We start from the raw sequence: 57,514 nt of genomic DNA on the forward strand, positions 1-57,514 counted from the left end.
GCCCATGGCCTACGGGCCGCCGCCCCCGCCCCCGCCGCAGGTCGGTTATGGTGGCTATGGCGGGGGATATTACGGGCCGCCGCCCTACTGAACCTGCATGGGGCGGGTGCGGCCCGGCCGTCCTCAGCCCCCGGCGTGCAGGGCGTTGACGGCCTTCATCACGGCGGCGACATGGCCCGTCACCTTGACCTTGCGCCATGCCTGCACCAGGCGGCCCTGCGCATCGACGAGGAAGGTGGCGCGCTCGATCCCCATATAGGTCCGGCCGTACATGGATTTTTCCACCCACACGCCATAGGCCTGCGTGACTTCGCCCGTCGCGTCGGAGGCCAGCGGGAAGGACAGGCCCTGCGCATCCGCGAATTTCTCGATTGCGGGCATGTCGTCGCGTGACACGCCGATCACGGTGACGCCTTCCTTGCCCAGCGCGTCAAGCGCCTCCTGAAAGCCGCATGCTTCCTTGGTACAGCCCGAGGTATTCGCCTTGGGATAGAAATACAGGACGAACGGCTTTCCACGCAGCGCCGACAGGCTGACGCGGCGGCCACGGCTTGCGGCCATGTCGAAATCGGGTACCGGCGCGCCGGGTTCGGGAAAGACAGGGGGTGAAGTCTCATTCATCACGAAATGCCTTTGAAATTCATCCTGGGGAAAATCATCGTGGGGCGGATGGGCGGGACCCACCCGTCATGCCACCGTGTTTGTGTGGGGCTTTGCGCCGTTGCGCAACGGTTTCCTTCATGCCTCGCCCCGCGTGTCGCCAATGGCGGGCAGGGGGGCGATCAGGCGGCAGAAGGCGTCGCGCACATGGCGCGCCATGTCGTCCATGCGCGCAAGCATGTCCGCCCCGTCACGGGCGTCGAGTTCGCGCATCATGATCTCCTGCGCCGCAGGGGGCAGGTGGTCGGGGATTTCCGTGCCCATCAGGATGCGCAGCATGCCCTGCGCCGAACGCCAGAACAGGTCCGCGCGCCGCAGCATCCGCGCGTCCGCGGCCGACAGCATCCCCGCGCGCGCCAGTCGCGTGAAGGCCACCCGCGTGCAGGGCGAGCGCGCGGCGGGACGGGCGGCAAGCAGTTGCAGTCCCTGCGCGATGAATTCCACCTCCATCAGGCCCCCGGCCCGGCGCTTGATGTCCCATGGCCCCTGTGGCGGCAGGTCGCGCATCAGGCGCGCGCGCATCGCCCGGACATCCTCGCGCAGTGCCTCTGGCGTCATGGCGCGTCCGGTGCCGGGTTCCCCGTCAAGCGCCGCGTCGATCGCCGCGCGCAGGCGGCGGGCCAGTTCGGGCGGCCCCGCGACGATGCGCGCGCGCGTCAGGGCCATGCGCTCCCACGTCCAGGCGGATTCCGCGTGATACCGCCGGAAGGAGGACAGCGAGACCGCGACCGGTCCCTTCGATCCCGACGGGCGCAGGCGCATGTCGGCCTCATACAGCGGGCCTTCGGCCCCCGGCGCGGTCAGGGTGGCGATGAAGGCATGCGCCAGCCGCACGAAATAGGTGCCCGCCCCCAGCGGGCGCGCAGCAGGCATTCCCGCGCGGCGTGTATGTGGCACCACGCTTTCCACGACATCGTCGGGGTGGTCGAATACCAGCATGAGGTCAAGGTCGGAGCCGGGCATCATCTCCCGCGATCCGGCCTTGCCCATCGCCACCACCGCCATCGCCCCGCCCGGCACATGGCCGTGGCGCGCGCGGTGTTCCGTCGTGACGGTGCGCAGAAGCCCGCGCATGACCGCATCGGCCATCGCGGTGCGCACGCGCGCGGTCCGGTCCTCGGTCATGCGATGTTCGAGCCGCGCGACGGAGAGGCGGAATTCCTCCCCGCAGACAAGGCCGCGCAACACCGGCAGCAGGCGTTCCGGCCCCGCCGCCTGGGCCACGGCCTGCGCCACGTGCTGGCGCACCAGCGCCACGGCGGCGCGGGCCGTGTCATCCGTGCTCTCGATCATGCTGGCGTCGAGCAGGCCGTCAAGCGCGGAGGGCGCCTGCGCCAGATGGTTGGCCAGGAACGCAGAACCGTCGAGCACGGTCATGATCCGGTGCACCAGCGCGGGATTGCGTTCCAGCAGCGACAGGAACTGCACCCCCGCCCATTGCCGTTCCAGCAGCGAGTCAAAGCGGCGCAGCACCGTCAGCGGATCGCGCCGCGCCCCGATTTCGCGCAATATCCCCGGCAGCAGGCGGCGCAGCAGCATCCGCGCGCGGTCCGAACGCAGCGCGCGCAGGCGGTTGGTGTCCCAGCGTTGCAGGATGGCGCGCGCATCATCGAGCGTCGCGGCCGCGAACCCCGCCTGTTCCAGCCGCTCGCCAAGCTCCGCGTCCTCTGGCGCGATGGTCTCGTCCGGGCGGCCGGGTTCGGAGAACTGCTGTTCGAAGATGCGGCGCGACTCCTGCATGGTGGGCAGCATGGCGCGGGCAAGGGCGGGGCCGTCCGCCTCGTTCATGAAAATGGCGAACTGTGCGAATCTGTCGGCGGTCTCGGGCAGTTTGTGCGTCTGGTGGTCGGCGCGCATCTGCAGGCGGTGTTCGACCTGTCGCATCATGTGGTAGTTGCGAGACAGGATTGTGTATTGCGCATGTGTGATCAGGTCCGCCTGCGTCAGGCGCCGCAGCGCGCCCAGCGTCGTGGGGTCGCGCAGGTCCGGCCTGCGCCCGCCCCAGACCAGTTGCAGCGCCTGCGCCACGAACTCCACCTCCCGGATGCCGCCCTGTCCCAGCTTCACGTCATGGCCCAGCAGCCAGTCGCGCATGGCCAGGGCGCAGGCGGGTGTGCCGCCCGCCACGTCAGGCAGTCCGCCACGCCCGGCATTCCGGTGCCTGTCGATGCGTGCTTTCATGTCGTGGATGTCGTCAATCACCGCGAAATCAAGATGACGCCGCCAGACAAAGGGGTGGATTGCGGCAAGGAAACGCTGCCCCGCGGCGATGTCGCCCGCGACGGGGCGCGCCTTGATCATGGCGGCGCGTTCCCATGTGCGGCCCATGCTTTCATAATAGGTGATGGCCGTGGGAAACGAGACGGCCAGCGGCGTGGCCGACGGGTCGGGGCGCAGGCGCAGGTCAGTACGGAAAACGTAACCATCTGCATCGCGCGCTTCCATCAGGCCGACAAGGTCGCTAGTCATGCGGACGAAGATACGCCGCAGGTCCTCGTGTTCGGGGTGGCAGGCCGGGTCGTAAAGGACGATCAGGTCGATATCGGAGGAGTAGTTCAGTTCCCGCGCGCCCAATTTCCCCATGGCCAGGACAACGAAGCCACTGCCGCGCGCAGGCTCGTCCGGGTCAGGCAGAACCAGACGGCCCGCATCATGGGCCGTGCGCAGCAGATGTCTGACCGCGACCTGCAGGGTCGTTTCGGCCAGGTGGCTGAGCGCATGCGTCACCTGCTGCAGCGACCATGCCCCCCCGATATCCGCAAGTGCGATCGTCAGGGCGGCATGGCGCTTGGCCGTGCGCAGGGCATGGGCAATCGCGTGGCGGGACTGTCGTGGCGATTCGGCGCGCACATCGGACAGGGTGGCGCGCATGACGCTGTCCGGCCCCTCGCGCAGCAGGCGTGCGAAGAGGTCGGTATCGCGGCGCGCAAGGTCCGACAGGTAGGGACTGTTGCCCCCCATCGCGGCCACCATCGCGGCGACGGGCGGCATGGCCAGCCACGCCGCATCCAGCCCGTGTTCACCAAACGCGCGCTCCATGTCCTCGTGCAGCAGCGCCGCGCCGCGTGCATCGGCCGGCGCGGGCCATGTACAGGCGCGCCATCCGCGATGGAGGTCGGGGGCAGCAGGGGGGTGGGACATCCGGGACAACCTGGGCAGCAATGGCGATGTGATGGCGCACGATCGCGCCGGGGCGCAGCGTGGACGCCATGAAGCACGACGGTCAAGACACCCCCCCGCTGTCGGCCACGCCCCCCGATGGGCCGGACGGGGCGGCGGATGATGCGCCGGGTGGTCGGCTGCGGCTGATCGGGCTGCGTGTGCTGCGCGTGCTGGTCTGGACGATGCTTGCGTGCATCGTGGTGCCTGCGGTGCTGCTGCTGGTGCTGACGCTGCGCCTGTCGGCAGGGCCGATCGACGTGACGCCGGTGGTGCGGATGATGACGCCGCTGTCGGTCCTGCATGGGCCGGGGACGGACCGGCGGCAGGGACGCCTGACGGTGCAGCATGTGCGCATCGGCTGGAACGCGCTGCATGCGGGCATACGCACCCCGCTGGATGTCTGGGCGGATGACGTGGCGATCATGAGCGCCAATGGCACCATCGCCAACAGCATCCATCACGGGCATGTCGTGCTTGACACGCCTGCGCTGGTGCATGGGGACGTGGTGCTGGAACGGCTGTCGGTCAGTGACGTCCATCTGGCGCTGGCGCGCAACAGGTCGGGGGATATCGGGCTTGACCTTGGCCCCGGCACGCCGGAGGACAGCACCCATTCCCATGGCGGTTCGGTGAACCTGTCGCTGCTGCGGCGGATCATCGTTTCCGACGCGCAGGTGAAATTCAGCGACCAGATATCAGGGCGCACATGGCAGACACGCGATGCCTCCGCCAACCTGCATGTCCTGTCCTATCAAGGCCAGATCGGGGCCAGCGGGTCGGTCGGCTTCATGCTGGAGGGCAATGGCAAGCACCTTGTCCTGCGCGGCGAAGGACAGGAAGCAGCGCCGGGAAACATTAGCTGGACCGTGAAACTCGATCCCGTCAGTCCCTCCGCCTTCGCCCCGGGACAGAAGGAGGTCGCGCCGCTCGACCTGCCGGTGGGCGGGACGCTGCAGGTGTCGCTTGCGGCCGGGGGGGGCGGGCAGTTCATGGCCCCGCGTACGCTGGGGGCCTATCTGAAGGTCGGCAACGGCACGGTGGTCACGCGCCGCAACGGCACGCTGCTGGTCGGTGACGGGCAGGCCCACCTTGTCGCCTCCTTCGACCCCGGCCCGGCCGATGCGCCGTTCGATGGCCCCATCCACGCAACGCTGGAGAAGATGGTCGTGCACCTGCGTGCGCCGGGCCATCCGGCGGATGACGGCAGCGGGCCGACGCTGACGGCCACCGGCAGCCTGCATGCGTCCTCCGTGCTGCATCCGCGTGATATCGGCATCGGCGTCTCGGCCGAGGCGCTGGCCCTTGATTTCGCGACACTGGGCGATTTCTGGCCGCCCGGCGCGATGAAGGGCGCGCGGCGCTGGGTGACGACGAACATCACCAAGGGCCATGTCAGCGAACTGCAGGCGCGTATCGGGATGGTCAGCCATGATGGCTGGAACGGGCTGGACCTGACATCGCTTGCCGGTGACATCCGTGCGGAGGGGATGGAGCTTTACTGGCTGCGCCCGATCCCGCCCCTGCATGACATGGACGCCCACCTGACGTTCGAGGGACCGGACGAGATCGCGATCAGCTTCGGCCATGCCTACCAACTGGTGGACCGCACCGACCGCCACGTCAACGCGACCGGCATAGGCCGGATCGAGGTCGGGCCGGGCTCCATGCTGATCACCGGCCTGATGAAGAAGATCCAGATGGGGGACATCAACACCACCCTGCAGGGCAATGCGCGCGATATCCTTGCCCTGCTGGCGGAGCCACGGCTGAACGTGCTGTCGCGCCACCCGATGAGCTTCACGTCCCCGTCGGGCAAGGCCAACGTGTCGCTGCATATCGCGCTGCCGCTCGATGCGCATGTCAAGCTGGCGCAGATCGACCTGCGCACCCATACCGACCTTGCGCAGGTGCATCTTGGCAATGTGGTGATGGGCCGTCCGCTTGATGGCGGGCGCTTCGGGATCGACGCCTCCATCGACGGGCTGATGCTCAAGGGGACGGGGAACCTGTCGGGCATCCCTTCCTCCATCCTCTATACGATGGATTTCCGTTCCGTCCCGTCGGACCGCGCGGTCGAAAGTGCGAGCGTGCAGGGATACCTGACGCCGTCCGGCCTGCGCCGCGCGGGACTGGACATGGGGGATCATTTCGGCGGCAGCGCGGCGCTGGATGTGGATTATGACCGCTATCCCGGGGGCAAGGCGCAGGTGGACATCGACCTCGACCTCAAGCGTTCGGCCCTGACCATCCCGATCTGGAGCAAGCAGGTGGGCGAGGACGCCAATGCCTCCGTCGTCATCAACCTCGACCACGGGCATGTCGCCTCCATCGAGGACATCCGCGCGGCGGGGCCGGAACTGCTGATCGACGGGCATGCCGAAACGGCGGAGGGGATGGGCAGGCGCCTGATCCTGCACGGGTTCCGCGTGGGGCGGTCGAACGGCAACGCCATCATCACCATCCCGGCGGGGGAGAAGGAACCGTATGGCGTGTCGGTCGCGGCGCGCGTGCTCGACCTGTCGCCGCTGCTGACCTACCAGCGCCAGAACGAGAAGGCGGCCGATGGTGCCGCCGCCGCAGCGCAGGCCAAGGGATATCACATGCCCGAGGCCGCCACCGGCCGGGTGAAGAGCGCACCGGGGCATAGCTGGAACATCAATGTCGATGCGCGCACCGTTTTCTATACCAAGATGCAGTCGATCCAGGGCGTGCGCAGCCATCTGGAGGATGACGGCGTGCGCCTGACGCGCGGTTCGTTCTCCATGACCGGGCCGACCTCCGCCTCCGCCACGCTGACGCCGCGCGGGCAGAGCAGGGTGCTGTCGATGCATATCGCGGACCTTGGCGCGCTGCTCAAGGACATGAAGCTTGGGGACCGTATGGAGGGGGGACAGGTCGATCTGGAAGGGTCGTTCGATGACCAGGACGCCAGCGCGCCCTTTTCCGGCGAACTCACCACCGGGCCGTTTGTCCTGCGGCAGGTGCCCGCCGTGGTGCGGATGGTCAACAATGCCTCCATCTATGGCTGGCTGAAGGCCCCGCATGCGCCTGAATTCGAGGTCGAGCATGTCACGATGCCCCTGACGTTCCGCGACGGGGTGGTCAACATCACCGATGGCCTGGTCAGCAATGCCTCGCTCGGGGCGACGGTGGCGGGGCGCATCAACCTCGACAAGGCGACGCTGGACCTTGACGGGACGATCATCCCGGCCTTTGCCGTCAATGCTGCCCCCGGCCATCTGCCCGGCGTGCTGGGATGGCTGTTCAGCCCGGAAAAGAACGGCGGCGTGGTGTCGGCGACGTACCAGATCAACGGGTCGTTCGATAACCCGAGCGTGCACGTCAATCCGTATGCCCTGCTGCTGCCCGGTTTCCTGCGTGACCTGACCCACATGCACTGATCCCCGCGGGCAGCGGGGAACGGGCATGGGGAAATCATGCAGAAGTTTCTGGTGAAGCTTTTTTCAGAAAGCTTCAAATAACGTCGCCTTTTTGAAAAAAAGCGGCATGCGGAAACTTTTATTTTTTTATCAAAATGGTATTTCAGGAACAGTCTTTAAAACCTTGATCCACCGGTTTTATCGATCGGCCAGGTCCGTTCTGGCGGGTCATGTTTTCATATTGCCTGAAAGAAGTGTTCCCTTTCATGACGCGTCTTTTTCATCGTCGAAAAGCCCTGATGACCGCGGCCTCGCTGGCGGGACTGTCCGCCCTGCCGGGATGCGCGGGTGCGCGTTCGCGCCGCCATGACCTTGATGCCGATGTGCGCCACATCCCGGTCATCCGGGCGCGCAACGACCGGATCGACCGCATCACGGTCTGCCTGCGTCCCTTCCGCGCGGCGGGACCGCGACTGGAGGTCGAGCAGGTCGGGCGCAAGTCGGTCGTCCATAATTACGGCCACGGGGGCAGTGGCTGGTCGCTGTCGTGGGGGACGGCGAAACTGGCGGTGGAGCGTGCCGCCATCTCCTCCGGGCAGAAGGTCGGCGTGATCGGCTGCGGGGCGATCGGCCTGACAACGGCCATCGTCGCACAGCAGGCGGGCGCGCAGGTCACGATCTATGCGCAGCAGACGCCGCCCTTCGTGCGTTCGGCCCGTGCCTCGGGAAGCTGGACGCCGTCCTCGCGCATTGTGAAGACCAGCGAGCTGACACCCGAATTCGCCGCGCGGTGGGAACAGATGGCCCGCTATTCCTTCTCCTGCTACCAGAACCTGCAGGGCCTGCCGGGCAATCCGATCGAATGGGACACGTTCTATGGCCTGAAGTCGCGTGACGCCCAGCCGACGCCGCCCGATCCCATCGGCTTTGCCGAACTGGGCGATCGTCTCCGCGACATCGAACTGCAGGGCAACCGGGTTCCCGTCCATGACAGCCGCCTGCCCTATTGCGAGGTGCTCAAGCAGCCGAACCTGATCTTCAACGTCACCACCTATGCCGACTACCTCATGCGGCAGTTTTTCGAGCGTGGCGGCAAAATCCGGACCATGACGCTGCATCACCCGTCGGAACTGACGGCCCTGCCGGATCCCGTCTTCATCAACTGCACCGGCTATGGCGCGCGGGCGTTGTGGAATGACGAGAGCATCATTCCGGTCCGCGGGCAGATCGCATGGCTGATCCCGCAGCCAGAGGCGCTGTTCAGCATGGAATATGAAAATGTCTATGTCGTCTCCCGCCGTGACGGCATCGTGGTGCAGTGGCAGGGCGAGGACATGGGGCATGGATATAATCGGACCGATGAAACGCCCAATGTGGATGAGGCGCGCAGGGGCGTTTCCATCATCAACGGTCTGTACAAAAGCATGGGCTATAACGTCTGAATCCGGACCCATCCGGTTTTGACAGGATAAAGTAATAAAAGTTTTTGGGTGCCGCCTTTTTTCAAAAAGGCGGCGTTCTTTCGAAGCTTTTTGGAAAAAGCTTCACCAAAAACTTTTACTCATGCCTCCGGCGTGATGCGGTCGCGTGATGGCAGCAGGAATAGCACCGTCAGCAGCGAACAGGCGATGCAGCCCGTGACATACCAGTAGAACCAGTCCTCGTGCCCGGCCTGCTTGAACCACAGGGCCACATATTCCGCCGTGCCGCCAAAGATTGACACCGTCAGCGCATAGGGCAGCGCCACGCCCAGCGCACGGATGCGCGCGGGGAACAGTTCCGCCTTCACCACCGCATTGATCGAGGTATAGCCCGAAATGCACAGCAGCGCCGTCACCAGCAGCCCCAGCGCCACGGCCGGGGAGGACGCATGCGCCATCGCATGCATCAGCGGGACGGTGACGATGCAGCCGATGATCCCGAACGACAGCAGCAGCGGCCGACGCCCGACCCGGTCCGACAGCGCGCCAAAGATCGGCTGCGCCAGCGCGAAGACCGCAAGGGCGGTGGTGGAGATGACGGTCGAGGCTTCCTTGCTCAGTCCCGTCGTGTTGACGAGGTATTTCTGCATGTAGATGGTGAAGGTATAGAACGCGACCGTCCCGCCAAGCGTCAGGCCACAGACCGCCATGACCTCCCGCGGGTGATGAAGCAGCACGCGCAGGCCCCCCTTGGCCGCCGGGTCGCGGGTTGCGTGGCTGAACTGTTCGCTCTCGACCATGCTGCGCCGGAACCACAGCACCGACAGCGCCAGCAGCGCGCCGATGCCGAACGGGATGCGCCATCCCCATGCCCCGATCTGCTGCGGGGTCAGGACCGCGAACTGCAGCACCAGAAGCACGACGAGGGCCAGCAACTGCCCCGCCACCAGCGTGACATACTGGAAACTGGCGTAAAACCCGCGCTGCGCAGGAGGGGCGATTTCCGAAAGGTACGTGGCGCTGGCCCCGTATTCCCCGCCAAGGCTCAGCCCCTGTACCAGCCGTGCGAACAGCAGGATGGCAGGGGCGCATACGCCGATGCTGTCATAACCGGGGCACAGCGCGATCGTCAGCGACCCGACGCACATCGCCAGCACCGAAAGGCTGAGCGCGAAGCGGCGCCCGTGGCGGTCGGCCACCAGCCCCATGATCCATCCCCCGATCGGGCGCATCAGGAACCCGATGGCAAAGATCGCCGCACTGCGCAGCAGTTCCGCCGTCTGGTTGCCGTGGGGAAAGAACGCATGGGCGAAATACAGCGAAAACGCCGCATAGACGTACCAGTCGTAATATTCGATCAGGTTGCCCGAGGAGCCGGCGATGATGCTGTGTATCCGCTGGCGGGTGGTCAGCGGGACATGGGGCAGGGGGGTGATTTCCATGTAGGTCCGAACTGCTTTTGTGCGTCTGGGAGAGGGGAAAATGGGATCAGGCGTTATGCGCACCGGAGGTCAGGACCGGGCGGTCGGCCTCGTCCTCGGGGATGCTCCCGCTCAGCGCGGCATGCAGGCGCTGCGTGTCCAGTTCGTTTTCCCACCGCGCCAGCACGATGGTGGCCACCGCATTGCCGATGATGTTCGTCAGGGACCGGCATTCCGACATGAACCGGTCGATCCCCAAGATCAGCGCCATGCCGCTGACGGGCACGTCGGGCACCACCGCAAGGGTCGCGGCCAGTGTCACGAACCCCGCCCCGGTCACGCCCGCGGCCCCCTTGGAACTGACCATCGCCACAAGCAGGAGGGAGACCTGCTGCCCCAGTCCCAGATGCACGCCGGTCGCCTGCGCGATGAACAGGGCGGAGAGCGACATGTAGATGTTGGTGCCATCAAGGTTGAAGGAATAGCCCATCGGCACCACCAGGCCAACGACGGACGGGGCGCAGCCTGCGTTCTCCATCTTGGTCATCAGCGTCGGCAGCGCGGATTCCGACGAACTCGTGCCCAGAACGATCAGCAGTTCCTCACGCAGGTAGGCCAGCAGCGGCAGGATGCGAAACCCGTTATATCGCGCCACCAGTCCCAGCACGACCACGATGAACAGCGCCGAGGTGGCATAGAACGTGACCACGAGGAAGGCGAGGTTGAGCACCGATCCGATGCCAAAGCGCCCGATGGTGAACGCCATCGCCCCGAACGCCCCGATCGGGGCCGCCAGCATCACCAGTCGCACGACGCCGAAGACGAGTTCGGTCAACTGCTTGAACAGCGACAGGATCGCATGCCCGCGCGCGCCCATGTGCGACAGGCTGATGCTGAACAGGATCGCGATCAGCAGCACCTGCAGGATATCGCCCGAGACAAAGGCGCTGAGCACGGTATCGGGGATGATGTTCAGCACGAACCCGCTGAAGGAATGGTCCTGCGCGCGCGCCACGAACGCGGCGACGGCATGCGTATCCATGCTCGACAGGTCGGCATGCACGCCAGCACCGGGACGCACGATGTTGGCGACCAGCATCCCCACCACCAGCGCAAGGGTGGAGAAGGTCAGGAAATAGACCATCGCCTTGCCCGCAAGGCGCCCCGCCTTGCCAAGGTCCGACAGGCCCGCGACCCCGGTCACCACCGTCAGGAAGATGACCGGCGGGATGACCATCTTGACCAGCCGGATGAACCCGTCGCCAAGCGGCTTGAGCGCGGTTCCCGCATGGGGCCAGAAATGGCCGACCGCAATCCCGGCGACAACCGCGACGATGACCTGGAAATACAGGCTCCGGAACGGGGAGCGCCGCTGGGGCGCGGGTGGCGGGGACACGTGGATCATGGGGGTGGAGCCTTGGTGAGGAAACAGGTCCGGCCATGCCGGGAAATGGGCCGGGGAAATGGGTAAGGGATGCAGCCTATCGTGCCCGTGGCACATCGGGGATTGAAAAACTGGTGACCGGCCGGGGCGCGGGGTCACGCCCGGCATAGCATGAAGATCAGATATTCCAAAAATGTATGGTCGGCCTGTCATAACTGCATTACAGGCTGCGGACATGGTTTGTTCTTTTGAACGGGCATAACGGCCCTGGGGGGATACCTGATTTGTTCGATACGCTGACCACGATCGCGATATGGGGGGCCGCGCTGGGATCGGGGCTTGCGTGCCTGCTGCTGCTGGCGCTTCTGGCGCAACTGCGCCAGCGCGAGGGCGGGCAGGGGGAGGAAGACCTGCTGGCGCGGCTGTATGTGATGATGGAGCGTGAAGGCAGCGCCCGCATGGCCGATGCCGAAAACCAGCGCGCGCGGCTTGCGGAAATCGAACGCGTCCTTACCTCCCGGATCGAGCAGCGCCATCAGGACACGTCACAGGGCCTGGGCCGCATCGCCAATATCGTCAGCCGCGAGATGGGGGAGATGCGCCTGAACCAGTCCGAGGCCCTGCGCACCATGGCCACCGACAGCGCCAGCCAGCTTGAGGCCATCCGCCTTGCGGTCAATGAACGCCTGCACGAGGCGGTGGAGCGGCAGATGCAGACCTCGTTCCAGCGCGTGCTCGAACAGCTTTCCGCCATGCAAAAGGCCATGGGCGAGGTCTCGGCCATGACCGCGCAGGTAGGCGACCTCAAGCGGCTGTTTTCCAACGTCAAGACGCGCGGTGGCTGGGGGGAGGCGCAGTTGCGCGCCATCCTTGACGACGTGCTGCCCGAAGGCGCGTACGAGATGAACTGCCGCCTGAGCGACAAGAGCCGCGACGTGGTCGAATTCGCCGTGCGCATGCCGGTCAAGGCGTCCGTGCCGCCCGTGCTGGCGATTGATTCGAAATTCCCGACCGAGGCGTACGAACGCCTGCTGCAGGCGGTGGAGGACGTCAATCCCGACGCCGAACGCGCCGCCCGCCGCGCGCTGGAGACCACCGTGCGCATCGAGGCGCGCAAGATCGCCGCCAAATACATACAGCCCCCCGTCACGGTGGAATTCGCCGTCCTCTACCTGCCGACCGACGGGCTGTATGCGGAGGTCGCGCGCATTCCCGGCCTGATTGACGAAATCGGCCGCACCAGTCGCGTCATCATCATGGGGCCGGGCCTGATGCCCGCGATGCTGCGCACGATCCACCTCGGCTATGTCACGCTGGCGCTGGAGAAGCGGACCGATGACATCGCCCGCCTGCTCGGTGCGACGCGCCAGGAAATGCTGCGGATGGACGGCGTGCTTGAAAAACTGGCGCGCAACGCATCGGCCATGACCAGTTCGATTGACGAGGCCCGGCGTCGTACCGGCATCGTGACACGGCAGCTTCGCGACCTTGACACCGCCTCGTTCGTTGGGGACATGACGGACGATCCCGCGCACCACGAGGCCCCGCCCGTGGCCGCTCCCTTCGAGTGAAAGGGATTTTAATAGGCGCACGCCGTCCTCCTCGCCCATAGTCGGAGCTGTCATGATAGGTCCAAACACCCCTGATCGCGTTGAAAACATGCCGTCCCCGGCCATGGCCGCCGGACCGAGCGTGCTGCTGGTCGAAGATGACGTGAAGATCGCGCAGGAAGTGGTGGAGGAACTCGAAAGCCGCTGCTTCCGGGTCCGGCACGAGGTTTCGGGCTCGCAGGGGCTGGAGGTCGGGCTTTCGCATGAGTTCGACGTGATGATCGTCGATCGCATGCTGCCCGAACTCGACGGCCTCAGCCTGATCGAGACGCTGCGCGAACGCCGGGTGCGCGCGCCGGTACTGGTCCTGTCCGCGCTGTCGGCGGTCGATGACCGTGTCAGCGGGCTGAAGGCCGGGGGCGACGATTACCTGACCAAGCCGTTCGCGATGGAGGAACTTGCCGCACGGCTCGAGGCGCTGCTGCGCCGTCCCAACAACTCGCGCGAGACGATGCTCCATGCCGGGCCTCTGACGATGGACTTGATCGAGCGCACCGTGACGCGCGACGGGGAACCGATCGAACTGCTGCCGCGTGAATTCCGGCTGCTGGAATACCTGATGCGCCGGCCCGACCAGGTGCTGACGCGCAACATGCTGCTGGAGGATGTGTGGAATTACCGCTTCATCCCGCAGACGAACCTTGTTGACGTGCATATCGGCAAGCTGCGGCGCAAGGTGGATGAAGCGGGCGCTCCCTCCCTGATCCAGAGCATACGCGGCGCCGGGTTCATGCTTCGTGTTTCTAAATGAACTGTTCCGGACCGCGACATTCCGCCTGACGCTGGCGGTGGTCGCGGCCATGATCGGGTCGGCCGCGTTCCAGTTCTTCCTCGGCTACAGTCAGGCCACGGTGTTCGAGGCACGGCGTTCGGACACGCTGCTGTACCGCGAGGCCGCCCTGCTGCAGACCGAAAGCGCGGAGGACCTGGAGCGCAAGGTCCGCGACCGTGCGACCGATGACCTGCGTGTCATCATGAATGTCACGACGCTGTTCAGCGGGGACCACCGGTATATCGTGGGCGACCTGCATGACTGGCCCGACGGGCTTGTGGCGGACGGGCATGTCCATGAAATCAACATCCAGCCCCCCGCCAGCGCCCTGCAGGCCAGTGGCGCATCCAGCAGCGGCACGCCTGCTGCGGACCATTCGCCCGGCGTGCTGCGCATGCTCGCGGTGAACGTGCGCGGCGGGCGTGTCCTCGTGCTGGGGCGAAGCTGGCACATGCGCAGCGAACTGCGCCTGATGATGCGCCATTCCCTGCTGGTCTCCATCGTGCCGACGGTGCTGTTTGCGCTGATGACCGGCATCGTGCTCAGCCACCGCGCCCTTGCCCGCGTCAAGGACATGCACGAGGCGATCGACCGCATCATGGAAGGCGACCTGCACGAACGCCTGCCCGCCGGCCGGCAGCGCGACGACCTGCAGCGCCTTGCGGGCAGCGTGAACAGGATGCTCGACCGCCTCGAACGCCTGATGGACGAGATCCGCGACGTCGGCAACGACATCGCCCATGACCTGCGCACGCCGCTGACACGGGTGCGCGCGCGCCTCGACCGGGCGCGCTCGGCCGGGCATTCGGCGGAGGCGCTGCGCAATGTCATCGCACGCGCCATCGACGACCTTGACCAGTCCTTCGCCGTCATCACCGCGCTGTTGCGCATTGGCGAGATCGAGAATGGCCGCCGCCGGGTGGGGTTCGGGATGGTGGATCTCGACAGCCTTGCCGACGACATCATCGACCTGTACGAACCCATTGCCGAAAGCCGGGGGATCATGCTGGCGCATGTGCGCGGGCAGGGGGTGGGCGAGGTCCTTGGCGATCGCGACCTTCTGATCGAGGTGCTGGCCAACCTTGTGGACAACGCCATGAAGTTCACGCCGGAGGGCGGGCATGTCACGATCCGCACCGGCGGGGACGCGCAGGGCGTGACGCTGGAGGTCGAGGATACGGGAATCGGCATCCCGCCGGAGGAACGCCGGGCGGTGACCGGACGTTTCTACCGGTCCGACAAGAGCAGGCACGTCCCCGGAAGCGGACTGGGGCTGAGCCTGGTGTGGGCGATCGTGCAGCTTCATAACGCCAGCCTGCGCATTGGCGCCGCGCGGTGCGACGCCAGCCTGCCGGGTGCGGTTTTCACCATATGTTTCGCCCCCGTGGCGCATGCGCCACCCCCGCCCGAGGAGGTGGCGTGACGACATTAAACAGAATTTTCATTTGTCTGGGGCGTTCCCCATTTTAACACGAAATGAGGGACGGAGAGATTATGACGATGCATGAGCAAGCCTTGCCGGGCGCACGCAATGGGGAAAACCCATTCCTGCCCGCAATGGAAAACGCCACCGGCGACCGGACTCCAGCGCCGGAGGTAGCAACCCGCGCATGAATGGTATCGTTGTTACCGCGCTCAAGCGGCCTTACACGTTCGTCGTCCTGTCCATCCTGATTGTTGTCTTTGGCGTGCGCGGCCTGCTGCGCACCCCCACCGACGTCTTTCCCAGCATCAACATCCCCGTTGTCGCGATCTGCTGGACCTATACCGGCCTGATGCCGGAGGACATGTCCGGCCGCGTCGTCTATTATTACGAACGTGCGCTGACCGCGACGGTCAACAACATCGAACATATCGAAAGCCAGTCCTATTACGGGCGCGGCATCGTCAAGGTGTTCTTCCAGCCCGGGACCGATACCGCCGTCGCACAGACGCAGATCACGTCCGTGTCCCAGACGGTCATCAAGCAGATGCCCGCCGGCATGACCCCGCCGCTGGTGCTGACCTACAACGCGTCCTCCGTCCCGGTGCTGACGCTGCAGGTGTCGTCTGATTCGATGACCGCCTCGCAGATCTATGACATGTCGTCCAACCTGATCCGCCCGGCGCTGGTGTCGGTGGCGGGGGCGGCCATTCCCAATCCCTATGGCGGGCAGCCGGGCAACATCATGGTCGACCTCGACCAGACGAAGCTGCTGGCCCACGGCCTGTCGGCCACCGATATCGGCAACGCGCTGGGCAAGCAGAACATCGTGCTGCCCGCCGGTGACCAGCAGATCGGCGCCTTCGACTACATGGTGCAGACCAACGCCTCGCCCGAGGAGATCGACACCTTCAACAACATGCCGATCAAGCAGGAGGGCAATTCCGTCGTCTACCTGCGTGACGTGGCGTGGGTGCATGCGGGCGGGCCGCCGCAGACCAACATGGTGCTGGTCAAGGGGCACCAGGCGGTCCTGATCGTCATCATGAAAAGTGGTGACGCCTCCACCCTGTCGGTCGTCAGCGGGATCAAGGCGTTGCTGCCGGGCATCATAAAGACGCTGCCGGCGGGGGTGAACATCACCGTGCTGGGCGATGCCTCCACCTTCGTGAAGGAGGCGGTGCGCGACGTGGTGCAGGAAATGGGCACGGCGGCGCTGCTCACCAGCCTTGTCGTGCTGCTGTTCCTGGGGTCGTGGCGATCGACGGTCATCATCGCGACCTCCATCCCGCTGGCGATGCTGTGCTCGGTCATCGGGCTGGGCATGGCGGGGCAGACGATCAACGTCATGACGCTTGGCGGGCTTGCGCTTGCGGTGGGTATCCTCGTCGATGACGCCACCGTCATGATCGAGAACATCGACGCCCATCTGGAGATGGAGAAGGATCTGGAAACCGCCATCATCGACGCGGCGAACCAGATCGTCATTCCCACCTTCGTCTCCACATTGTGCATCTGTATCGTGTGGATGCCGCTGTTCCAGTTGACCGGGGTCGCGGGCTGGCTCTTCATGCCGATGGCCGAGGCGATCATCTTCGCCATGATCGCCTCCTTCATCCTGTCGCGCACGCTGGTGCCGACGATGGCGAAATACATGCTTGCGGCCCAGGTGGCGGCGCACCATGCGCTGGCCACCGGGCAGGTCGCCCCGTCGCAGAGCATCTTCGCGCGGTTCCAGCGCGGGTTCGAGGCGTATTTCGTCCTCTTCCGCAACCGTTACCGCGCCATCCTGATGCACCTGCTGGCGACACGCAGGCGCTTCGTGCCGCTGTTTTCACTGGTGGCGTTTTCATCGCTGGGGCTTCTGTTCTTTGCGGGGCAGGACTTCTTCCCCGAAATCAATTCCAACGCGCTGTCGATCCACATGCGCGCGCCGCTTGGCACCAAGATCGCCGAGGCGGGCAAGATCTCCATGCTGGTGAATTACGAGATCGAGCGCCTGCTGCCCGGCGAGGTCGAGGGCATCGTCAATAACTGCGGCCTGCCGTTCAGCCCGCTGAACCAGGCCTTCATCCCCACGCCCACCGTCGGCACGCAGGACTGTGACCTGACGGTGACGCTGAAGGACGAGGAAGCGCCGGTCGCGAAATATCGCGGCATCCTGCGCAAGGGACTGGCGGAGAAATTCCCCGGGACCGAGATCACCTTCATGCCTGCCGACCTGACGGCCAAGATCCTGAATTTCGGCCTGCCCGCGCCGATCGACGTGCAGGTGTCGGGCCGCAACCTGTATGGCAATTTCGACTTTGCGGAACACCTTGCCGCCCGCCTGCGCAAGATCACCGGCGTGGCCGATGTGTCGGTGCAGGAACCGATGAATACGCCGACCCTGCGCGTCAATGCGCGCCGGACCTATGCGCTGGGCACCGGCCTGACGGAGGCGGACGTGGCGAACAACGCCCTGGCCGTGCTGTCGGGCAGTGGCCAGGTCTCGCCCACCTACTGGCTGGACCCCAAGACCGGGGTGTCGCATCTGGTGGATATCCAGACGCCGCTGCAGTTCCTGCAGACGATGAACGACCTGGAGACGATCCCCATCGACCGGGGCGACGGCAACCCGCAGGACCTGCCGCCGCAGATCCTCGGTGGCCTCAGCCAGATCGTGCAGACCGGCACGCCGGGGGAGGTCGCGCATTACAACATCATGCCGGTTTTCGACATCTATGCCACGAACGAGGGGCTGGACCTTGGCACCGTCTCCCGCGAGGTGACGCGCGTGGTCGAGGAGGAGCGCAAGTCGCTTCCCCGCGGGTCGAGCCTGTATGTCCGCGGGCAGGCGACGACCATGAATGGCGCCTATACGCAGTTGATATCCGGCCTCGCAATGTCGATCCTGCTGGTCTATCTGATCATTGTCGTCAATTTCCAGTCGTGGCTTGACCCCTTCATCATCATCACCGCGCTGCCCGGCGCGCTGGCCGGGATCGCGTGGGCGCTGTTCCTGACGCACACCGCGCTGTCGGTGCCGGCGCTGACGGGGGCGATCATGTGCATGGGCACCGCGACGGCGAACTCCATCCTTGTGGTGGCCTTCGCGCGGGAGCGGATGGACCTGCACGGCGATGCGGTCAAGGCCGCGATCGAGGCGGGATATGAACGTATCCGCCCGGTGCTGATGACCGCGTCGGCCATGATCATCGGCATGCTGCCCATGTCGCTGAGCAATTCGCAGAACGCGCCGCTGGGCCGTGCGGTGATGGGGGGCCTGATGGTCGCCACCTGCGCCACGCTGCTGTTCGTGCCGTGCGTGTTCGCGCTGATTCATTCAAGAAAATCCAAGACCACGACTGCCGAGGGAGAACGCGCATGACGGGCGCCGATGATATCAAGGGCCAGCGCGGGCGCGGCAGCAGGATCTGGGTCGGGCTGGGGGTGGTCGTGGTGGCCGTCATCGTCGTCGGCGGGATCGTCGAACGACGCATGCATGTCGAAAGCCTGAGCCGGCAGACCGCCGACGCCGCCATCCCGCGCGTGCAGGTGATCGAGCCCGAACACGGGCCAAAGACCCGCACGCTGGACCTGCCGGGCAATATCTCCGCATGGTACCAGGCCCCGATCTATGCGCAGGTCTCGGGCTATGTGCAGATGTGGTACAAGGATATCGGCGCGAAGGTGAAGGCGGGCGAGATCCTGGCCACCATCGACACGCCGGGACTTGATGCGCAGTACGCCGCGTCAAAGGCCAATTTCGACGTGGCCATGGCGCGTTACAAGCTGGCGCAGATCACGGCGAAACGCTGGAAGGCGCTGCAGGGCACGCAGGCCGTCTCGCAGCAGGAAGTCGATGTGCAGGCCGCCAATGCCGAAGCGCAGGCCGCCGAGGTGGAGGCCGCCCGGCACGAGGTCTCCCGCTATGCCGCGCTGATCGGGTTCAAGCAGATCGTCGCTCCCTTTGACGGCGTGGTGACGGCGCGCCTGGCCGACGTGGGCGATTATGTCAACGCAGGCGGCGGGGACGTGTCCTCCCACGGGACGGCGAGCGAACTGTTCAGCGTGGCGGACGTGCACCGCATGCGTGTCTTCGTGTCCGTGCCGCAGGATTATGCCGACATCATCGGGCCGAAGCTGACGGGTGACATTACCGTGCCGCAGTATCCGGGGCGGGTGTTCAAGGCGAAGTTTCTGGCCACGGCAAAGGCGTTCAACGCCTCCACCCGCACCGTGACGACGGAACTGGTGGTTGATAACGACAAGCGCGAACTGTGGCCCGATTCCTATGCCACCGTGCATTTCACGGCGCCCGGCGACCCGGATATCCTGATCCTGCCCGAAGGCGCGCTGCTGTTCCGTGCGCAGGGCATGCAGGTGGCCGTGGTGGACGACCATAACCGCATCAGGCTGCGCAATGTCACGGTGGGGACGAACCTTGGCACCAAGGTGCAGATCCTTGCCGGGGTGGGGCTGCATGATCGCGTGGTCAACAACCCGTCCTCCGGCCTGCTGGAGGGGCAGGAGGTGTATCTGGTCGGCTCCACCCCCGGATATAACGATGTGGGTGCCTCGGCGATGGCCAAGGCCCCGACGTCCGAGAACACGAAGGATGATGATGTCCGGGCCATGCCGTCCGACCAGGGAACGACGGATGCCGGGGCGCGCCGATGAGGGGCAGCTTCATGTGGATGCGCGCGCGCCACCGGTCGATGCGCGCGGCCTGCCTTGCCGGGTGCGCGATCATGGCCGCGGGCCTTGGCGGGTGCGTGGACCTCGCGCCGAAATACAAACACGCACATTACCTCTACCCCGACAACTGGCAGGGGGAGGGGATCATGCATTACGGCGTCCCCGCCGATGGTGCGCCCCGTGGGGACTGGTGGACGGTCTTCAACGATCCGCTCCTCAACCAGCTTGAGGAACGGGCCGGGCACCTGAATCCCGACCTGCAGGCGGCGGCGGAAACCTTTACGCAGGCACGTGACCTGTCAGCGGAGGCCGCGTCGGAGCTTTATCCGCAGATCAGTGGCGATGCCGGGGCGTCGAACAACCAGGCATCCCAGCATCGTCTGTGGCGTGGTGCGGGATCACAGGGCCCGACCTACATGTCATCGCAGCAATGGGGGGCGTCCGTCCGGTGGGAGCCGGATTTCTGGTCCGCGATCCGTAACCGCAAGCGCATGCGCCAGCAGCAGGCGCAGGCATCCGCCGCCGACTTTGCCGTGGCGCGGCTGAGTATCCAGTCCGAACTGGCGAACGATTACATGCAGTTGCGTGGCATGGACGCGCAGCATGCGGTGTATCAGGATTCGATCCGCTATTATGAAAAGGCGGTGCAGATCACCCAGATGCGTCAGGCCGGCGCGATCGCGGCGGGCATCGACGTGTCGCGCGCACAGACGCAGCTTTCGGCGACGCAGGCGTCCGATACCGACCTTCTGGCGCGCCGTGCGGTGATGGAACATGCGATCGCGGTGCTGGTGAACGTCTCGCCCTCGGCGTTCCATATCACGCCGACATCCGAAATCCGCTTCCCCAAGGTGAAGATCGCCACGGGCATTCCGTCCACCCTGCTGGAACGGCGTCCCGATGTCGCCAGCGCCGAGCGTAACATGGCGCAGGCGAACCGCGCGATCGGCGTCTCGCGCGCGGCGTTCTATCCCCATGTGACCTTCAGCGCCATGGCCGGGTTCATGGATAATGGCTTCACCCTCGATAAGTTCGCCAACGGCATGTACAACTATGCCGCGCAGGCCGTGCTGCCGCTGTTCCAGGGCGGGATGCGGCGCGCCGAACTGCAGCGGAGCTGGTCGCAGTACCGCCAGGCGGAGGACCGTTACCGCGCCACCGTGCTGGCCGCCTTCAAGGATGTGGAGGACGGGCTGAGCCTGACCCATGACCTTGATGTCGAGACCGCGCAGGAAGGTGCGGCCGTCAAGGCGTCGCTGCGCACGCAGAACATGACGATGCAGCTTTATACCGGTGGCCTGACCAACTATCTCGACGTGGTGGTGGCGCAGGTGGCGGCGCTGACCGCACGTATTGCCGAGGTGCAGGTGGAAACCCGCTACATGCAGGCGCAGGTCGAACTGATCCGCGCGCTTGGCGGGGGCTGGGATACCAGCCAGTTGCCCAACCACAGGCAGATCCGCCCGTTCGGCCCGCTGCAATATTCCCACCTGCGGATTCCAAAGACGGCCGGCGGCGTGAACGTGGACAATGGTCCGGAGTCGAAAGACCTCCAGATGCCTGCCCTGTCGGGGCAGGGGTTGACAGCACCCCCGAATCAGCGGTAGGTGCCCGCCTCTTATCGGAACGCGGGAGGTCCCTTGCCTTCGCCAGGTCATGGCGGGGGTGACCGCCTGAACCGCGGTCCGGGTGAAACAGTCAGGAGCCCCGGATATGGCCAAAAAAATCGTTGGCTACATCAAGCTGCAGATTCCCGCCGGCAAGGCGAATCCCTCCCCGCCGGTTGGTCCGGCCCTTGGTCAGCGCGGCCTGAACATCATGCAGTTCTGCAAGGAGTTCAACGCCAAGACGCAGGGTATGGAACCGGGGATGCCCATTCCCGTGGTCATCACGGCCTATGCCGACCGTACCTTCAGCTTCATCACCAAGACCCCGCCGAACACGTACTTCCTGATGAAGGCCGCCAAGATCAACAAGGGCAGCTCCACCGTCGGAAAGGCCGCGACCGTCGGCAAGGTGACCATCGCGCAGCTGCGTGAGATCGCCGAGGTGAAGATGAAAGACATGAACGCCAATGACATCGACGGCGCCGTGCGCATGCTGAGCGGTTCAGCGCGCTCCATCGGCCTCGACGTGGTGGAGGGCTAAAGTCCATGGCAAAGAACAAGCGTCTGGCCGCCGCGCGCGCCAATGTTGATTCGACCAAGGCCTATGGCCTCGACGACGCCATCTCCCTGGTGAAGCAGGGCGCGAAGGCGAAGTTCGACGAGACCGTCGAAATCTCCATGAACCTTGGTATCGACCCGCGCCATGCCGACCAGATGGTCCGTGGCCTGCTGTCGCTGCCCAACGGCACGGGCAAGACCCTGCGCGTCGGCGTGTTCGCCCGTGGCCCGAAGGCCGAGGAAGCGAAGGCCGCCGGTGCCGATGTGGTCGGTGCCGAAGACCTCGCCGAAAAGGTGCAGGCTGGCGAGATCGAGTTCGACCGCTGCATCGCGACGCCGGACATGATGGCGCTCGTCGGTCGCCTGGGCAAGATCCTCGGCCCGCGTGGCCTGATGCCCAACCCGAAGCTGGGCACCGTCACGATGGACGTGAAGGGTGCGGTCACGGCCGCGAAGTCCGGTCAGGTCGAATACCGCGCCGAGAAGGCCGGTATCGTGCATGCCGGCATCGGCAAGGCGTCGTTCGACGAAGCGAAGCTTGCGGAAAACATCCGCGCGTTCGTCGATGCGGTGCAGAAGGCCCGTCCCACGGGCGCGAAGGGCACCTACATCAAGAAGGTGTCCCTGTCGTCCACGATGGGACCGGGTGTGCATCTGGATGTGGCGGCGCTCGTCGCATCCTGATGAAGGATTGTCCCGCCCCTGACGGGGTGGGATGAAAAGGGAATGGTCCGCCCGGCGGGCCATTTTCCGAACCTGTCCATGACCGGATGCGGCCCTGTGCCTTGATTGTCCTTCGCCAGAGGGACGGCAGCCGGAAGACGGGGATGCCGGATTACAGGCGCATGTCGCCTGACACTGGTTGTTCCGTTTGCAAAGGACAGGCGAACCGGGGCATGCCCATGCCGGGCGGGCCCCAAGGGTAAACCCAATCCGTCAGGTTTCCTGATGGATTACGATGGAGACGGGATTTGGACCGTACGGAGAAGCGGGAGTTTGTTGCCTCCCTCGCGACCGTGTTCGCCAAGACGTCCATGGTCATTGTCACCCGTAATGACGGGCTGAATGTGGCTGATGTGACGGAACTTCGGCGGCGTGTGCGCGCGGCCGGAGCGACTTACAAGGTCGCGAAGAACCGGCTGGCCGATCTCGCCCTGGCAGGGACCCAGTTCGAAGGCATCAAGCCGCTGCTGAAGGGGCCGACCGCGATTTCGTGGGCGGATGAACCCGTGGCCGTGGCGAAGGTGCTGGTCGAGTTCGCCAAAACCAACGAAAAGCTTGTTCTGCTCGGCGGATCGCTTGGCTCCCAGACACTGAATGTCGAGGGAATCAAGGCGCTGGCGGAACTGCCGTCCCTGGACGTGCTCCGGGCGCAGCTGGTGGGGCTCATCTCCACGCCGGCAACGCGCATCGCGGGTGTGCTTCAGGCACCGGGCGGACAGCTTGCGCGGGTTTTCGGCGCCTATGCCAAGACGGGCGAGGCAGCCTAGCCACCCATGTCCCGGTGCGCCGGGATATCAACAAAATGGCACTTTCCCGAAATTTCGGGATTGTATCACGCCAACCAGTGTATAAATTAGGAAGACTGAATCATGGCCGATCTGAACAAACTTGTTGACGAACTGTCCGCTCTGACCGTTCTCGAAGCTGCCGAGCTGTCCAAGCTGCTGGAAGAGAAGTGGGGCGTTTCCGCTGCTGCTCCGGTTGCTGTTGCCGCTGCTGCTCCCGGCGCTGCTGCTGCTCCGGCTGAAGAGAAGACCGAGTTCGACGTCGTGCTGACGAAGGCTGGCGACAAGAAGATCAACGTCATCAAGGAAATCCGTGGCATCACGGGCCTGGGCCTGAAGGAAGCCAAGGACCTGGTCGAGGGCGCGCCCAAGACCGTCAAGGAAGGCGTCAGCAAGGATGAAGCCGAGAAGATCAAGAAGACCCTTGAAGACAACGGTGCTTCTGTCGAAATCAAATAAGATGTATCCTGTCAGCATTCCCGCTTGCGGATGTTGAGATGATATTCAGGTGAGGGTGGAGATCTTCTGATCTCCGCCCCCTTGGGCGTTACAGGCACCCTGACCGCAAGGTCTCGGGTGCCTTTGGCGGTAGAAGGGGTCGTCCTCAAGTCATGTGAAGGGACGGGTCTGGGGTCGGGCCATGAGGATGGGCGACCTGAAAGAATTTCTGGATCTGTCTTTGTCCCGTGGCCGCAAGGCAATGACGGCGGATGGGGAGCAGGTCTTGTGTGGATGGGGGCTGGATAGGCGATGAACGCGATTACGAAATCGTTCACGGGACGCAAACGCATCCGCAAGAGCTTCGGGCGTATACCCGAAATCGCTCCGATGCCCAATCTGATCGACGTGCAGCGTGCCAGTTACGAGGCATTCCTGCAGATGAACGTGTCACCCGACAGCCGGACGCCGACCGGGCTGCAGGAAGTGTTCCGTTCCGTCTTTCCGATCAATGATTTTGCCGGACGTGGGCGACTCGAATTCGTCAGCTATGAACTCGAAGAGCCGAAATACGATGTTGAGGAATGCATCCAGCGCGGGCTGACCTTTGCCGCGCCGCTGAAGGTGATCCTGCGCCTGATCGTGTGGGACGTGGACGAGGATACGGGTTCGCGCTCGATCCGTGATATCAAGGAGCAGCCGGTCTACATGGGCGACATGCCGCTCATGACGGATAACGGCACGTTCATCATCAACGGGACCGAGCGCGTCATCGTCAGCCAGATGCACCGCAGTCCCGGCGTGTTTTTCGACCATGACAAGGGCAAGACCCATTCGTCGGGCAAGTTCCTGTTCGCCGCGCGCGTCATCCCGTACCGTGGCTCGTGGCTCGACTTCGAATTCGACAGCAAGGACCTGATCTACGTCCGCATCGACCGCAAGCGCAAGCTGCCGGTCACCACGCTGCTGTACGCGCTGGAGGGCGAGGAATCCCGCGCCGCGCGCGACGCGAAGGCGGCCGAGGGCGGCGACGTCGAATCGATGGAAATCCGGGGCATGACGCCCGATGAAATCCTTGGCTATTTCTATGGCCAGGTCGAGTTCATCAAGAGCGAGAAGGGCTGGGCCCGCCGTTTCGACCCCGATGCGTTCCGTGGCCAGAAGCTGCTGGAACCCCTGGTGGATGCCGATACGGGCGAAATCGTCGCCCAGGTGGACACCAAGCTGACGGCGCGCATGGTCCGCAAGATCGCGGAAACCACGAAGGACGTGCTGGTCGGCCCGGCCGGCCTGATCGGTCGTTTCATCGCGTTCGACATGGTCAATCCCGAAACCGGCGAGATCTTTGCCGAGGCCGGGGACGAACTGACCGAAGCCCGCCTTGAGGCGCTTGAGGCCGATGGTGTCACCAAGCTGGTGACGCTGGCGATCGACGCGACCAACGGCCCGTGGATCCGCAATACGCTGGCGATCGACAAGAATACGTCGCGTGACGATGCGCTGACCGATATCTATCGTGTCATGCGCCCCGGTGAGCCGCCGACGCCCGAGACGGCCGAAGCGATGTTCTCCGGCCTGTTCTTCGATCCCGACCGCTATGACCTGTCCGCCGTTGGCCGCGTGAAGATGAACATGCGCCTTGGCGTGGACGTGCCCGACACGGTGCGCGTCCTGCGCAAGGAAGACATCCTGCGCACGGTCAAGATCATGTGCGAACTGAAGGATGGTCGCGGCGCGATCGACGACATCGACAACCTTGGCAACCGTCGTGTCCGCTCCGTCGGCGAACTGATGGAAAACCAGTATCGCGTCGGCCTGCTGCGCATGGAGCGTGCGATCCGTGAACGCATGGGGTCGGTCGATATCGACACGGTCATGCCGCATGACCTGATCAATGCAAAGCCGGCCGCCGCCGCAGTGCGTGAGTTCTTCGGCTCCTCGCAGCTCAGCCAGTTCATGGACCAGACCAACCCGCTGTCGGAAGTCACGCACAAGCGTCGTCTTTCGGCGCTTGGCCCGGGCGGCCTGACGCGTGAGCGCGCGGGCTTTGAAGTCCGTGACGTCCATCCGACCCATTATGGCCGCATCTGCCCGATCGAGACGCCGGAAGGCCCGAACATCGGCCTGATCAACTCGCTGGCCACCTATGCGAAGGTCAACAAGTACGGCTTCATCGAAACGCCGTACCGCATGGTCGAGAACGGCGTCCTGCAGAGCGGCTGGAAATACCTGTCCGCGATGGAGGAAGACAAGCTCATCGTCGCGCAGGCGGACGCGGAACAGGACGACAAGGGCAACCTGACCGGTGAACTGGTGTCCGTGCGCCGTGGCGGGGACTTCCGCCAGGTCCTGCCTGACGAGGTGACGGCCTGTGACGTGTCGCCCAAGCAGCTTGTGTCGGTCGCCGCGGCCCTGATCCCGTTCCTTGAGAACGATGACGCGAACCGTGCGCTCATGGGCTCGAACATGCAGCGTCAGGCGGTGCCGCTGGTGCGTTCCGACGCGCCGCTGGTCGGCACCGGGATGGAAGCCGCCGTCGCCCATGACTCGGGTGCGACCATCGTCGCCCGCCGCCGTGGCATCGTGGACCAGATCGACGGTGCGCGCATCGTCGTGCGTGCCACCGACGATGCCGGTGCGACGCAGGGTGTCGATATCTACCGCCTGCGCAAATACATGCGCTCGAACCAGTCCACCTGCATCAACCAGCGTCCGCTGGTCCGCGTGGGGGACCAGGTTTCGGCGGGCGAGATCATCGCCGACGGTCCCTCCACCGAGCTTGGTGAACTGGCGCTGGGGCGGAACGTGCTGGTCGCGTTCATGCCGTGGAACGGGTACAACTTCGAAGATTCGATCCTGATTTCCGAGCGGATCGCGCGTGATGACGTCTTCACCTCGATCCATATCGAGGAATTCGAGGTCATGGCCCGCGACACCAAGCTGGGTCAGGAAGAAATCACCCGCGACATCCCCAATGTCGGTGAGGAAGCGCTGCGCAACCTCGACGAGGCCGGCATCGTCTATGTGGGCGCCGAGGTGAACCCCGGCGACATCCTGATCGGCAAGGTCACGCCGAAGGGCGAAAGCCCGATGACGCCGGAAGAAAAGCTCCTGCGCGCCATCTTCGGTGAAAAGGCGTCCGACGTCCGCGACACCTCGCTGAAGCTGCCGCCGGGCACCAGCGGCACGATTGTTGACGTGCGCGTCTTCTCCCGCCGTGGCGTGGACAAGGACGAGCGCGCGATGGCGATCGAGCGCGCGGAGATCGAGCGTCTGGCCAAGGACCGCGATGACGAACGCGCCATTCAGGAACGCTCCTTCTACAACCGCCTGCGCGAACATCTGATCGGGCAGACGGCAGGTGCGGGTTTCAAGGGCATCCGTTCGGGCACCGTCATCACGGACGAGGTCCTGTCCGAGCATCCGCGTGGCGCGTGGCGCAACATCACCGTGGCGTCCGATGCGGTGATGGCGGAACTCGAGGTGCTGCGTCGGGAGTTCGATACGGCGGTGTCGCGCATTCAGGCGCGTTTCGACAACAAGGTCGAAAAGCTGCAGCGTGGCGACGAACTGCCGCCGGGCGTGATGAAGATGGTCAAGGTGTTCGTCGCGGTGAAGCGCAAGCTGCAGCCGGGCGACAAGATGGCCGGCCGCCACGGCAACAAGGGTGTCGTCTCCCGCGTCGTGCCGGTGGAGGACATGCCGTTCCTTGAGGACGGGACCCCGGTTGACCTGCTGCTCAACCCGCTTGGCGTGCCGTCGCGCATGAATGTGGGGCAGATCCTTGAAACCCATCTGGGCTGGGCCTGCGCCAATATCGGTCGCGAGATCGGGCAGCTTGTCGATACGTACCACAAGACGGGTGAGAAGCGTCAGGAACTGCTCGACCAGTTGCGCTCGGTCTATGGCGAGGAAGCCTTTGCCTCCACCATTGCCGACATGACGGACGCACAACTGGTCGAACTGTCGAACAACCTGCGCAAGGGCGTGCCCATCGCGACCCCGGTGTTCGATGGTGCGTCCATCCCGGACATCGAGGCGATGCTGGAGAAGGCAGGGCTCGACAAGTCGGGGCAGTCGCAGTTGATCGACGGCCGCACGGGCGAGCCGTTCGAGCGCAAGACGACGGTCGGCTACATCTACATGCTGAAGCTGCATCACCTTGTCGATGACAAGATCCATGCCCGTTCGATCGGTCCTTACTCGCTGGTGACGCAGCAGCCGCTTGGCGGTAAGGCGCAGTTCGGCGGACAGCGCTTTGGTGAGATGGAAGTCTGGGCACTCGAGGCCTATGGCGCGGCCTACACGCTGCAGGAAATGCTGACGGTGAAGTCCGATGACGTGTCGGGCCGCACCAAGGTCTATGAAGCCATCGTGCGCGAGCAGGATGATTTCGAGGCCGGCATCCCCGAAAGCTTCAACGTCCTGATCAAGGAACTGAAGTCGCTGGGCCTGAACGTGGACCTCGAACAGAGCGGCACCTGATCGTTCCATGAGCACGGTAACGACCCGTCCATACGTTTTATTTTCAGGGTCGGGGGCAGATAGTCGGTCTGCCCTCGTCCTTTTCCCTCAGGGGGTTTGCGGCGCATGAATGAACTCATGAAGATCCTTGGCCAGACCGGCCAGGCGATGACCTTCGACCAGATCAAGATCCAGCTTGCCTCGGCCGAGCAGATCCGGTCATGGTCCTATGGCGAGATCAAGAAGCCCGAGACCATCAATTATCGCACCTTCAAGCCGGAGCGTGATGGTCTGTTCTGTGCGCGGATTTTCGGTCCGATCAAGGATTACGAATGTCTGTGCGGCAAATACAAGCGGATGAAATTCCGCGGGATCATCTGCGAGAAGTGCGGCGTCGAAGTCACGCTGGCGAAGGTCCGTCGCGAACGTATGGGCCATATCGAGCTTGCCAGCCCGGTTGCGCATATCTGGTTCCTGAAGTCGCTGCCCAGCCGTATCGGCCTGATGGTCGATATGACGCTGAAGGATCTGGAAAAGATCCTGTATTTCGAAAGCTATGTGGTTCTTGAGCCCGGCACGTCGCCGCTCAAGCAGTACAGCCTGCTGACCGAAGACCAGTATCTTGATGTCATGGACGAACATGGCGACGAAGGGATCGAGGTCGGGATCGGGGCCGAGGCGATCAAGAAGATCCTTGAGCGCATCGACTGCGACCAGGAAAAGGTCGAACTGCGTCAGGAACTGAAGGAAACCACGTCCGAGGCCAAGCGCAAGAAGCTCGTCAAGCGCCTGAAGCTGATCGAGGCGTTTTCCGAAAGTGAATCGCGCCCCGAATGGATGATCATGGAGCTGATCCCGGTCATCCCGCCGGAACTGCGCCCGCTGGTCCCGCTCGATGGTGGCCGTTTCGCGACGTCCGACCTGAACGACCTGTACCGCCGCGTCATCAACCGTAACAACCGCCTGAAGCGGCTGATCGAACTGCGCGCGCCGGACATCATCGTGCGTAACGAAAAGCGCATGCTGCAGGAATCCGTTGACGCCCTGTTCGACAATGGCCGCCGTGGCCGCGCCATCACGGGCGCCAACAAGCGCCCGCTGAAGTCGCTGTCCGACATGCTCAAGGGCAAGCAGGGGCGTTTCCGCCAGAACCTGCTGGGCAAGCGCGTCGATTATTCCGGCCGTTCGGTCATCGTGGTCGGCCCGGAACTGAAGCTGCACCAGTGCGGCCTGCCCAAGAAGATGGCGCTGGAACTGTTCAAGCCGTTCATCTACTCCAAGCTGGAGAAGTACGGCCACGCCACCACCATCAAGGCCGCGAAGCGGATGGTGGAAAAGGAACGTCCCGAGGTCTGGGATATCCTTGAAGAAGTGATCCGCGAACATCCGGTCATGCTCAACCGTGCGCCGACGCTGCATCGCCTGGGCATCCAGGCGTTCGAGCCGGTCCTGATCGAAGGCAAGGCGATCCAGCTTCACCCGCTGGTCTGCACCGCCTTCAACGCGGACTTCGACGGTGACCAGATGGCCGTGCACGTCCCGCTGAGCCTTGAGGCGCAGCTTGAGGCGCGCGTGCTGATGATGTCCACCAACAACATCCTCAGCCCCGCGAATGGCAAGCCGATCATCGTGCCGTCGCAGGATATCGTGCTCGGCCTGTATTACCTGAGCCTCGAGACGCCTGAATTCCGTGCGACCCCCGACCGCAACGAATATGATGCGCAGGGTAAGGTGACGGTGGCCGGTGCGTCGTCCTTCTCCAGCGTGGGCGAGGTCGAATACGCGCTTACCACCGGTGCGGTGAAGCTGCATGACAAGATCCGTGCGCGCATCGAGAACATCGACGCCGACGGCAACGTCACGCGCGAAACCGTCGTCACCACGCCGGGCCGCATGCTGGTCGCGCAGATCCTGCCGCGCAGCGCCGCGCTGCCGTTCTCGCTGATTAACAAGCAGTTGACCAAGAAGACGGTGTCCGACGTCATCGACGCGGTCTATCGCCATTGTGGCCAGAAAGAGTGCGTGATCTTCTGTGACCGCCTGATGGGGCTTGGCTTCAAGCACGCGGCGAAGGCCGGTATTTCCTTCGGCAAGGACGACATGATCGTGCCGAAGGAGAAGAAGGAACTCGTCGAGCATACCGCCAACGAGGTCAAGGAGTTCGAGCAGCAGTACCAGGACGGCCTGATCACCGCGGGCGAGCGCTACAACAAGGTGGTTGACGCCTGGTCGCGCTGCACGGACGAGGTGCAGGCCGCGATGATGAAGGAGATCTCCAAGCAGGAGATCGGCAAGCCCACCAACTCGGTGTGGATGATGAGCCACTCCGGTGCCCGTGGGTCGCCAGCGCAGATGAAGCAGCTTGCCGGCATGCGTGGCCTGATGGCCAAGCCGTCGGGCGAGATCATCGAGCAGCCGATCATCGCCAACTTCAAGGAAGGTCTGTCGGTTCTCGATTACTTCACCTCCAGCCATGGCGCGCGCAAGGGCCTGGCCGATACGGCGCTGAAGACCGCGAACTCCGGTTACCTGACGCGCCGCCTGGTCGATGTGGCGCAGGACTGCATCATCGTCGAGGACGACTGCGGCACGGAACGCGGCCTGACGGTGCGTGCGGTCATGGACGGGGGTGAGGTCGTCGCTTCGCTGTCCGAGCGTATGCTGGGCCGCACGCTGGCCGCCGATGTGCTGGATCCCGCATCGGGTGAGGTGCTGTTCAAGCGCAACACCCTGATCGAGGAAGCGCAGGCGGAACAGATCGAGAAGGCCGGGGTGGAAAGCATCCTGATCCGTTCGGTCCTGACCTGTGACAGCCGTGTGGGCGTCTGCGGCCACTGCTATGGCCGTGACCTTGCACGCGGCACGCCGGTCAATATCGGTGAGGCCGTGGGCGTCATCGCCGCCCAGTCCATTGGTGAGCCGGGCACTCAGTTGACGATGCGCACCTTCCATATCGGTGGTGCGGCGCAGCGTGGCGCGGAACAGTCGATGGTCGAGGCGTCGCGTGACGGTAAGGTGACGATCCGCAACCGCAACGTGGTGCAGAACAGCCAGAACGTGCCCATCGTCATGTCGCGTAACTGCGAAATCCTGCTGACGGATGACAAGGGGACGGAGCGTGCGCGCTATCGCGTGCCCTATGGTGCGCGCCTGCTGATCGAGGATGGGGTCGAGGTCACCCGTGGCCAGAAGCTGGCCGAGTGGGATCCGTACACCCTGCCGATCATCACGGAACAGGCGGGCACGGTCGAATATCTCGACCTGATCGACTCCATCACGCTGGTCGAGCGTATGGATGAGGTCACCGGCCTGACGTCGAAGGTCGTCGTTGACTACAAGCAGGCCTCCAAGGGTGTTGACCTGCGGCCGCGCCTGCAGCTCAAGGACGCCAAGGGTGACGTGGTCAAGCTGGCGAACGGCAACGACGCGCGCTACTTCCTGTCACCTGACTCGCTGCTGTCGGTTGAAAACGGCGCGCATGTGAATGCGGGTGACGTGCTGGCGCGCATCCCGCGCGAAGGTTCGAAGACGCGTGACATTACCGGTGGTCTGCCGCGCGTGGCCGAACTGTTCGAGGCACGGCGTCCGAAGGATCACGCGATCATTTCCGAGACCGAGGGCCGTGTCGAATTCGGCAAGGACTACAAGTCGAAGCGTCGTGTCATCGTCAAGAACGACGAGACGGGCGAGGAAACCGATTACCTGATCCCCAAGGGCAAGCACGTCTCGGTTCAGGAAGGCGACTTCGTGCAGGTTGGCGATCCGCTGGTCGATGGTCCGCGCGTGCCGCATGACATCCTGAAGGTTCTTGGGGTCGAGGCGCTGTCCGACTACCTCGTGAATGAAATCCAGGACGTCTATCGACTGCAGGGCGTGAAGATCAACGACAAGCACATCGAGGTGATCGTCCGCCAGATGCTGCAGAAGGTCGAGATCCTCGAACCGGGCGACACGACCTACCTGATTGGGGAAACGGTGGACCGGATCGAATACGAGACCGAGAACACCAAGCGCCTGAACATGGGCGAGCGTCCGGCCGTGGCCATGCCCGTGCTTCAGGGCATCACCAAGGCCTCGCTGCAGACGCAGTCGTTCATCTCCGCCGCGTCCTTCCAGGAGACGACGCGCGTCCTGACCGAAGCCGCCACGGCGGGCAAGAAGGACACGCTCAATGGCCTGAAGGAAAACGTGATCGTCGGGCGCCTGATCCCGGCGGGCACGGGCAGCGTGATGAACAAGCTGCGTGCGGTGGCGGCCGGTCAGGACCGTCAGCGCCTGGCACAGGCGAAGCCTGCGGTGGCCACGACGAAGGCTGCCGAGTAACGGATACCGGCCGATGGGTGGGCGCGCTGCTGTGTCCCGCCCGTCGGCCAATGCTGCATCGGGGTTCGCCCACGGGTGGATTCCGATTCGGGACTCGGCGCATGAACCGCCGAATCATCCCGTTTCATATTTTAATGGGGTGTTTTGACGCCTCATGCGGAATGGTCATGCCGCATGCATGTCCGAATCCTGAGCAAAGGCTTGACTTCAAGCCATTCTCTTCGTAGGTTCCGCGCCCTCGGCTAGCCCTGTCTGAATGACGTCGTTGGCCGTCGAATGCAGCATGCTCGCATGCGGTACCGCCTCCCGGGAATCGGGCGGCCCAGGCCGGATGCATATATGATGCCCGACCGAATGATCTTCATTCGTTGGGGTTTTGTTGTGAACGACAGTCGGCAACCGGACTATGGGGTTGGCCGGCCGAAATTTGTAAGGATCGGGAAAGGCGTATGCCGACCATCAACCAGTTGATCGCGAAAGGCCGCGAGCCCGCAGCCAAACGCAACAAGGTACCTGCCCTGCAGGGATGTCCGCAGAAGCGTGGCGTTTGTACTCGTGTTTACACAACCACACCGAAGAAGCCGAACTCGGCTCTGCGTAAGGTTGCGAAGGTGCGCCTGACGAACGGTTATGAGGTTGTGAGCTATATTCCGGGTGAAGGCCACAACCTTCAGGAACATAGTGTCGTCCTGATCCGCGGCGGTCGCGTCAAGGATCTTCCTGGCGTGCGATATCACATTCTGCGCGGCGTTCTGGATACCCAGGGTATCGCCAAGCGTCGTCAGCGTCGCTCGCTCTATGGCGCGAAGCGTCCTAAGTAAAAGGAATACCAGGCATGAGTCGCCGTCATCGCGCTGTTAAGCGCGAGATTCTTCCCGATCCGAAATTTGGTGATGTCGTCATCACGCGTTTCATGAACGCCCTGATGTACGACGGCAAGAAGTCCACCGCCGAAGGGATCGTCTATGGCGCCCTTGAGGTGCTGCGTCGCCGCGGTGGTGCTGCTGCTGATCCGGTCGTGCTGTTCCACGGCGCGCTGGACAATGTGAAGCCCGCCGTCGAGGTGCGTTCGCGCCGCGTTGGTGGTGCGACCTACCAGGTTCCGGTCGAAGTCCGGGCCGAGCGTCGTCAGGCGCTTGCGATCCGCTGGCTCATCGACGCGTCGCGCAAGCGCGGCGAAAACACGATGCAGGAACGCCTGTCGAACGAGCTTCTGGACGCGGTCAACAACCGTGGCGCCGCCGTCAAGAAGCGCGAAGACACGCATCGCATGGCGGAAGCCAACAAGGCGTTCAGTCATTACCGCTGGTAAAGGGCGTCAGGTCGGTATATTCACCGGCTCGGCTTCCGACACGGAACTTTCTAACCCGACTTTCGGCATGAGGCCGAAGTAACGGAGAAAACGATGGCAAAGGCTAAATTTGAGCGGAATAAGCCGCACTGCAACATCGGCACGATTGGTCACGTCGATCACGGCAAGACCTCGCTGACCGCTGCTATCACCAAGACGCTTGCCAAGGCTGGTGGTGCGGAGTTCAAGGCTTACGACATGATCGACGCGGCGCCGGAAGAGCGCGCCCGTGGTATCACGATCTCCACTGCTCACGTCGAATACGAAACGGCGAAGCGTCACTATGCGCACGTCGACTGCCCCGGCCACGCCGACTACGTGAAGAACATGATCACGGGTGCGGCGCAGATGGACGGCGCGATCCTGGTTGTGTCGGCCGCTGACGGCCCGATGCCCCAGACGCGTGAGCACATCCTGCTGGCCCGTCAGGTTGGCGTTCCGGCCCTGGTCGTCTTCCTGAACAAGGTTGACCAGGTTGACGATCCGGAACTGCTGGAACTGGTGGAAATGGAAGTTCGTGAACTTCTGTCCGCCTATCAGTTCCCCGGCGACGATATCCCCATCATCAAGGGTTCGGCCCTGGTGACGCTGGAAGATGGTGATCCGGAAGTCGGCGAAAACCGCGTCATGGATCTCATGAACGCCGTTGACGAATACATCCCGCAGCCGGAGCGTCCGATCGACCGTCCGTTCCTGATGCCGATCGAAGACGTGTTCTCGATCTCCGGTCGTGGCACCGTGGTGACGGGCCGTGTCGAGCGTGGCGCCGTGAACGTTGGTGACGAAATCGAAATCGTTGGTCTGCGTCCGACGCAGAAGACGACGGTGACGGGCGTCGAAATGTTCCGCAAGCTGCTGGATCGCGGCGAAGCCGGCGACAACATCGGCGCGCTGCTGCGTGGCACGAAGCGCGAAGACGTGGAGCGTGGTCAGGTCCTGGCGAAGCCGGGTTCCATCACCCCGCACACGAAGTTCAAGGCGGAAGCCTACATCCTGACGAAGGAAGAGGGTGGCCGTCACACGCCGTTCTTCACCAACTATCGTCCGCAGTTCTATTTCCGCACGACCGACGTCACCGGCGTCGTTCACCTGCCGGAAGGCACGGAAATGGTCATGCCTGGCGATAACGTCGCCATGGATGTCGAACTGATTGCCCCGATCGCCATGGATGAAGGCCTGCGCTTCGCTATCCGCGAAGGTGGCCGTACGGTCGGTGCAGGCGTGGTCGCTTCGATCACTGCGTGATTGTAAGTAACTGAAGTGATGATGTCCCCGGCCGGAGCGATCTGGCCGGGGATATCATTGGCGGATCGGGTTCCCCCGAACCAGTTAAAGTTGGACTGAAACAGAAAGATGGACAACCAGAACATCCGCATTCGCCTGAAGGCGTACGATCATCGGGTGCTCGATAACAGCACAAAAGAGATCGTCAATACGGCGAAGCGTACGGGTGCGCGGGTTCGGGGTCCTATCCCGCTGCCGACGCATATCGAACGGTTCACTGTCAACCGTTCTCCCCATGTGGACAAGAAAAGCCGCGAGCAGTTCGAAATTCGGACCCATCGCCGGCTGCTCGACATTGTCGAGCCGACCCCGCAGACCGTGGACGCTCTCATGAAACTCGACCTCGCCGCTGGCGTGGATGTCGAGATTAAACTCTAAGGTCCAGACGATGCGCACCGGATTGATCGCAAAGAAGCTGGGTATGACCCGGCTGTTCAAGGAAGACGGCACACATGTGCCGGTGACTGTCCTGCAGGTGGATGACCTGCAGGTGGTTGATGTCCGCACCAAGGAACGTGACGGCTACTCCGCCGTCCAGCTTGGGTCGGGCAAGGCCAAGGTCAAGAATGTAACGAAGCCGTGCCGTGGCCATTTCGCCAAGGCGAAGGTTGAGCCGAAGAGGAAGCTGGTTGAATTCCGGGTGGCCGATGATGCCGTTCTGGAAGTCGGCGCCACGCTGTCCGCCGCTCACTTCGTCGTCGGGCAGAAAGTGGATGTGACCGGCACCAGCAAGGGTAAAGGTTTTGCCGGCGCGATGAAGCGCTGGAACTTTGCCGGTCTCGAAGCCTCGCATGGTGTCTCGATCAGTCACCGTTCGCACGGATCGACGGGTAACCGTCAGGATCCGGGCAAGGTCTTCAAGAACAAGAAAATGGCCGGACATCTCGGTTCGGAACGCGTGACCACCCTGAATCTGGAAGTGGCCGCCGTCGATGCCGAGAAGAATCTGCTGATGATCTGCGGCTCCGTCCCGGGCGGCAAGAATGAGCTGATTCTGGTTCGTGATGCGATCAAGAAGCCCCGTCATGCCGAGGTGCCGTATCCGGCCGCCCTGGCCCAGGTAGCGGGCTGAGGATAGAGGGCAATGGATTACGAGATCAAAACCCTCGAGAACGGAAGCGCCGGTACGGCAACGCTTCCCGACGAGATTTTCAAGGTTGAGCCGCGCGCCGACATCATGGCCCGCGTCGTTCACTGGCAGCTGGCAAAGCGCCGTGCGGGCACGCACAAGGTCAAGGGCATGGGGGAAATCTCCGGCACGACCAAGAAGCCCTATCGGCAGAAGGGCACCGGTAGCGCCCGTCAGGGTTCGCTGCGTTCGCCGCAGTACCGCACCGGTGGCGTGGTTCATGGTCCGGTCGTGCGCGACCATGGCTATGACCTGCCCAAGAAGGTGCGCCGTCTGGGCCTGATTTCCGCGCTGTCGCAGAAGGCTGCCGAAGGCAAGCTGGTGGTGCTTGACGCCGCGACCGCCTCGGGCAAGTCGTCCGACCTGGCGAAGAAGCTGAAGGTGCTTGGCTGGAAGTCGGCGCTGATCGTGGACGCCGCGGTCGAGGAAAACTTCGGTCGTGCGGCACGCAACCTGCCGAAGATCGACATCCTCCCGACCATCGGTGCGAATGTCTATGATATCCTCAACCATGAGGTGCTGGCCATCACGCGCGCCGGGCTTGAGGGTCTGAAGGAGCGTCTGGCATGACCAACATCCTCGCACTGCGCAAGAAGGCGGAACGTATGTCGCGCGAAGCGATGTACGACATCATCCGCGCGCCGCTGATCACGGAAAAGGCGACTGCCCTGTCCGAAAAGAACCAGGTCGGGTTCAAGGTCGCGTCCGGCGCGTCGAAGTTCGAGATCAAGGTCGCGGTGGAAACACTGTTCGGCGTCAAGGTCCTTGGTGTGAACACCCTTGTCCAGAAGGGCAAGGCGAAGCGCTTCAAGGGACGTCCCGGCCAGCGGTCTGATGTGAAGAAGGCGTTCGTGCAGCTTGCTGATGGTCAGTCCATTGACCTGACCGCCAAGCTGTCCTGACGCGGGGTGACAAGAAATGGCATTGAAGCACTTTAACCCGGTTACCCCCAGCCTGCGCGGAACGGTCCTGATCGACCGCAAGGAGCTTTGGAAGGGCAAGCCCGTCAAGGGGCTGACCGAGGGCAAGAACAAGAGCGGCGGTCGTAACAACCACGGCCGCACCACCTCGCGTTTCATCGGTGGTGGTCACAAGCAGTCCTACCGCTATGTCGATTTCAAGCGTCGCAAGTTCGACGTCGTCGGCACGGTGGAGCGTCTGGAATATGACCCCAACCGCACGGCCTTCATCGCGCTGGTGAAGTATGCTGACGGTGAACTCGCCTACATCATCGCGCCGCAGCGCCTGCAGGCGGGTGACCAGGTGGTGTCCGGCCTGCGCGCCGACATCAAGCCGGGCAACGCGATGCCGCTGTCGGCGGTGCCGGTGGGGACGATCATCCACAACATCGAGCTCAAGGCCGGTGCTGGCGGCAAGATCGCCCGTTCGGCTGGCACCTACGCACAGCTGGTCGGCAAGGACATGGGCTATGCCCAGATCAAGCTGCAGTCCGGTGAACTGCGTGTCGTGCGCGCCGAATGCATGGCGACGATCGGTGCGGTGTCCAACCCGGACAACATGAACCAGCACATGGGCAAGGCAGGTCGTGCCCGCTGGCTCGGCCGTCGTCCGCACAACCGTGGCGTTGTCATGAACCCGGTCGACCATCCGCATGGTGGTGGTGAAGGCCGGACTTCGGGCGGACGTCATCCGGTTACGCCGTGGGGCAAGCCGACAAAGGGTTACAAGACCAGGGTCAACAAGCGTACGGACAGTCTGATTATCCGTCGCCGGAAGACCGGCAAGTAAGGGGCATACAAGATGGCACGTTCCGTCTGGAAGGGCCCGTTCGTGGACGGGTATCTACTGAACAAAGCCGATGCGTCGCGCGCATCGGGCCGTAACGAAGTGATCAAGATCTGGTCGCGTCGCTCAACCATTCTGCCGCAGTTCGTGGGACTGACGTTTGGCGTCTATAACGGGCACAAGTTCCTGCCCGTGCAGGTGACCGAGAACATGGTGGGGCACAAGTTCGGTGAATTTTCGCCGACCCGCACCTTCACGGGTCATTCCTCGGACAAGAAAGCGAAGCGGGGCTGATCATGAGCAAGCCTAAGCATCCGCGCACGCTCGCGGAAACCGAAGCGCAGGCCACCACGCGGAATATCCGCATCAGCCCGCGTAAACTGAACCTTGTTGCGGGTCTGATCCGCAACAAGCCTGCCGCACAGGCCGTCGCGACGCTGACGTTCTCCAAGCGCCGCATCGCACAGCAGGTCAAGAAGACGCTGGAAAGCGCCATCGCGAACGCCGAAAACAACCATCAGCTGGACGTTGACCAGCTGGTGGTGGCGCGCGCGGAAGTTGGCAAGTCGATCGTCATGCGCCGCTTCCATGCCCGCGGGCGTGGCCGTTCGGCCCGTATCGAAAAGTTTTTCAGCCATCTGACGATCATCGTGGCGGAGCGTCAGCCCGAGGCAGAAGCGGCAACCGGAAAGAAGGCGGCCTGATCCATGGGACATAAAGTCAATCCGATCGGGCTGCGGCTCGGCATCAACCGCACCTGGGACAGCCGCTGGTATGCGGACGCCGATTATGCCCGTCTGCTGCATGATGACCTGAAGCTGCGTTCCTACCTGCGTCGCAAGCTGTCGGGTGCCGGCGTGTCGCGCGTCGTGATCGAACGTCCGGCCAAGAAGCCGCGCGTGACGATCTATGCCGCGCGTCCGGGCGTCGTGATCGGCAAGAAGGGCCAGGACATCGACGTGCTGCGCAAGGATCTGACCCGCATGGCGAAGACCGACGTTGCGCTGAACATTGTCGAGATCCGCAAGCCGGAAATCGATGCGACGCTGGTGGCTGACAACATCGCCCAGCAGCTCGAACGCCGCGTGGCCTTCCGTCGTGCCATGAAGCGCGCCGTGCAGTCCGCCATGCGTCTTGGCGCGCAGGGGATCCGGATCAACTGCTCCGGCCGTCTGGGTGGCGCTGAAATCGCGCGTGTCGAATGGTATCGCGAAGGCCGCGTGCCGCTGCATACGCTGCGTGCCGATATCGATTACGGTGTGGCGACGGCAAAGACGACCTATGGCACCTGTGGTGTGAAGGTCTGGATCTTCAAGGGCGAGATTCTTGCCCATGATCCGTTGGCGCAGGATCGTCGCGCCGCCGAGCAGGCCCCGCAGCGCTGATCTGCGGGGAATAGGGAACAGAGTGCGCCAGGCGGCGCTGAGGATTTGAAAAAATGCTTTCTCCCAAGCGGACAAAGTTCCGCAAGGCCCACAAGGGCCGCATCCACGGACTGGCGAAAGGGGGGACGACCCTGAACTTTGGGGCTTTCGGCCTCAAGGCCCTGCAGCCGGAACGGATTACCGCCCGCCAGATCGAAGCGGCCCGTCGGGCCATCACCCGCGCCATGAAACGTGCGGGTCGCGTGTGGATTCGGATTTTTCCTGACCTTCCGGTCTCGACAAAGCCCGCAGAAGTGCGTATGGGCTCCGGCAAGGGGTCGCCTGAATACTGGGTGGCCCGTGTGAAGCCGGGTCGTATCCTGTTCGAGATCGAAGGCGTGTCGCCGGAAGTCGCGCGTGAAGCGCTGGCTCTTGGCGCGGCAAAGCTGCCGATCAAGACGAAGTTTGTGACCCGTATTGGAGACGCGTGAGATGGCAAAGGCAACCAAGCCGGCCGATCTGCGTGCCAAGACTGTTGAAGAACTGGATACGCTTCTCATCGATCTGAAGCGCGAGCAGTTCAATCTTCGGTTCCAGCATGCAACCGGCCAGACCGAAGGGCAGTCGCGTATGCGTGCGGTGCGTCGCGAGATTGCCCGCGTCAAGACGATTGCGTCTGAGGCGTTGAAGAAGATCGCTGCCGGCACTACGCCGGCAGTCAAGTCCTGAAGGGAGACGGGCGATGCCAAGGCGCGTCCTGACCGGACGGGTGACCAGCGACAAGATGGACAAGACGGTGACCGTCCTTGTCGATCGTCGCGTCATCCATCCGCTGTACAAGAAGTTCATCCGTCGCTCGAAGAAGTATGCGGCGCATGACCAGCTGAATGAATGCAAGATCGGGGATACGGTGCGCATCGAAGAATGCCGCCCCATTTCCCGGCGCAAGACCTGGACCGTCGTGGTTCGCAATGGCGCCCCCCTCGCGGCTGCCCCTGCGACCGAGGCCCAGTCTGGCGCACAGGCGTAAAGAAGGGCATAGAGCATGATCCATCCCGAGACCAACCTTGACGTCGCCGACAATTCCGGCGCGCGTCAGGTGCAGTGCATCAAGGTGCTGGGCGGTTCCAAGCGGAAGTCCGCCTCGGTCGGCGACGTGATTGTCGTGTCCGTCAAGGAAGCGATTCCCCGCGGCAAGGTCAAGAAGGGTGATGTGCACCAGGCGGTGATCGTCCGCACGTCCTATCCCGTGCGTCGTCCCGATGGCAGCGCCATCCGCTTTGACCGCAATGCCGCCGTGCTGATCAACAAGCAGCAGGAACCGATCGGAACCCGTATCTTTGGCCCGGTCGTGCGTGAACTGCGTGCGCGCAAGTTCATGAAGATCATTTCGCTGGCGCCGGAGGTGCTGTAATGGCCGCACGTATCAAGAAGGGCGACCAGGTCCTGGTCATCACCGGTTCGTCGCGCGGTACGCGCGGTGAGGTCGTGACCGTGCTGCCCGCCGCCGAAAAGGCCATCGTGCGCGGTGTCGCGATCGCGAAGCGCCATACCCGCCCCAGCCGCATGGGTGAGCAGGGAGGCATCATCGAGAAGGAGATGCCGGTTCACCTGTCCAACCTGAAGCTGATCGATCCCAAGAGTGGCGATCCGACGCGCGTCGGCTATCGCATTCTGGAAAACGGTCGCAAGGTTCGCGTCGCCAAGGCGACCGGCGAAGTCATCGAAGGCTGAGGAGGCGGGGATGTCAGAAGCTAACGTAACCCGCTCGGTGCCGCGTCTGCAGAAGCGTTACAATGACGAACTGCGCGCGAAACTGCGCGAGGAGTTCGGCTACAAGAATGTGATGCAGGTTCCGGCGCTTGAGAAGATCGTTCTCAACATGGGTGTCGGCGAAGCCGCAGGCGACCAGAAGAAGCTGGATGCCGCGTACCAGGAAATGACCCTGATCGCGGGTCAGAAGCCGGTCAAGACGGTTGCCAAGAAGGCGATCGCGGGCTTCAAGATCCGTGAAGGTCTGCCGATCGGGTGCAAGGTCACGCTGCGCCGTGCGCAGATGTATGAGTTCCTTGACCGTCTGGTGACGATCGCCCTGCCGCGTGTCCGCGATTTCCGCGGCCTGCCGGCGAACAAGGGGTTCGACGGGCATGGCAACTTTGCCATGGGCCTGAAGGAACAGATCGTCTTCCCGGAAATCGAGTACGACAAGGTCGACGATATTCGCGGCATGGACATCATCTTCGTCACGAGCGCGAAGACCGATGCTGAAGCCAAGGCTCTTCTGAAGGCATTCGATCTGCCCTTCGCAGCATAAAAGTTGCGAGAGGGGCTTTCACTGGAAGCCCGGAAGACCTAAGACACACGTAGTTTGGAAAACCGTTGGGAATGGCCCGACAGGTTCCGGAGGATAAAACAAGGCATGGCCAAGATTTCCGCCGTAAACCGGAATGTCAAGCGTGAGCGCATGGCAGCACGGGACAAGGCAAAGCGGACTGCATTGAAAAACATCATCATGGACCGCTCTCTGCCGGTCGAGGATCGTTTTGATGCATCGCTGAAGCTTGCTGAACTTCCGCGGAACGGATCGCGCGTGCGCGTCCGCCTGCGGTGCAAGTTGACGGGGCGTCCCCGCGCCAATTACAGAAAGTTCGAACTCTGCCGTATCGCCCTGCGCGACCTGGCCTCCAATGGTCAGATCCCGGGTATGGTCAAATCGAGCTGGTAAGGGCAGGGAACGATGTCACTTTCTGATCCTTTGGGTGATCTCCTCACCCGGATCCGCAATGCCCAGCGTGCGCGTCACGCGGCATGCGTCGCACCGGCGTCAAAGCTGCGTGCAAACGTACTCGAGGCGCTGCGCCGCGAGGGATACATCCGTGGTTTTTCCAAGGAAGAACTGCGCAAGGGTGTCGCCCAGCTGCGTATCGAGCTGAAGTATCTTGATGGCGAGCCCGTGATCAAGGAAATCCACCGCGTCTCCAAGCCGGGACGTCGCGTGTATTCCAAGATCAAGGAACTGCCGCGTGTGTATGCCGGGCTGGGCGTGTCGATCCTGTCGACCCCGCGTGGCGTGCTGTCGGATGGGGAAGCCCGCGCTGCCAATGTCGGCGGCGAAGTTCTCTGCCGCGTATTCTAAGGAGGGATGAATGTCGAGAGTTGGCAAATATCCCGTCGAGATTACGTCGGGAGTTCAGGTTTCCATCGCTGATGGTGTGCTGACGGCCAAGGGCAAGCTCGGTGAGCTGAAGCTGCCCCTGTCGCATCACATCGAAGCTGAAGTCGCGGACGGCAAGGTTTCGGTCAAGCCGGTCGGCACACAGGCGCAGGCCCGCATGATGTGGGGCACGACGCGTTCGCTGATCGCCAGCATGGTCAAGGGAGTGTCCGAAGGGTTCTCCAAGACGCTGGAAATCAGTGGCACGGGTTACCGCGCTGCGGTTCAGGGCAAGAACCTTGTCATGAACCTCGGGTATTCGCACGATATCGTGTATGAGATCCCGGCCGGTATCAAGATCACGACCCCGCGTCCGACCGCTGTGACCGTCGAGGGCATCGACAAGCAGCGCGTTGGCCAGGTTGCGCTTGATATCCGCAGCTTCCGCAAGCCCGAGCCCTACAAGGGCAAAGGTGTCCGTTATGAAACGGAGACCATCCGTCGCAAGGAAGGTAAGAAGAAATAATGAGCGCGCAGCAGGATCTGCGGGAGCGGCGTCGTCAGCGTCTTCGCTTCCAGCTTCGCCGCAAGAGTGGCGGACGGCCGCGCCTTTCGGTGTTCCGGTCGGGCAAGAATATTTACGCGCAGGTGATCGACGATGTCGCCGGCCGCACACTGGCCGCAGCGTCTTCCATCGAGAAGGATCTGCGTACCTCGCTCAAGAGCGGTGCGGACGTGGCAGCGGCTGGCGCCGTTGGCAAGCTACTTGCCGAACGCGCGGTTGCGGCGGGTGTGTCGAAGGTCGTGTTCGATCGCGGCTCGTATCTGTATCATGGGCGTATCAAAGCCCTGGCGGAGGCTGCCCGTGAGGGCGGTCTCTCGTTCTGACGAAAGGGTCACGCACAATGGCACGTGAACCGAGAGAAGGCGGCCGGGGCGGCCGCGATCGTGATCGCGAAGGCGATGATCTCGTTGACAAGCTGGTCACGATCAATCGTGTTGCGAAGGTGGTCAAGGGCGGTCGTCGCTTCGCTTTCGCCGCACTGGTTGTCGTCGGTGACCAGAAGGGGCGCGTAGGATTCGGCGCGGGCAAGGCCCGTGAAGTTCCCGAGGCGATCCGCAAGGCGACCGACCGCGCCAAGCGCGCGATGATCCGCGTCCCCATGAAGGAAGGGCGTACCCTTCATCATGACGTGGCGGGTCATTTCGGCGCCGGCAAGGTGGTGCTGCGTTCGGCTGACGCCGGCACAGGCATCATCGCGGGCGGTCCGATGCGCGCAGTGTTCGAAAGCCTGGGCATCAATGATGTCGTGGCCAAGTCGCTGGGCACCCGGAACCCGCACAACATGGTCAAGGCGACCTTTGCTGCCCTGGAACGCTGCGCAAGCCCGCGTTCGGTTGCAAACCGCCGTGGCAAGAAGGTTTCCGATATCCTTGGTCGCCGTGAGGTGACTGCATCGGCGGAGGCTGCTGCAGATGTCTGAGGCAAAGGGAACCATCAAGGTCACCCAGATCCAGTCTGGCAACGGGCGCAAGCCGGGTCAGCAGGCTACGCTGATCGGTCTGGGACTGAACAAGATCGGCCGTACGCGTGAATTGGAGGATACTCCTTCGGTCCGCGGCATGGTGCGCAAGGTCGCCCACCTTGTGAAGGTGGAGAATTGAGATGAATCTCAACGAACTTCGCGATAACGAAGGTGCCCGCTACCGCAAGAAGCGTCTGGGGCGTGGCATCGGGTCCGGCAAGGGCAAGACTTCCGGGAAGGGCGTCAAGGGTCAGAAGGCCCGTTCCGGCGTCTCCCTGAATGGCTTTGAAGGTGGTCAGCTTCCGCTGTACCGTCGCCTGCCCAAGCGTGGATTCAAGAACATCTTCCGCAAGGAATTTGCCATCCTGAATCTCGGCGTGCTGGACAAGGCGATCGAAGCCGGCAAGATCGATGCCAAGGCTCCGGTGACCGAGGATGTCCTGCGCAAGGCGGGACTGGTGACGGAAACGGGTGTGGCGGGTGTCCGCCTGCTGGGCAACGGTGAACTTCATCATGGCGTGACCATTGAAGTTTCCGGTGCTTCCGCCGGTGCCATTGCCGCGGTCGAGAAGGCCGGCGGCAAGGTGCAGGTCAAGGAAAAGGCCGCCAAGGCGGTTGCTGCTCCTGCGAAATGACTGGATGGGGGACTGTTCCATCTCCCCCACGCCAGAATAATGAAAGCGATGCGTCTTGCACTGTGCAGGCGCATCGCTTTATTATTTTAAACAGGTTTTTATCATGACAGCGTCCCGCTTTATGTGGTGACGCTGTTCTTGTGAAAGGATGGGCGCATGGCCTCCGCGGCCGAACAGCTGGCTGCCAATCTGAATTTCAATTCTTTTGCCAACGCAACGGAATTGAAAAAGCGCATCTGGTTCACACTGGGCGCGCTGATCGTTTATCGGATTGGCACCTATATTCCGGTTCCTGGCGTCGATGCGACGGTCATGGGGCAACTGCTGGCCCGGCATCAGGGTGGTATTCTGGGCATGTTCGACATGTTTACGGGTGGTGCGCTTGGGCGCATGACCGTGTTTGCGCTGAACATCATGCCCTACATCAGTGCATCCATCATCGTGCAGCTGATGTCGGCAGCAATTCCGTCTCTTGAGGCCCTCAAGAAAGAGGGAGAGGGCGGACGCCGCAAGCTGAATGAATATACGCGCTATCTGACGGTCGCCATTGCGCTGTTCCAGGCGTATGGAATCGCCATCGGGCTGGAGAACATGCATACCGAGGCCGGATCGGCCGTCATCTCGCCGGGCATGTTCTTCATCGTCTCGTGCGTGCTGACGCTGGTGGGCGGCACGATGTTCCTGATGTGGCTGGGTGAACAGATCACGTCGCGCGGGGTGGGGAACGGAATTTCCCTCATCATCTTCGCGGGTATCGTCGCCAACCTGCCCAATGCGCTGGCAAGCCTGTTCCAGCTTGGCTACACGGGTGCTCTTTCGCCTTTCTTCGTGCTGGTGTTCCTGGTCCTTGCAGCCATTACGATCGCGTTCATCGTGTTCATGGAACTGGCGCAGCGACGGGTGGTGATCCAGTATCCCAAGCGTCAGGTGGGGCAGCGGATGTTTGGTGGCGACTCCACGCATATGCCGCTGAAGGTGAATACCGCGGGTTCGATTCCGCCGATTTTTGCCTCTTCCGTGCTGCTGATTCCCGTGACCATCGCAGGCTTCATGAACAACAGTTCCCTTCCGGGGTGGCTGTCGTTCCTGGGGCAGTCGCTGGGGCAGGGGCAGCCGCTCTACATGCTGTTCTATGCCGCGATGATCGTGTTCTTCTCCTATTTCTATGCGGCAGTGACCTTCAACCCGCAGGAAACGGCGGAGAACCTGCGCAAGCAGGGGGGCTTTGTCCCCGGCATCCGTCCGGGCGCGAATACGGCGGTCTTCTTTGACCGGATCCTGACGCGCATCACGACAATCGGGGCGATGTATCTGGTGGCCGTGTGTCTGCTGCCGCAGATCCTCATCAGTCACTATAACGTGCCGTTCTATTTCGGCGGGACGAGCCTCATCATCATCGTGACGGTGACAATTGATACGGTGACACAGATCCAGTCCCATCTCGTGGCGCACCAGTATCAGGGACTCATGCGCAAGGCGCGTGGCAGGAAGGGTAAATTCCGGTGAACATCATTTTTCTTGGGCCGCCGGGCGCGGGAAAGGGCACGCAGTCAAAGCTGCTGGAGGCCCATTATGGAATCGCACAGATTTCAACGGGCGACATGCTGCGTGCGGAAGTCGCGGCAGGCAGTCCGCTGGGCCAGAAGGTGAAAAGCATCATGGCGTCGGGGCAACTGGTCCCCGATGACCTGATCATCTCCCTGATCGAAGCGCGGATCGACCGCCCTGACTGCGCCAAGGGATTTATCCTCGACGGTTTTCCCCGGACCCGGGCGCAGGCCGAAGCCCTCGATTCCATGCTGAAGAAGACTGGCCGTCACATTGACCTGGTTCTTCTGCTTGATGTGGATGAAGATGCGCTGGCTGACCGGATCGCAGGACGTTTCACCTGCGCCAAGTGTGGCGAGGGCTATAACGACCTGTACAAGCGTCCCAAGGTCGAAGGCACATGCGATGTCTGTGGCGGGCACGAATTCGTGCGCCGTGAGGATGATCGCAGGGAAACCGTGGCCGCGCGGCTGAAGGCCTACCGTGAGCAGACTGCACCGATCCTGCCTTATTATGAGGAGCAGGGGCGCCTGTGCCGGATTGACGGCATGGCGGATATCGACGATGTGACGAAGCAGGTCTTTGCCGCTGTCGATGCTATCACGAAAAAGTGATGCAGAATAATTGACTTGGATGGGCTGGCGGGTATATTCCGCGCCCTCAAGGTATGAGTGCCGCGTGAGTCGTTGACCGGCCGCGCGGTGCTGGTATGACCAACTGGAATTGATGATGGGGTTGGCCGGCGTCTGTCCGGTATGTTCACGACGCTGCGGGGTGTAACCCGGTGGCGTGAAGCAGCCCTGCCGAAATGTTAGTGCCCGTCGTGGACGGGCGGACGAGGAGTAAGTGGCGTGGCGCGTATTGCCGGCGTGAACATCCCAACGAACAAGCGGGTAACGATTGCCCTGCGTTATATCTATGGTATCGGGGCGACGAAGGCCCAGACGATCTGCGACAAGCTTTCGATCCCCGCCGAGCGTCGCGTGAACGAGCTGTCCGATGACGAGATCGTCAAGATCCGCGAACTGATCGACAACGACTATCGCGTCGAAGGCGACCTGCGTCGTGAAGTCGCGATGAACATCAAGCGCCTGATGGACCTTGGCTGCTATCGCGGTCTCCGCCATCGTCGCGGCCTGCCGGTTCATGGCCAGCGGACACATACCAACGCCCGTACCCGCAAGGGCAAGGCTGTTGCGATCGCAGGCAAGAAGAAGGCGGCCCGCTAAACCGGGCACCCTGACATGCATGGACCGGACCTGCCTCGCGCGGGTGGTCGCGGCCATGCCCAATGAACTGACAGGATCGAGAAGATTATGGCGAAAGCTGCGGCACCGCGTATTCGCAAGAAAGAGCGGAAGAATATCATTTCCGGGGTGGCACACGTGCTGTCCACCTTCAACAACACGATGATCACCATCTCCGATGCGCAGGGCAATGCGATTGCATGGTCTTCCGCCGGTGCGCAGGGCTTCAAGGGGTCGCGCAAGTCGACGCCTTATGCTGCCCAGGTCGCGGCCGAGGATGCTGGCCGCAAGGCACGTGAGCATGGCATGGAAACCCTCGAGATCGAGGTCTCCGGTCCGGGGTCGGGGCGTGAGAGCGCCCTGCGTGCCCTGCAGGCGGTTGGTTTCTCCATCACGGCGATCCGTGACATGACGCCGGTTCCCCACAACGGATGCCGTCCGCGCAAGCGTCGCCGCGTCTGATCCGGGAACTCGAATTCGCTTCTCCCTGTTCCGCCCCATGGCGGGGCAGGGGGATCTGATTGTCATCAGGCACCCGGTATGGGTGCCATCTGTTGTCTTGAGTGACGGCAGATCAGTCTTGAAAGGCCATTACCTTGGTCCTCCAGAAAAACTGGCAATCCCTGATCAAGCCGGAAAAACTGGAAGTCGAACCGGGGGCAGAACCGTCGCGCACGGCGACTGTCGTTGCGGAACCGCTGGAACGTGGTTTTGGCATGACGCTCGGCAATGCGATCCGTCGTGTTCTGCTGTCCTCCCTGCAGGGGGCTGCGGTTACGGCAATCCAGATTGACGGCGTTCTGCACGAGTTCTCTTCTGTTGCGGGTGTGCGCGAGGATGTCACCGACATCGTCCTGAACATCAAGCAGCTTGCCCTGCGCATGCATGGCGAAGGCCCCAAGCGCATGGTCCTGACCGCCACCGGTCCGGGCGAAGTGCGCGCAGGCCAGATCCAGACCGGCCATGATATCGAGGTGATGAACCCCGACCTCGTGATCTGCACGCTTGATGAGGGCGTGAAGTTCGGGATGGAATTCACGGTCAACATGGGCAAGGGGTATGTTCCCGCTGCGGCCAACCGGCCCGAGGATGCACCGATCGGCCTTATTCCCATCGATGCGATCTATTCCCCGGTGCGTCGCGTTTCCTACAAGGTCGAACAGACCCGCGTGGGACAGGTGACGGATTATGACCGCCTGCTGCTGACGGTGGAAACCAACGGCGCGGTGACGCCCGAAGATGCGGTGGCCCTGGCCGCGCGTATCCTTCAGGACCAGCTGCAGCTGTTCATCAACTTTGATGAGCCGCGTGCCGTCCGTACCGAGGAACCGCAGGACGACCTGCCGTTCAACCGCAACCTCCTGCGGAAGGTTGACGAGCTTGAACTGTCGGTCCGCAGTGCGAACTGCCTGAAGAACGACAACATCGTCTATATTGGCGATCTGGTTCAGAAGACAGAGCAGGAAATGCTCCGTACCCCGAATTTCGGGCGGAAGTCTCTGAACGAAATCAAGGAAGTCCTGACCGCCATGGGGCTTTCGCTGGGTATGAACGTTCCGGCATGGCCGCCGGAGAACATTGAAGATCTGGCCAAGAGGCTCGACGAGCCGTTCTGATCCTCTGAACCGGAAAGACAGGAAGACTACATCATGCGTCACGGTGTTGCTGGCCGGAAGCTCGGCGTTACCTCGTCCCATCGACAGGCCATGTTTCGGAACATGGCTGTCGCCCTGATCAAGCACGAACAGATCACGACCACCCTGCCCAAGGCAAAGGAACTGCGTCCGGTCGTCGAAAAGCTGATCACCCTCGGCAAGCGGGGCAACCTGCATGCCCGTCGGCAGGCCTTTGCGCAGCTTCGTGACGATGTGATCGTGACCAAGCTGTTCTCGGCCGTGGCTGAACGTTACAAGGCCCGCTCGGGCGGTTATACCCGCGTCCTGCGCGCCGGTATGCGCCATGGCGATGCGGCCGACATGGCCGTGATCGAACTGGTCGATCGCGACGTGACGGCCAAGGGCAAGGATAGCGGCCCGCGTCCGGCCACCGAAGCCAAGGAAGACCTGGCGGCCTGATCGCCACGGTATGTCCTGGAAAAGCCCGGCTCAGGCCGGGCTTTTTTTATGCCATGTGCGCGTAAGTACCATATTATGCGCTGTCTCAGGTTTATTTCCTGTTTCGGATCGTCTAATGAATGGCGGTATAAATTAATAACGATTAAGTTCCGGTAATTTTTCGGGAATGCGCGCGATGGCACGGTCTATATTTTCACGTTTCGGAACGTATGTTTTTGCGGCGGTCATGGCCCTGTGCACGCAGGCATATGCCGCCCCGACGGTGCGTGTGGGCTATATTCCTGTCCTGGGGTCCGCGCCGCTGTTTGTCATGGATGGTGAACACTGGCTGAAGGATGCGGGCATCGACATGCAGTTGATCCGCTTCCAGTCCGGGCCGCAGGCGATCCAGGCGCTTGCGGCGGGGAAGATCGACGCCTATGTGGCCGGTGTGCTGCCGCTGCTGCAGGCGCGGGCGCATGGTGTGAACGTCAAGGTGGTCGCCAGCGCCGCGATCGAGGAACTTCAGGTCATGGCGCGCGGTCCGCTGGCCGAAGGGCTGCCGGAAACACCGACCCAACCGATAGAGGGTGCGGCGCTGAAACAGCGGTTTGACGATTTCGCCCGCACCAGCAGTCGCAAGGCCAAGATCGGCGCGCAGCCACTGGGTTCCGTGCCGGATTCGATGCTGCGGTACTGGCTGAAGGCGCGCAACGGCCTCGACCCGGCGCAGACGGCGGATATCGTCGGCGTTGACCTTGATGCCGAACAGCAGGCGTTCCTGGCAGGGGCCGTGGATGCGGCGGTCCTGCGTGAACCGACCCTGACGCTGGTGCGCCATCGCCTGCCGCAGGCGCGCATCCTTGCCACCGGTCATGACATGATGCCGGGCCAGCCGGGATCGGTCCTCGCCATCCTGAACGAGGACGCGCCGGACCGTGCGGAATGGAAGGACAGGTTCCTTGCCGCGTTCGTGCGCGCGACCGACCTGCTGTCGCATTCACCGGACGAGGCCGTGCCCTTTGTGCGCGGTGCACTGGCGGGCGGCATGCTGCCGCAGGCCATCGTGCAGGAGTCGCTGCGTGCATCGGCCTCGCATTACGTGTCCGACCCGGCCAGCATTGTCGAGTCCGTGACCAAGCTGCAGGATTTCGAGGTCCAGAGCGGCCTTCTGCATGCGCCGCAACCCGTGGCGGACCTGTTTGACTTGGAAAGTTACCGGCGTCTGGGCAAATGAAGCCTGACAGGAAATCACTGATACGCCTTGGCCTGGGCATCGTCGGCCTTGTGGTGCTGTTTGGCGTCTGGGAGGCGTCCGTGCGTCTGGGCTGGGTGCCGGCGGGACTGCTGCCTGCGCCGTCCTCGCTGGGGCCTGCCTGGCTGGACGAGGTCCGCAATGGCGCGTGGCAGACGGCCATCCGCGACAGCCTGACGCATTACCTCCTCGGGCTTGTGATCGGGACGGTGCTGGGGGCGCTGGTGGGGCTGCTGTGCGGGGCGGTCGGGGTGCTTGATGCGCTGCTGGCCGGTGTGGTGCGCGTCCTGCGGCCCATACCGGGGCTGGCATGGGTGCCGTTCGCGATCCTGTGGTTCGGGCTGAACACCGCCGGGGCGACATTCGTCATCGCAATTTCGGTCTTCTGGATCAATTTCTATGCCGCCTATGGCGCGGTGCAGTCGATCGACCCCGACCTGTATGAGGTCGCCGCCGCATTCGGCCATGGCAGCTTCCTTGGGCGGCTGACGAAGGTGGTGCTGCCCGCGTCCGCGCCGGGCCTGCTGGCGGGACTGCGCACGGGACTGGGGCAGGCCTGGATGTCGGTCGTGGCGGCCGAACTGTTCGGCGTGCCCGGGATCGGCGCGCGCATGATGCAGGCATCCAGCCTTCTGGCGACGGACCTGGTCGTGGTCTATATGCTGACGATGGCGCTTTTGTATGCACTGACGGACATGGCGTTCATGGTGGTGCGCAGACGGCTTCTGGGCTGGCAGGGGTAGGTATATGGACATGGCAATGCCCGAGACCGGGGCGCGGACCGGGGATGCGACCGATACGACGATGGTCCGCCTGTCCAATATCGGCCTGTCCCATGACAGGGGAAAAAGCTTCATCCTGCGTGGCGTGGACCTCAGCATCGGCAAGGGGCAGTTCGTGGCCCTGCTGGGGCCGTCGGGTGTGGGGAAGTCCACCCTGCTGCGGGTCATCATGGGCCTGACCCCGCCGAGCGAGGGCACGGTCACGCTGACGGCGCCGGCATCCCCCCTTGGGCGGTCCACCGCGCTGGTGTTCCAGGACGCGAAGCTGATGCCATGGCGCACGGTGCGGCAGAATGTCGAACTGGGGCTGGAGGGGATCGGCCTGTCACGCGCCGACCGCCATGCGCGCGCGATGGCGTCGCTGGAACTGGTGGGGCTGGCGGACAAGGCCGATCGCTGGCCACGGCAACTGTCGGGGGGACAGCGCCAGCGTGTCGGCGTGGCGCGCGCGCTGACGGTGGAACCTGACCTCCTGCTGATGGATGAGCCTTTTGGCGCGCTGGATGCGATCACGCGCAGCAGCCTTCAGGAGGAACTGCTGCGGATCTGGGCGCAGACGCACAAGACGGTCCTGTTCGTCACCCATGATATTGACGAGGCCCTGATCCTTGCGGACCGGATCATCGTCCTGTCGGGGCATCCGGCCTCCGTGCGGGGGGATTTCATGGTGGGGCCACGGCCGCGTGACCGTGCCGCCCCCGCGACGCAGGCGCTGGTCGAACGGCTGAAGGCCCTGATCGCAGGCGAACCCGATCCCGGTGAACGGCCCGCGTACTGGCAGGCAGCGGAAATCTGAATCCTGCCGTCACGATGGACAGCACGCCATGTCCCCGACATGATGGGGCATACATGGACCGGCCATGGGGCAGGGGCGTCGTCGCGTGATGCGTCCTGCCGGATGGATAACCGGCAAGGGAGTAACTGGAATGAATGAATTCGAAGCGCAACTGGAAGAAGGCGTCGGCCGCCTGCAGGATGACATCAATGGCTGGGCCGCCGGTGCCCCGCGCGTGGGCGGTGCAAAGGGACTGGGTGGCGCATGTGATACGGTGCGTGACCTGACGGCGGATCGTCCGCTGTTCGCCCTGCTGGGCGCGTCGTTCGCGGCGTTCGTCGCAACATGGCTGTGGCGGCGGCGCTGATCGGCCGCAGGTGCCGCGGGCGGCATGGCTGATGCGCGGGCAACCCTGTGTCGTTATGCCGCGTTCAGGAACGACATGAAGGATCAGGGACTTATATCATGCTGAAGCTGGCGTTGTTTTTTCTGGTGGTCTCGCTGGTCGCCGGAGTGTTCGGGTTCAGCGGTATCTCCGCTGTTTCGGCGGGGATGGCCAAGGTCCTGCTCTTTATTGCGATTCTGGGCTTTGTCATCGTGGTGGTGCTGTGCGTCATGCTGGCCCGCACGCTATTCAACTAGAACCCCGCCTTTCTTTACAGAAGGCGACACCCACCCGAAGGTCCCCGGCATGCGCCGGGGGCCTTTTTTACTGGTTTTTGTCCTTCTGGATGAAGGACGGCAGGAACGGGTTGTCCTTCTGCAGCGAACCCTTCGTCGGCAGGCGGGAGACATCCCAGCCGCCGCCCAGTGCCTCGACAAGGTTCACGCTGTCCACCACGCGCTGCTGCTGGATGGACAGCACGTTTTCCGCATCACTCAGGGCCGAGGTCTCGTTGGTGATGACGGTGGTGTAGATCGCGGTCCCGGCCTTGTACTGGTTCAGCGCGACTTCCACCGAACGGTTGGCGAATTCCAGCGCCTTTTGCTGCTGTTCCTGCTCCTGCGCAAGGATGCGCAGGTTCGACAGGCTGTCTTCCGTCGATTGCAGCGCCGTCAGCACCGTCTGGCGGTAGGTGGCGACAGCATTGTCATACTGGGCGTTCGCCTCATGCACGGCGGCGGTGCGTGATCCGCCGGAGAACAGCGTCTCCGTCGCGGCGGCGCCAAGCGACCAGATGCGGTTGGCCGCGTTCATCAGCGACGTGACCGGGTCGCCGCCACTCTGCTCGAAACTGGCATTGATGGTGATGTCGGGGAAGAAGGCGGCCATGTCCGCCCCGATCTGGGCATTGTACTGCTCCATCGTGCGTTCGGCGGCGGCAATATCGGGGCGACGTTGCAGCAGGTCGGCGGGCACCGTAACCGGAATCGGCGGGATGGTACGTGTCAGTTCGCCCGGCGTGATGGTCACGTCGGCCGGCGGCTTGCCGATCAGCACGGCAATCGCATGTTCGTACTGCGCGCGGGCAACGCCTGTCTGCACCAGGGCGGCGCGGTTCTGTTCCAGCGTGGTGCGCGCCTGCAGCACGGCGGTCGGATCGGCCGTGCCCGCGTCATACTGGTTCTGCGTGATCTGCAGCGCCTGTTCATTGAACTGGACATAGCGTTGCAGCAGGTCGTGCAGGGAATCCTGGTACCGCAGGTTGAAATACGCGGTGGCCAGTTGCGCCTGATAGGACAGGGTGGCGTTCGCGAGGTCGGCGGCACTGGCCTGTGCCGCGGTCACCTGTTCCTGGATCTGGCGGCGGATCTTGCCCCAGATATCAAGGTCCCAACTGGCGGACGGGCCGATGTCATAGGTGTTGTACTGGCTCTTGCCATACAGGGAACTGCCGGTGGAGGACAGCGATCCCGACCCGTGCGCATTGCGGTTGAAGCCGAGGCTGCCGCTGATGGTGGGGAAAAGCTGTGCGCGCACGCTGTCGATCAGCGCGCGTGCATTGCGGTAGTTCGCCTCGTATTCCTTGATGTTCTGGTTCGACAGCGCAACCTGTGATTCCAGCCCGTTGAGCACCGGGTCATTATAGATCGTCCACCAGTTCTGCTTCGGCAGGCTGGCCATCTGCGGGGCCGCGAGTTCCCATCCCGGCGCGGGTTGCAGTTCCTTGAACCGTGCGGAGACGATGGCGGAAGGGCGGTGGTAATGCGGCCCGACCATGCACCCACCCAGCAGGACCGCAGGTAGCGCCAGCGACACGACCCGCCAGAGCGCGCGTCGCGCCCGCGCCCGGTTGCGGGGAAGGGTGGCACGAGGGGGCGGGCAGGTGCGCGGCGATGGCCTGGAATGTGTCATCCGGGTCAGGAATCCTGTTTGGAAAGGTTGGGGCGCGAGGATAAAATGCCGGAGGTCAGCCGACGATAACGGTCCCGGCATGCCGCGCCAAGGCGGTCAAGGTAAAGATAGACAACCGGCGTGGTGTAGAGCGTCAGCGCCTGGCTGACGAGCAGGCCGCCGACGATGGCGATGCCCAGCGGCCGACGCAGTTCGGAACCATATCCATGGCCGAAGATCAGCGGCAGCGCGCCAAGGGCGGCGGCGAAGGTGGTCATCATGATCGGGCGGAAGCGCATCAGGCAGGCCGTGCGGATCGAGTCATGGGGTGTCATGCCGTCCTCCCGCTCCGCCGTGATGGCGAAATCCACCAGCATGATGGCGTTCTTCTTGACGATCCCGATCAGCAGGATCACCCCGATCATCGCGATCAGCGAAAACTCCTCCCCGAACACCTGCAGCGCCAGCAGCGCCCCCACACCGGCCGACGGCAGGGTGGACAGGATCGTGAAGGGATGGACATAGCTTTCATACAGGATGCCCAGCGTCATATAGACGGCGGCCAGCGCCGCAAGGATCAGCAGCGGTTCGTTGTTGACCGATTTCTGGAACTGCGCCGCATTCCCCGCAAAGCTGCCCTGGATGTTGGTGGGCATGTGCAGGCGGACCATTTCCTCGTTCATGATCTGCACCGCCTGGCTGAGCGAGGCGCCATTGGCGAGGTTGAACGAAACGGTGGTCGCCACCGACTGTCCCTGATGGTTGACGCTGAGCGCGGTCAGCACCGGCTTCGGCGTGGAGACCAGCGTCAGCGGCACCATCGTTTCCGAATTGGTCGAGACGGCGGAGCCGGAAGACGTGCTGCTGCCACCGGCCAGGGTATTGGCGATCTGGTTGCGGAAGGACTGCGAACTCAGCGCGGATTCCGTCGTGCTGGCGGTGGAACTGACGCGGATGGTGTTCGACACGGTGCCACCGGCGGCACTGCCGCCCGCGACGCTGACCCACACCTGCTTGAGGGTCGTGGGATCCTGCCAGAAGCGTGGCTGGACCTCCATCACCACGCGATACTGGTTGAGCGGGTTGTAGATGACCGACGCCGCGCGCTGGCCATAGGCATCGTACAGCGTGTTTGAAATCAGTTGCGGGGTGATGTTGACGCGGCTGGAGGTGTCGCGGTCGATCGAAACCTGCAGCGCCTCGCCGCCCTGCTGCACGTCGGACGAGATATCGGTCAGTTCATGATGGCGTTGCAGCGCGGTGACAAGCCGGGGCGTCCATTCATACAGGTCGGCCGATGAGTCCGACTGGAGCGAATACTGGTAGGCCGCGTTGCTCTGCCGCCCGCCGATGCGCAGGGTGCCCGGCGCCGTGGCATAGAACCGCGCGCCGACCATGTTGCGCAGGCGGTGGTTGATCCGCGCGATGGTCGTCGCGGGCGGGTCGGTGCGTTCCGACTTGTCCTTGAGGATGACGAACAGGTTGGCCTGGTTGGACGACCCGCGCCCCCCCATGAACCCCATCACGCGGGAGACGTCGCGATCCGCCATGATGGCTTTCTGCACCGTGTCGATCTTGCCCTGCATCGCCTGGAACGAAATCGACTGGTCCCCCATCAGGCGCCCCATCAGCATGCCCGTGTCGGATTCGGGGAACAGGCCCTTGGGCATCTTCATGAACAGCGCGGCCATCAGGATCACCGTCAGCGGCAGCGACATGACCGTCAGGCGGCGGTGCGCAAGGGCGATGTCCAGCGTGCGGGCATAGAACTGCTGCAACCCGACCAGCACACCTTCCAGCGCGCGCGATATCCGTCCCATCACGCCGTTCGTAGGGGGCTTTTCCCCCTCCCGCGACAGCACGCGCGCCGTGATCATCGGCGTCAGCGTCAGCGACAGGATCATGGAAATCACGATGGTGATCGACATGGTCATCGCGAATTCATGGAACAGGCGTCCCGCAACTCCCGCCAGCAGCAGGATCGGCAGGAACACGGCGATCAGTGACACCGTGATCGACAGGACGGTGAACGCGACCTCCCGCGTGCCCAGCAGGGTGGCCTGCATCCGGCCCATCCCGGCCTCAAGGTGGCGGCTGATGTTTTCCACCACCACGATCGCGTCATCGACCACGAACCCCGTGGAGACCGTCAGCGCCATGAGCGAGAGATTGTCGAGCGAGTAGCCAAGGAATTTCATCGCGGCAAAGGTCGCGATGATGGAGGTGGGGACGACGATGGCCGGCACGATGGTGATCCGCCATGACCGCAGGAACACCAGCACCACCAGAACGACCAGCACCACCGACATGACCAGCGTGAACTGCGTATCCTCCAGCGCCGCGCGGATGGTGGTGGAGCGGTCCATCATGTTCGACAGGGTCACATCCGCGGGCAGGGCGGTGCGCAGGGCCGGGATTTCCGCGCGGATCTGGTCATTGGTGCGGATGATGTTCGCCCCGGCCTGCGCAAAGATGATCGCAAGGACCGCATGTTCGCGGTTGACGTAGCCCGCGTTGCGCACGTCCTCCACCCCGTCCACGACATAGGCCACGTCGGCCAGGCGCACCGGGCGGCTGT

The 57,514-nt window shown here is 63.4% G+C and carries 55 protein-coding genes (1 of these 55 cut by a window edge); 49 read left to right on the forward strand and 6 right to left on the reverse strand.

Features of this window, described 5'->3' with window-relative positions; translation table 11 throughout:
- Positions 1-123: 123 nt before the first annotated feature.
- Both HNH97_RS11640 and HNH97_RS11645 read right to left on the reverse strand, forming a co-directional pair.
- On the reverse strand, positions 124-621 hold the full coding sequence (locus tag HNH97_RS11640; protein ID WP_110912215.1) for a peroxiredoxin: 498 nt from the start codon (positions 619-621) through the stop codon (positions 124-126).
- 117 nt (positions 622-738) lie between these two features.
- Positions 739-3,801 carry a bifunctional [glutamine synthetase] adenylyltransferase/[glutamine synthetase]-adenylyl-L-tyrosine phosphorylase gene (locus tag HNH97_RS11645; RefSeq protein WP_171791001.1) on the reverse strand — a complete coding sequence of 1,021 codons (3,063 nt, stop codon included), beginning with the start codon at positions 3,799-3,801 and terminating at the stop codon, positions 739-741.
- Between the two features lie 68 nt (positions 3,802-3,869).
- On the opposite strand from HNH97_RS11645, the gene HNH97_RS11650 reads away from it, so the two are divergent.
- The gene (locus HNH97_RS11650) at positions 3,870-7,223 is read left to right on the forward strand and encodes a DUF3971 domain-containing protein (RefSeq protein WP_216657642.1); all 3,354 of its coding nucleotides are present in this window, start codon (positions 3,870-3,872) and stop codon (positions 7,221-7,223) included.
- Positions 7,224-7,468: 245 nt separating this feature from the next.
- Positions 7,469-8,644, forward strand: a complete 1,176-nt coding sequence (locus HNH97_RS11655; RefSeq protein WP_171791002.1) for an FAD-dependent oxidoreductase — start codon at positions 7,469-7,471, stop codon at positions 8,642-8,644.
- A gap of 119 nt (positions 8,645-8,763) precedes the next feature.
- Here the strand turns inward: HNH97_RS11655 and HNH97_RS11660 are convergent, their stop codons facing one another.
- Entirely contained in the window at positions 8,764-10,065 is a 1,302-nt protein-coding gene (locus HNH97_RS11660) for an MFS transporter (protein WP_171791003.1), read from the reverse strand.
- 46 nt (positions 10,066-10,111) lie between these two features.
- On the reverse strand, positions 10,112-11,449 hold the full coding sequence (locus HNH97_RS11665; protein ID WP_171791004.1) for a dicarboxylate/amino acid:cation symporter: 1,338 nt from the start codon (positions 11,447-11,449) through the stop codon (positions 10,112-10,114).
- Positions 11,450-11,712: 263 nt separating this feature from the next.
- Between HNH97_RS11665 and HNH97_RS11670 the strand changes: the two genes are divergently transcribed.
- The 47 genes from HNH97_RS11670 (at position 11,713) to HNH97_RS11900 (ending at position 53,303) form a co-directional block, all read left to right on the forward strand.
- On the forward strand, positions 11,713-12,999 hold the full coding sequence (locus HNH97_RS11670; RefSeq protein ID WP_171791005.1) for a DNA recombination protein RmuC: 1,287 nt from the start codon (positions 11,713-11,715) through the stop codon (positions 12,997-12,999).
- An 88-nt stretch (positions 13,000-13,087) separates the two neighbouring features.
- Positions 13,088-13,789, forward strand: coding sequence for a response regulator transcription factor (locus HNH97_RS11675; protein WP_171791018.1), 702 nt, complete (start codon positions 13,088-13,090; stop codon positions 13,787-13,789).
- Complete coding sequence (locus HNH97_RS11680) at positions 13,776-15,233, forward strand: sensor histidine kinase (protein WP_110912108.1); 1,458 nt, start codon at positions 13,776-13,778, stop codon at positions 15,231-15,233. Before HNH97_RS11675 ends, HNH97_RS11680 begins: the two co-directional genes overlap by 14 nt.
- 187 nt (positions 15,234-15,420) lie before the next feature.
- On the forward strand, positions 15,421-18,603 hold the full coding sequence (locus tag HNH97_RS11685) for an efflux RND transporter permease subunit (RefSeq protein WP_110912109.1): 3,183 nt from the start codon (positions 15,421-15,423) through the stop codon (positions 18,601-18,603).
- A complete protein-coding gene (locus HNH97_RS11690) occupies positions 18,600-19,895 on the forward strand; it encodes an efflux RND transporter periplasmic adaptor subunit (protein ID WP_171791006.1) in 1,296 nt (431 codons plus the stop codon). The genes HNH97_RS11685 and HNH97_RS11690 overlap by 4 nt, the downstream gene beginning before the upstream one ends.
- Positions 19,892-21,520, forward strand: coding sequence for an efflux transporter outer membrane subunit (locus tag HNH97_RS11695; RefSeq protein WP_390669946.1), 1,629 nt, complete (start codon positions 19,892-19,894; stop codon positions 21,518-21,520). The genes HNH97_RS11690 and HNH97_RS11695 overlap by 4 nt, the downstream gene beginning before the upstream one ends.
- A 106-nt stretch (positions 21,521-21,626) precedes the next feature.
- Positions 21,627-22,061, forward strand: coding sequence for a 50S ribosomal protein L11 (rplK, locus tag HNH97_RS11700; protein ID WP_110094624.1), 435 nt, complete (start codon positions 21,627-21,629; stop codon positions 22,059-22,061).
- A gap of 5 nt (positions 22,062-22,066) precedes the next feature.
- Complete coding sequence (gene rplA / locus HNH97_RS11705) at positions 22,067-22,762, forward strand: 50S ribosomal protein L1 (protein WP_110912111.1); 696 nt, start codon at positions 22,067-22,069, stop codon at positions 22,760-22,762.
- Positions 22,763-23,049: 287 nt separating this feature from the next.
- Positions 23,050-23,568 (forward strand): 50S ribosomal protein L10, encoded by a 519-nt coding sequence (gene rplJ, locus HNH97_RS11710; RefSeq protein WP_171791007.1) that lies wholly within the window; start codon positions 23,050-23,052, stop codon positions 23,566-23,568.
- A gap of 102 nt (positions 23,569-23,670) precedes the next feature.
- Positions 23,671-24,045 (forward strand): 50S ribosomal protein L7/L12, encoded by a 375-nt coding sequence (gene rplL / locus HNH97_RS11715; RefSeq protein ID WP_110094621.1) that lies wholly within the window; start codon positions 23,671-23,673, stop codon positions 24,043-24,045.
- Between the two features lie 291 nt (positions 24,046-24,336).
- A complete protein-coding gene (gene rpoB / locus HNH97_RS11720) occupies positions 24,337-28,509 on the forward strand; it encodes a DNA-directed RNA polymerase subunit beta (RefSeq protein ID WP_171791008.1) in 4,173 nt (1,390 codons plus the stop codon).
- A gap of 105 nt (positions 28,510-28,614) precedes the next feature.
- Positions 28,615-32,811 carry a DNA-directed RNA polymerase subunit beta' gene (gene rpoC / locus HNH97_RS11725; RefSeq protein ID WP_171791009.1) on the forward strand — a complete coding sequence of 1,399 codons (4,197 nt, stop codon included), beginning with the start codon at positions 28,615-28,617 and terminating at the stop codon, positions 32,809-32,811.
- A 449-nt stretch (positions 32,812-33,260) separates the two neighbouring features.
- Entirely contained in the window at positions 33,261-33,632 is a 372-nt protein-coding gene (gene rpsL / locus HNH97_RS11730) for a 30S ribosomal protein S12 (RefSeq protein WP_003621118.1), read from the forward strand.
- Between the two features lie 14 nt (positions 33,633-33,646).
- A complete protein-coding gene (rpsG, locus tag HNH97_RS11735; RefSeq protein WP_003621106.1) occupies positions 33,647-34,123 on the forward strand; it encodes a 30S ribosomal protein S7 in 477 nt (158 codons plus the stop codon).
- Between the two features lie 93 nt (positions 34,124-34,216).
- Positions 34,217-35,407 carry an elongation factor Tu gene (gene tuf, locus HNH97_RS11740; RefSeq protein ID WP_010506739.1) on the forward strand — a complete coding sequence of 397 codons (1,191 nt, stop codon included), beginning with the start codon at positions 34,217-34,219 and terminating at the stop codon, positions 35,405-35,407.
- Positions 35,408-35,515: 108 nt separating this feature from the next.
- Entirely contained in the window at positions 35,516-35,824 is a 309-nt protein-coding gene (gene rpsJ / locus HNH97_RS11745) for a 30S ribosomal protein S10 (protein ID WP_007282720.1), read from the forward strand.
- Positions 35,825-35,834: 10 nt separating this feature from the next.
- Positions 35,835-36,518, forward strand: a complete 684-nt coding sequence (gene rplC, locus HNH97_RS11750) for a 50S ribosomal protein L3 (RefSeq protein ID WP_110094617.1) — start codon at positions 35,835-35,837, stop codon at positions 36,516-36,518.
- A 12-nt stretch (positions 36,519-36,530) separates the two neighbouring features.
- Positions 36,531-37,145 (forward strand): 50S ribosomal protein L4, encoded by a 615-nt coding sequence (gene rplD / locus HNH97_RS11755; RefSeq protein ID WP_110094616.1) that lies wholly within the window; start codon positions 36,531-36,533, stop codon positions 37,143-37,145.
- A 35-nt stretch (positions 37,146-37,180) separates the two neighbouring features.
- The gene (locus HNH97_RS11760; RefSeq protein ID WP_171791019.1) at positions 37,181-37,477 is read left to right on the forward strand and encodes a 50S ribosomal protein L23; all 297 of its coding nucleotides are present in this window, start codon (positions 37,181-37,183) and stop codon (positions 37,475-37,477) included.
- 16 nt (positions 37,478-37,493) lie between these two features.
- Entirely contained in the window at positions 37,494-38,324 is an 831-nt protein-coding gene (rplB, locus tag HNH97_RS11765; RefSeq protein ID WP_048858898.1) for a 50S ribosomal protein L2, read from the forward strand.
- A 12-nt stretch (positions 38,325-38,336) separates the two neighbouring features.
- The gene (rpsS, locus tag HNH97_RS11770) at positions 38,337-38,615 is read left to right on the forward strand and encodes a 30S ribosomal protein S19 (protein WP_003621102.1); all 279 of its coding nucleotides are present in this window, start codon (positions 38,337-38,339) and stop codon (positions 38,613-38,615) included.
- A gap of 2 nt (positions 38,616-38,617) precedes the next feature.
- Entirely contained in the window at positions 38,618-39,025 is a 408-nt protein-coding gene (rplV, locus tag HNH97_RS11775; protein WP_003621100.1) for a 50S ribosomal protein L22, read from the forward strand.
- Positions 39,026-39,028: 3 nt separating this feature from the next.
- Positions 39,029-39,706: a 30S ribosomal protein S3 gene (gene rpsC, locus HNH97_RS11780; RefSeq protein ID WP_003621098.1), complete on the forward strand. Its 678-nt coding sequence runs from the start codon at positions 39,029-39,031 to the stop codon at positions 39,704-39,706.
- A 53-nt stretch (positions 39,707-39,759) separates the two neighbouring features.
- Positions 39,760-40,176, forward strand: a complete 417-nt coding sequence (gene rplP / locus HNH97_RS11785) for a 50S ribosomal protein L16 (RefSeq protein WP_048858897.1) — start codon at positions 39,760-39,762, stop codon at positions 40,174-40,176.
- 1 nt (position 40,177) lies between these two features.
- Positions 40,178-40,414, forward strand: a complete 237-nt coding sequence (rpmC, locus tag HNH97_RS11790) for a 50S ribosomal protein L29 (RefSeq protein ID WP_110094614.1) — start codon at positions 40,178-40,180, stop codon at positions 40,412-40,414.
- Positions 40,415-40,427: 13 nt separating this feature from the next.
- A complete protein-coding gene (rpsQ, locus tag HNH97_RS11795; protein WP_110094613.1) occupies positions 40,428-40,715 on the forward strand; it encodes a 30S ribosomal protein S17 in 288 nt (95 codons plus the stop codon).
- Positions 40,716-40,730: 15 nt separating this feature from the next.
- Positions 40,731-41,099: a 50S ribosomal protein L14 gene (gene rplN / locus HNH97_RS11800; RefSeq protein WP_003621089.1), complete on the forward strand. Its 369-nt coding sequence runs from the start codon at positions 40,731-40,733 to the stop codon at positions 41,097-41,099.
- Positions 41,099-41,419: a 50S ribosomal protein L24 gene (gene rplX / locus HNH97_RS11805; RefSeq protein WP_110912118.1), complete on the forward strand. Its 321-nt coding sequence runs from the start codon at positions 41,099-41,101 to the stop codon at positions 41,417-41,419. The genes rplN and rplX overlap by 1 nt, the downstream gene beginning before the upstream one ends.
- Positions 41,420-41,429: 10 nt before the next feature.
- Positions 41,430-41,999, forward strand: coding sequence for a 50S ribosomal protein L5 (rplE, locus tag HNH97_RS11810; protein ID WP_110094611.1), 570 nt, complete (start codon positions 41,430-41,432; stop codon positions 41,997-41,999).
- 105 nt (positions 42,000-42,104) lie between these two features.
- Positions 42,105-42,410 (forward strand): 30S ribosomal protein S14, encoded by a 306-nt coding sequence (rpsN, locus tag HNH97_RS11815; protein ID WP_110525713.1) that lies wholly within the window; start codon positions 42,105-42,107, stop codon positions 42,408-42,410.
- A gap of 12 nt (positions 42,411-42,422) precedes the next feature.
- A complete protein-coding gene (gene rpsH / locus HNH97_RS11820) occupies positions 42,423-42,821 on the forward strand; it encodes a 30S ribosomal protein S8 (protein ID WP_003621081.1) in 399 nt (132 codons plus the stop codon).
- A gap of 10 nt (positions 42,822-42,831) precedes the next feature.
- The gene (rplF, locus tag HNH97_RS11825) at positions 42,832-43,365 is read left to right on the forward strand and encodes a 50S ribosomal protein L6 (protein WP_110094608.1); all 534 of its coding nucleotides are present in this window, start codon (positions 42,832-42,834) and stop codon (positions 43,363-43,365) included.
- Complete coding sequence (gene rplR, locus HNH97_RS11830; RefSeq protein WP_110094607.1) at positions 43,365-43,727, forward strand: 50S ribosomal protein L18; 363 nt, start codon at positions 43,365-43,367, stop codon at positions 43,725-43,727. The genes rplF and rplR overlap by 1 nt, the downstream gene beginning before the upstream one ends.
- A 17-nt stretch (positions 43,728-43,744) precedes the next feature.
- A complete protein-coding gene (gene rpsE, locus HNH97_RS11835) occupies positions 43,745-44,323 on the forward strand; it encodes a 30S ribosomal protein S5 (protein WP_110094606.1) in 579 nt (192 codons plus the stop codon).
- The gene (gene rpmD, locus HNH97_RS11840) at positions 44,316-44,504 is read left to right on the forward strand and encodes a 50S ribosomal protein L30 (protein WP_110912120.1); all 189 of its coding nucleotides are present in this window, start codon (positions 44,316-44,318) and stop codon (positions 44,502-44,504) included. The genes rpsE and rpmD overlap by 8 nt, the downstream gene beginning before the upstream one ends.
- Position 44,505: 1 nt before the next feature.
- Positions 44,506-45,000 carry a 50S ribosomal protein L15 gene (rplO, locus tag HNH97_RS11845; protein ID WP_110912121.1) on the forward strand — a complete coding sequence of 165 codons (495 nt, stop codon included), beginning with the start codon at positions 44,506-44,508 and terminating at the stop codon, positions 44,998-45,000.
- Between the two features lie 156 nt (positions 45,001-45,156).
- Positions 45,157-46,506 (forward strand): preprotein translocase subunit SecY, encoded by a 1,350-nt coding sequence (secY, locus tag HNH97_RS11850; protein ID WP_110094603.1) that lies wholly within the window; start codon positions 45,157-45,159, stop codon positions 46,504-46,506.
- Positions 46,503-47,162 (forward strand): adenylate kinase, encoded by a 660-nt coding sequence (locus tag HNH97_RS11855; RefSeq protein WP_171791010.1) that lies wholly within the window; start codon positions 46,503-46,505, stop codon positions 47,160-47,162. Before secY ends, HNH97_RS11855 begins: the two co-directional genes overlap by 4 nt.
- 237 nt (positions 47,163-47,399) lie before the next feature.
- The gene (gene rpsM, locus HNH97_RS11860) at positions 47,400-47,777 is read left to right on the forward strand and encodes a 30S ribosomal protein S13 (protein ID WP_110094601.1); all 378 of its coding nucleotides are present in this window, start codon (positions 47,400-47,402) and stop codon (positions 47,775-47,777) included.
- Between the two features lie 87 nt (positions 47,778-47,864).
- Positions 47,865-48,257 carry a 30S ribosomal protein S11 gene (gene rpsK / locus HNH97_RS11865; RefSeq protein ID WP_003621069.1) on the forward strand — a complete coding sequence of 131 codons (393 nt, stop codon included), beginning with the start codon at positions 47,865-47,867 and terminating at the stop codon, positions 48,255-48,257.
- A gap of 134 nt (positions 48,258-48,391) precedes the next feature.
- Complete coding sequence (locus HNH97_RS11870; RefSeq protein ID WP_110094600.1) at positions 48,392-49,411, forward strand: DNA-directed RNA polymerase subunit alpha; 1,020 nt, start codon at positions 48,392-48,394, stop codon at positions 49,409-49,411.
- Between the two features lie 33 nt (positions 49,412-49,444).
- Positions 49,445-49,870 (forward strand): 50S ribosomal protein L17, encoded by a 426-nt coding sequence (rplQ, locus tag HNH97_RS11875; RefSeq protein ID WP_110912125.1) that lies wholly within the window; start codon positions 49,445-49,447, stop codon positions 49,868-49,870.
- Positions 49,871-50,045: 175 nt separating this feature from the next.
- Positions 50,046-51,086 (forward strand): ABC transporter substrate-binding protein, encoded by a 1,041-nt coding sequence (locus HNH97_RS11880; protein WP_171791011.1) that lies wholly within the window; start codon positions 50,046-50,048, stop codon positions 51,084-51,086.
- Positions 51,083-51,847 carry an ABC transporter permease gene (locus HNH97_RS11885; RefSeq protein WP_110912126.1) on the forward strand — a complete coding sequence of 255 codons (765 nt, stop codon included), beginning with the start codon at positions 51,083-51,085 and terminating at the stop codon, positions 51,845-51,847. The genes HNH97_RS11880 and HNH97_RS11885 overlap by 4 nt, the downstream gene beginning before the upstream one ends.
- Before the next feature lie 16 nt (positions 51,848-51,863).
- Entirely contained in the window at positions 51,864-52,682 is an 819-nt protein-coding gene (locus tag HNH97_RS11890; protein WP_244949414.1) for an ABC transporter ATP-binding protein, read from the forward strand.
- 130 nt (positions 52,683-52,812) lie between these two features.
- A complete protein-coding gene (locus HNH97_RS11895) occupies positions 52,813-53,028 on the forward strand; it encodes a hypothetical protein (protein ID WP_110912128.1) in 216 nt (71 codons plus the stop codon).
- 98 nt (positions 53,029-53,126) lie between these two features.
- Positions 53,127-53,303 (forward strand): DUF1328 domain-containing protein, encoded by a 177-nt coding sequence (locus tag HNH97_RS11900; protein WP_110912129.1) that lies wholly within the window; start codon positions 53,127-53,129, stop codon positions 53,301-53,303.
- A gap of 67 nt (positions 53,304-53,370) precedes the next feature.
- On the opposite strand, the gene HNH97_RS11905 is transcribed toward HNH97_RS11900, so the two are convergent.
- Together HNH97_RS11905 and HNH97_RS11910 are read right to left on the reverse strand one after the other, a co-directional pair.
- Complete coding sequence (locus tag HNH97_RS11905) at positions 53,371-54,957, reverse strand: efflux transporter outer membrane subunit (protein ID WP_171791013.1); 1,587 nt, start codon at positions 54,955-54,957, stop codon at positions 53,371-53,373.
- Between the two features lie 5 nt (positions 54,958-54,962).
- Positions 54,963-57,514 carry the 3' portion of an efflux RND transporter permease subunit gene (locus tag HNH97_RS11910; protein WP_171791014.1) on the reverse strand. Its footprint extends 748 nt past the window's final position, so only the last 2,552 of its 3,300 coding nucleotides appear in the window; its start codon lies beyond the right edge, outside the window; the stop codon is at positions 54,963-54,965.

It is taken from the genome of Gluconacetobacter entanii, assembly GCF_013155425.1.
GTDB lineage: Bacteria > Pseudomonadota > Alphaproteobacteria > Acetobacterales > Acetobacteraceae > Novacetimonas > Novacetimonas entanii.

What these genes read in the sequence shown, in the direction of transcription:
- HNH97_RS11640 (WP_110912215.1), bottom strand. Translation starts at nt 621, where the DNA reads ATGAATGAGACTTCACCCCCTGTCTTTCCCGAACCCGGCGCGCCGGTA.
- HNH97_RS11645 (WP_171791001.1), bottom strand. Translation starts at nt 3,801, where the DNA reads ATGTCCCACCCCCCTGCTGCCCCCGACCTCCATCGCGGATGGCGCGCC.
- HNH97_RS11650 (WP_216657642.1), top strand. Translation starts at nt 3,870, where the DNA reads ATGAAGCACGACGGTCAAGACACCCCCCCGCTGTCGGCCACGCCCCCC.
- HNH97_RS11655 (WP_171791002.1), top strand. Translation starts at nt 7,469, where the DNA reads ATGACGCGTCTTTTTCATCGTCGAAAAGCCCTGATGACCGCGGCCTCG.
- HNH97_RS11660 (WP_171791003.1), bottom strand. Translation starts at nt 10,065, where the DNA reads ATGGAAATCACCCCCCTGCCCCATGTCCCGCTGACCACCCGCCAGCGG.
- HNH97_RS11665 (WP_171791004.1), bottom strand. Translation starts at nt 11,449, where the DNA reads ATGATCCACGTGTCCCCGCCACCCGCGCCCCAGCGGCGCTCCCCGTTC.
- HNH97_RS11675 (WP_171791018.1), top strand. Translation starts at nt 13,088, where the DNA reads ATGCCGTCCCCGGCCATGGCCGCCGGACCGAGCGTGCTGCTGGTCGAA.
- HNH97_RS11685 (WP_110912109.1), top strand. Translation starts at nt 15,421, where the DNA reads ATGAATGGTATCGTTGTTACCGCGCTCAAGCGGCCTTACACGTTCGTC.
- HNH97_RS11690 (WP_171791006.1), top strand. Translation starts at nt 18,600, where the DNA reads ATGACGGGCGCCGATGATATCAAGGGCCAGCGCGGGCGCGGCAGCAGG.
- HNH97_RS11695 (WP_390669946.1), top strand. Translation starts at nt 19,892, where the DNA reads ATGAGGGGCAGCTTCATGTGGATGCGCGCGCGCCACCGGTCGATGCGC.
- rplK (WP_110094624.1), top strand. Translation starts at nt 21,627, where the DNA reads ATGGCCAAAAAAATCGTTGGCTACATCAAGCTGCAGATTCCCGCCGGC.
- rplA (WP_110912111.1), top strand. Translation starts at nt 22,067, where the DNA reads ATGGCAAAGAACAAGCGTCTGGCCGCCGCGCGCGCCAATGTTGATTCG.
- rplL (WP_110094621.1), top strand. Translation starts at nt 23,671, where the DNA reads ATGGCCGATCTGAACAAACTTGTTGACGAACTGTCCGCTCTGACCGTT.
- rpoB (WP_171791008.1), top strand. Translation starts at nt 24,337, where the DNA reads ATGAACGCGATTACGAAATCGTTCACGGGACGCAAACGCATCCGCAAG.
- rpoC (WP_171791009.1), top strand. Translation starts at nt 28,615, where the DNA reads ATGAATGAACTCATGAAGATCCTTGGCCAGACCGGCCAGGCGATGACC.
- rpsL (WP_003621118.1), top strand. Translation starts at nt 33,261, where the DNA reads ATGCCGACCATCAACCAGTTGATCGCGAAAGGCCGCGAGCCCGCAGCC.
- rpsG (WP_003621106.1), top strand. Translation starts at nt 33,647, where the DNA reads ATGAGTCGCCGTCATCGCGCTGTTAAGCGCGAGATTCTTCCCGATCCG.
- tuf (WP_010506739.1), top strand. Translation starts at nt 34,217, where the DNA reads ATGGCAAAGGCTAAATTTGAGCGGAATAAGCCGCACTGCAACATCGGC.
- rpsJ (WP_007282720.1), top strand. Translation starts at nt 35,516, where the DNA reads ATGGACAACCAGAACATCCGCATTCGCCTGAAGGCGTACGATCATCGG.
- rplC (WP_110094617.1), top strand. Translation starts at nt 35,835, where the DNA reads ATGCGCACCGGATTGATCGCAAAGAAGCTGGGTATGACCCGGCTGTTC.
- rplD (WP_110094616.1), top strand. Translation starts at nt 36,531, where the DNA reads ATGGATTACGAGATCAAAACCCTCGAGAACGGAAGCGCCGGTACGGCA.
- HNH97_RS11760 (WP_171791019.1), top strand. Translation starts at nt 37,181, where the DNA reads ATGTCGCGCGAAGCGATGTACGACATCATCCGCGCGCCGCTGATCACG.
- rplB (WP_048858898.1), top strand. Translation starts at nt 37,494, where the DNA reads ATGGCATTGAAGCACTTTAACCCGGTTACCCCCAGCCTGCGCGGAACG.
- rpsS (WP_003621102.1), top strand. Translation starts at nt 38,337, where the DNA reads ATGGCACGTTCCGTCTGGAAGGGCCCGTTCGTGGACGGGTATCTACTG.
- rplV (WP_003621100.1), top strand. Translation starts at nt 38,618, where the DNA reads ATGAGCAAGCCTAAGCATCCGCGCACGCTCGCGGAAACCGAAGCGCAG.
- rpsC (WP_003621098.1), top strand. Translation starts at nt 39,029, where the DNA reads ATGGGACATAAAGTCAATCCGATCGGGCTGCGGCTCGGCATCAACCGC.
- rplP (WP_048858897.1), top strand. Translation starts at nt 39,760, where the DNA reads ATGCTTTCTCCCAAGCGGACAAAGTTCCGCAAGGCCCACAAGGGCCGC.
- rpmC (WP_110094614.1), top strand. Translation starts at nt 40,178, where the DNA reads ATGGCAAAGGCAACCAAGCCGGCCGATCTGCGTGCCAAGACTGTTGAA.
- rpsQ (WP_110094613.1), top strand. Translation starts at nt 40,428, where the DNA reads ATGCCAAGGCGCGTCCTGACCGGACGGGTGACCAGCGACAAGATGGAC.
- rplN (WP_003621089.1), top strand. Translation starts at nt 40,731, where the DNA reads ATGATCCATCCCGAGACCAACCTTGACGTCGCCGACAATTCCGGCGCG.
- rplX (WP_110912118.1), top strand. Translation starts at nt 41,099, where the DNA reads ATGGCCGCACGTATCAAGAAGGGCGACCAGGTCCTGGTCATCACCGGT.
- rplE (WP_110094611.1), top strand. Translation starts at nt 41,430, where the DNA reads ATGTCAGAAGCTAACGTAACCCGCTCGGTGCCGCGTCTGCAGAAGCGT.
- rpsN (WP_110525713.1), top strand. Translation starts at nt 42,105, where the DNA reads ATGGCCAAGATTTCCGCCGTAAACCGGAATGTCAAGCGTGAGCGCATG.
- rpsH (WP_003621081.1), top strand. Translation starts at nt 42,423, where the DNA reads ATGTCACTTTCTGATCCTTTGGGTGATCTCCTCACCCGGATCCGCAAT.
- rplF (WP_110094608.1), top strand. Translation starts at nt 42,832, where the DNA reads ATGTCGAGAGTTGGCAAATATCCCGTCGAGATTACGTCGGGAGTTCAG.
- rplR (WP_110094607.1), top strand. Translation starts at nt 43,365, where the DNA reads ATGAGCGCGCAGCAGGATCTGCGGGAGCGGCGTCGTCAGCGTCTTCGC.
- rpsE (WP_110094606.1), top strand. Translation starts at nt 43,745, where the DNA reads ATGGCACGTGAACCGAGAGAAGGCGGCCGGGGCGGCCGCGATCGTGAT.
- rpmD (WP_110912120.1), top strand. Translation starts at nt 44,316, where the DNA reads ATGTCTGAGGCAAAGGGAACCATCAAGGTCACCCAGATCCAGTCTGGC.
- rplO (WP_110912121.1), top strand. Translation starts at nt 44,506, where the DNA reads ATGAATCTCAACGAACTTCGCGATAACGAAGGTGCCCGCTACCGCAAG.
- secY (WP_110094603.1), top strand. Translation starts at nt 45,157, where the DNA reads ATGGCCTCCGCGGCCGAACAGCTGGCTGCCAATCTGAATTTCAATTCT.
- rpsK (WP_003621069.1), top strand. Translation starts at nt 47,865, where the DNA reads ATGGCGAAAGCTGCGGCACCGCGTATTCGCAAGAAAGAGCGGAAGAAT.
- rplQ (WP_110912125.1), top strand. Translation starts at nt 49,445, where the DNA reads ATGCGTCACGGTGTTGCTGGCCGGAAGCTCGGCGTTACCTCGTCCCAT.
- HNH97_RS11880 (WP_171791011.1), top strand. Translation starts at nt 50,046, where the DNA reads ATGGCACGGTCTATATTTTCACGTTTCGGAACGTATGTTTTTGCGGCG.
- HNH97_RS11885 (WP_110912126.1), top strand. Translation starts at nt 51,083, where the DNA reads ATGAAGCCTGACAGGAAATCACTGATACGCCTTGGCCTGGGCATCGTC.
- HNH97_RS11890 (WP_244949414.1), top strand. Translation starts at nt 51,864, where the DNA reads ATGCCCGAGACCGGGGCGCGGACCGGGGATGCGACCGATACGACGATG.
- HNH97_RS11895 (WP_110912128.1), top strand. Translation starts at nt 52,813, where the DNA reads ATGAATGAATTCGAAGCGCAACTGGAAGAAGGCGTCGGCCGCCTGCAG.
- HNH97_RS11900 (WP_110912129.1), top strand. Translation starts at nt 53,127, where the DNA reads ATGCTGAAGCTGGCGTTGTTTTTTCTGGTGGTCTCGCTGGTCGCCGGA.
- HNH97_RS11905 (WP_171791013.1), bottom strand. Translation starts at nt 54,957, where the DNA reads ATGACACATTCCAGGCCATCGCCGCGCACCTGCCCGCCCCCTCGTGCC.